This is a genomic window from Saccharothrix isguenensis, assembly GCF_052936305.1.
The window spans coordinates 5,785,548-5,843,218 of the sequence record NZ_CP193626.1; the positions used below are offsets into that span (position 1 = coordinate 5,785,548).

Sequence of the window (57,671 nt, forward strand, 5' to 3'; positions counted from 1 at the left end):
TCACCGCGCCAGAAGTCGCGGACGGTGTCCCGGTACTTGCCGTTCCACTCCGTCCACAACGGCGGGAAGTTGCCCACCTGGTAGCCGCCGGGCCCGACGTCCCACGGCTCGGCGATCAGCTTCACCTGGCTCACCACCGGGTCCTGCTGCACCAGGTCGAAGAACGTCGACAGCCGGTCCACGTCGTAGAACTCGCGCGCCAGGGTGGCGGCCAGGTCGAACCGGAACCCGTCCACCCGCATCTCGGTCACCCAGTACCGCAGCGAGTCCATGATCAGCTGGAGGGTGTGCGGGCTGCGGACGTTCAGCGAGTTCCCGGTGCCGGTGTAGTCGGTGTAGAACTCCGGCTGGTCTTCCTCCAGCCGGTAGTACGCCTGGTTGTCGATGCCGCGCATGGACAGCGTGGGGCCCAGGTGGTTGCCCTCGGCGGTGTGGTTGTAGACCACGTCGAGGATGACCTCGATGTTCGCCTCGTGCAGGGCGCGCACCATGCCCTTGAACTCCTGCACCTGGTTCGCCGTCTCGGGCATCGCGGTGTAACCGGCATGCGGCGCGAAGAACCCGATCGTGTTGTAACCCCAGTAGTTGCGCAGGCCCTTCTGCTGGAGACCGTGGTCGGTGACGAACTGGTGCACCGGCATCAGCTCGATCGCCGTGACGCCGAGGCTGTGGAGGTGGTCGATCACCGCCGGGTGCGCCAGACCCGCGTACGTGCCGCGCAGGCTCTGCGGCACCTCCGGGTGGTGCATGGTCAGGCCGCGCACGTGGGCCTCGTAGATGACAGTCTCGTTGTACGGCGTCTTCGGGGGCCGGTCGTTGGCCCAGTCGAAGAACGGGTTGACCACGACCGACAGCGGCACGTGACCGACCGAGTCCTGGTCGTTGCGGACGTCCGGGTGGCCGAACTCGTAGCCGAAGAGCGACTCGTGCCAGTCGATGTCACCCGCGATCGCCTTGGCGTACGGGTCTATCAGCAGCTTGTTCGGGTTGCACCGCAGCCCGCGCTTCGGGTCGTGCGGGCCGTGCACGCGATAACCGTACTTCTGCCCTGGGCCGACGCCCAGGATGTAACCGTGGTGGACGAAACCGTCCACTTCGGGTAGTCGCAACCGGGTCTCGGCGCCGTCGTCGTCGAACAGGCACAGCTCGACGTGGTCGGCGACCTCCGAGAACAGGGCGAAGTTGGTGCCGACGCCGTCGTAGGTCGCGCCGAGCGGGTAGGGCGTTCCGGGCCAGGGCCGCAAAGATTCCTCCGGGACGAGCAGGGACGATCCGACCCGCGTCGTTCTGCAGGGTCAACTACTACCGGTGTGTGACCTGGCGAGTTGGCCGCGTGCGGCCACCAGCAGCAGGCGGGCCTCCTGGAGTTCGGCGTAGCGCAGGTGTTCGCAGGCGGCTTCGGCGCAGGCCACGGCCTGGGCCAGGGCGTCGTCCGAGGTCTGGTCGACGCGCCGGAGGGCGGCGCGCAGGGATTCCTCGGCGTGGCGGGTGCCGGACAGCGGATCGGCCAGATTGGACGGCCGGACCGCCATCAGGACACGCTCGACGGTCGCTTCGAGCGCGTCCGCCGGGCTGCTCTGCGGGGTGGGGAGCGGAGCGGTGGGACCTTGTGGGGTGCTTTGTTCGGGCACCATCCCGGTGCGGTACACCAATTCGGTGTTCACGGGTGAATGCCACCTCCAACCATGGCGCGGGTGACGGCTTGACGATACCTCGCGGCTGGGCCGCGCGCTGTGACGTGGGTGTTCCGCTTCGCGTGCAAGTGCTTTACGTGCAACTGATTCACGTACGCGTCGTTCGCGGACGTGTGCTCCGCGTACGCGTGCTTCACGGGCGGCCACCGCCGACCCGGGGGGTGCGACCTTCGGCCAGCACGGCGGCGACGCGGCGCACCCTCGGGTCGGCGAACAGGTCGTCGAGCCCGACGGGCAGCGGGATGCGCCAGTTCGGGTACTGGTCGGTGGTGCCCGGCAGGTTGGGCTGGCGGGTCTCGCCCAGCGCATCCTGTGGCGATGTCAGCACGAGCACGGAACGGGCCTTCGCGAGCAGGGCGTGGAACGCGGTAACCAAGTCATCGGCATCCACGCCTTCCTGCTTGAGGAGTTCGAGCAATTCGCCGCGCTCGCGCTCGGCGGCCCGGTATTCCCCCTCGACCGGCCCGTCAAACCGATCCAGCTCCGCTCGCACCCGAACGTGTTCGGCGGCGAGGAACCCGGCCACGGTCGGCAGGTCGTGGGTGGAGATGCTGGCCATCGCCGACGCGGTCCACTTCTCCGGCGGGATCAGCGGGTGGTCCGGCAGGTCGTACTCCCGCTGGAACCACAGCACCGCCGAGCTGAGGACGCCGTGCTCGTGCAACGCCGCGGTGACCTTCGGCTCGATCGTGCCCAGGTCCTCCCCCACCACGACCGCCCGAGCGCGGTGCGCCTCCAGGGTCAGCACCGCGAGCATCGCTTCGGAGTCGTAGTGGACGTAGGTGCCCCGCTTGGGCGGCTCGCCCGGCGGGATCCACCACAGCCGCCACAGGCCCGCCACGTGGTCGATGCGGATGCCGTCCGCGTGCCGCAGCACGCTGCGCACCACGGCGCGGAACGGCTCGTAGCCCTGTTCGGCGAGCCGGTCGGGCCGCCACGGCGGCAGGCCCCAGTCCTGTCCCAGGCCGCTGAACGCGTCCGGTGGCGCGCCGACCGTGACGTCGGCGGCGAACGCGTCGCGCACGGCCCACGTGTCCGCGCCGCCGGGGTTCACGCCCACCGGCAGGTCGTGGACGACGCCCACGGGCATGCCCGCGTCGTGCGCGGCCCGGCGTGCGGCGGCGAGCTGCTGCTCGCACAGCTCCTGGAGCCACGCGTGGAACGCCACCCGTTCGGGATCGGCGGTGGCCGTGGCCGGGTCCTGCTGCTCGGGGGGCCACTCGCGCCAGTCCGGCCCGTGCACCTCGGCGAGCGCGCAGAACCGGGCGAAGTCGAGCAGGTCGCCTTCGGGCGCGTGGTGCTCCTGGCGCCGCCAGAGCAGTTCCAGCGCACGGGCCTTCGCCGACCACACGGCGTCGTAGTCGATCAAGTCGGTGTCGTTCGGCGGGCGCAGCGCGTCGATCTCCGCGCGGGTCTCCGGATCGGCGTCCGCGTAGGCCGGGATGTCGGAGATCCGCAGGTAGAGCGGGTTGGCGAAGCGGCGGCTCGACGGCGAGTAGGGGGACCGCTCGACCGGCGAGGTGGGGCTGATCGCCTGCACCGGGTTGACCAGCAGCACGCCCGCGTCCAGCTCGGCGGCACTGCGCCGGGCCAACGTCGCCAGGTCGCCGTAGTCGCCCATGCCCCACGAGTCGGCCGACCGCATCGCGTACAGCTGGAGCATCCAACCCCACGACCGGGGCACCGGCCGGAGCTTGCGCGGGGCGACGATGACCGTGCGGTCGCCGAGCCGGTGGTAGCCGAGCGGGAGCGCGGCGGGCAGCTCCTGCCGTCCACCGTCCTCCAGGTCGACCGCACCCGTCTCCTCCAGCACGTCACCCTCGCGCAGGACGACCGTCGCGGGTGGTCGTTCGGGCGCGGCGAGCGCGCGGCGCACCGCCTCCGGCGTCGAGGCGTCCACGTCCAACTGCGCGAGGACGGCCACCACCACGTCGGGGTCGACGTCCGCACGGCGTTGTCCCGCGTCCTCGTAGTAGGTGGCCACGCCGTGGGCCTCGGCCAGTGCCGCCAGCTCGTCGTCCACGTCGGACAGCTTCGCCTTCTCCGTCGAGTCGAATCCAGTGCGGTGACGAGTGGTCACCCGAAGGTTGCAGGATCTTGCCCCTGGTTAATAACCCAGGTGAGTGATCCCAAACCTGGACGTCACGAATTCGCCCGTTCCGGCTTCGGGCCGGTCGAGGCGCGCACCACGAGGTGCACCGACGGCGGCCCGGTCTCGTGGTCCTCGCCGCGCAGGCCGGCCAGCAGCACCTCCACGGCGTGCTCGCCGCGTTCCCGCCAGGCGCCCTCGACCGCCGTGATGCCCACCGCGCGGGCCAGGTCCGGCCCCTCCAGGCTGACGATGGACACGTCGCCGGGCACGTCGCGGCCGTCGCGGCGAAGCCGCAGGAACACGCCCAGGGCCACCTCGCCGCTGGTGGTGATGACGGCGGTCGGCAGGCTCTCGGCGTCCAGCAGCGCGTCCACCACCTGCTCGCCGCCCGCGACCGTGGAGGACGACCACAGCGTCCACTCGGGACGCACCGACAGGCCCTCGGCGACCAGCAGCTCGTCGTAGAACTCGTCGATGTCGCCGGCCAGCACCAGCGCGACGTCCCGGTGCCCCAGCCCCGTGAGGTGGCCGACGGCCAGCCGCAGCGCCTCCCGCAGGTCCTCGTCGCGGACCGGGACCACGGGCACGTCCAGGCTCTTGAGCGCGGTGTCCTCGGCCTCCGTGAGGTGCACCGACAGGGCCAGCACGCCGTCCACCCGCCGGCCCAGCGGCAGCTCCTCGAAGAACCGGCGGCGCGCGTCGGCGTCCTTGAGCACGTAGAGCAGCACGTCGTACCCGGCCCGGCGCAACGCGCCCTCCGCGCCCGCGAGCAGGTCGCCGCGCGCGACGTCGGCGGTGAGCACCGCGATGGCGTACCGCCGGCCGCCCGCGAGGCTGGACGCGTCCCGCGCGATCGCGTACCGCATCTTCTTGGCGACCTCGGTGACGTACCGGCGGGTCGCCTCGGAGACGCCGGGCTCGCCGCGCAGCGCGCGCGACACCGTCGCCGCGGACACCCCGGCGGCCCGCGCCACGTCGGACATGCTCGTCAACTCACACCTCCCGGCCTGGTACGAGATTAGCGAGAACCGTACGGTTGCCTTGTCGCGAGCACCGTGCGAGACGTGATCGACACCCTCCGGAAGGACGTACATGAAGCCCGGCGACCAGGCACCCGACTTCACCCTGCCCGACCAGGACGGCACCCCCCGCAGGCTGTCCGACCTGCTCGGCGGCGGCCCCGTGGTGCTGTTCTTCTACCCCGCCGCGATGACCTCCGGGTGCACGGCGGAGAGCTGCCACTTCCGCGACCTGGCGGCGGAGTTCGCCGAGGTCGGGGCGCAGCGGGTGGGGATCAGCCGCGACTCGGTGGAGCGGCAGAAGGAGTTCGCCGACAAGCACGACTTCGGCTACCCGCTGCTGTCGGACGGCGACGGCGGGGTGGCGGAGGCGTTCGGCGTCAAGCGCAAGCTCGGGCCGCTGCCGGTGAAGCGGCACACGTTCGTCATCGACACCGACCGGACCGTGATCGAAGTCATCAAATCCGAGTTCGCCATGAACGCCCACGCCGACAAGGCGCTGACCGTGCTGCGTCAGCGGGCCGAGAAGTCCGCCTGACCCCCCTCACCGGCCGGGGGCTTCGGGCCTGAGGCCGGCGAGGACGAAGTCGGCGATCTCGGCGCCGAGCCGGGTGGGCGACTTGGGCCCGTCCGGCCGGTACCAGGTGGGCAGCTGGTTGACCACGCCCAGGGCGATCAGCACGGTGGTGTCGGCCGGCACGGCGGAGCTGAACTCGCCGGTGGCCTGCGCCTGCTCCACCACCGAGCGGAACGTCTCGTGGTAGCGCCGCCGCTCCGCCCGGAAGCTCGCCATCCGGTCCGCGCCCAGCCGGTGCATCTCGCGCACGAACACCGCCGTCTCGTCCACGCTCTCGGCGGTCGTCTCGACCAGGCTGACCACGATCCGCCGCACGGTGGTCGCGGCGTCGAGCCGGGCCGACACGATCCGGTCGAGGTCGGCCATCTGGCGGCCGATCAGCGACCGGTAGATCTCGAACAGCAGGTCGTCCTTGGACCCGAAGTAGTGGTAGAGCGCCCCCTTGGTGACGGAGGCGGCGTCGACGACCTCCTGCACCGTCGTCGCGTCGAACCCCTTGGCGGCGAACAACCGCACGGCCGCGCCCACGATCCGCTCGGGCGTCGCCCCGGTCCGCCGCGCCACCGTCAGGCCCCTGGCGCCAGCGCGCGCACCAGGTCGAGCTGGTCCGCGCCGGTGGGCAGCAGGGCGATGACGGGCGTGTCCACGCCGTTGGACGCGTACCGCGCCACCCGTGCCCGGCACTGGTCCACGCTGCCGTGCACGATCAGCGCGTCCACGACCTCGTCCGGGATGAGCGCGCCCGCGCCGCGCCGGTCGCCGGCAGCCCACGCCTCGTGCATCGGGCGCAGCGCCTCGCCGCGCCCCAGCCAGTCGTGGAACGCCGCGTAGGCGGGCACGGTGAGGTAGGTGCTGATCAGCATCCGGCCCAACGCGCGGGCCGCACCGGCGTCCTCGGTCGGGCACACGAAGATCCGCGCGGCCAGCTCGCCGCCGCCCATCTCGGCGCGCACCTTCGGCACGTCGTCGGCGCCGAGCCAGTTGGTGATGGCGCCGTCCGCCTCACGCCCGGCGAGCCGCAGCATCCCGGGGCGCAGCGCGGCCAGCATGATCGGCACCCGGTGCTCGGGCGCGCGCTCCAGCTTGAAGCCGCGCACCGAGAACGTCTCGTACTCCTCGGTCACCTTCTCGCCCGCCAGCGCCGCCTTGAGGAACCTCAGCGTGTCCCGCGTGCGCTTGAACGGCTCGGTGAACGGCACGGAGTTCCACCGCTGCACGATCACCGGCGACGACGAGCCGATGCCCAGCACGAACCGGCCGCCGGACACCTCGGCCAGCGTGGCGGCCGTCATGGCCAGGGTCGCCGGTCCGCGCGTGTAGACGGGGGCGATGGCGGTGCCCAGTCGGATGCGGTCGGCCCACTGGGCGGCCAGGGCCAGCGGCGTGAAGGCGTCCGTGCCCGCGGTCTCCGCCGACCACACGTCCGTGTAACCGAGATCGGCCAGTTCGGCCACCAGCGCGCGGTGGTCGAGCACCGGCACACCGGTCAACGGCATGGTGATTCCCCAACGACCCACGATCGCCTCCCTGAACGCTCGGACCGCCACCGTACCGCAGGTACCGACCAGTCGGTATGTCCAGAGGTCCACCCGGCGAAGTTCGGAGGATTAGCGGGCGCACTACCGGGGTAACCCCGGACAGAGCTCTGCCCCGCCGGTCGGGGTACCGGCGGGGCAGAACGAGTGGCGGTCGCCTGTCGGGGTGCGTCCGTCAGAGCGAAATGCCCCGGGCACCCAGCCAGCCGACCGGGTCGATCTTCTGCGAGCCGTTGATCCACACCTCGAAGTGCAGGTGGGGACCGGTGGACTGACCGCGGTTGCCCATGGTGGCGATCTGCTGACCGGCCTGCACGCGCTGGCCCTGGGACACCAGGGTCTCGTTCACGTGGCCGTAGATCGTGATCGTGCCGTCGTTGTGCTGCACGCGCACCCACAGGCCGAAGCCGGACGCGGGGCCGGACTCGACCACGACGCCGTCCATCACGGACAGGATCGGCGTGCCGATGGCGTTCGCGATGTCGACGCCGTAGTGCGTCGTGCCCCAGCGGGCGCCGTAGCCCGAGGTGAACGAGCCCTGGGCGGGCTTGACGACCGACGGGCGCCGGGCGGCCTGCTCGGCGGCGACGCGGGCCGCCTCCTGCTGCGCGGCCTGCTCGGCGGCGACCCGGGCGGCTTCCCGCTGCGCGGCCTGCTCGGCCGCGACCCTGGCCTCTTCGGCGGCGATGCGGGCCTGCTCGGCCGCCTGCGCCTCCTGCTGCTGCTTGAGCTCGGCCTGCCGCACGGTGTAGCCGTTCGACGCGTGCTTGATCGCCTGGTCGATGTGCTGCCGGACGAGGAGCCCTTCGGACCGCATGAGCTTCGCGGCTTCGAACGCGGGCTGGACGGCGTGCACCGTCCTGACCGCGGGCGCCTTCGGCCCCGAGGTGTGCGCCAGCGCCGCGATCAGGTCCTCGCTGGCGGCCAGCGGGATGATCGGGGTGCTGCCGCCGGTCGCCGGGCCGGCCGCGCCGACACCGGTGGCGAGGGCGCCGGCCGCGACCACGACGGCCGCGACCCTGCCGCTGATGGGTTTCCGATCGCAGTCCGCGCGGTGGGAGCTGCGGTTGCCGGTGGTGTTGGGGGGCGCCGAGAACGCGCGTCGACCACTGGCTTTCGAGTGCCGTGCCAAGGTATTGCCTTCCTGCATCGGGGAGCACGGGCCGGCCAAGGGGACGCCTGGCGGGGGATCCAGGTGGCGCCGCTTTCGGGGAGCGACGCCGTGTCCCATTGGTGACCGAACCGTGACATGCGGCCGAGACCGTAACCCGATGTGACAGGAAGGGGCAACCCCCAGCGCGAATGCTGGTCCTTTTGGTGACAAGGACCACGGAAAGTGACTCTCCGTGTTCAGGTACCCCGTAGTTTCGTGTTGGTCCGTTATAAAAGCCCAGGTCAGAGGTGACGTAAGCCGTGACGGAAGGGCGTTCGAGGCCCGTTACCGGAAGCGCGGGTCGACCGGCGGGAGCGGCGCGGGCTCATGACCCTCGTGGATCACGTGCATGGCCCTGAACCAGGTCGGCGCAGCCACCAGACCACCGTAAACACCGTTGGCCTCGTTGTTGCCGCACAGCCTCGGCGGGTTGCCGATGCAGATCACCTGCGGCCGGGCGCCGTCGGTGAAGGTCATGACCGCGCCACCGAACTGGGGGGTGGCGCCCATGAAGGCCACCGAGTGGTGGTTCTCGGTGGTGCCGGTCTTGCCGATCATCGGCCGGCTCCAGCCCGCCGTGGTCGCCGCCGCGGCGGCCGTGCCGCCGGGCTTGGTGTCCGCGCTCATGCCGACGGCCAGCGCGTTCGCCACATCGGGCGCGACGGCCTGGTCGCAGGCCGCTTCCTTCAGCTGCACGGGGTTCCCGTTGCGGTCCACGATCTTCTCCACCGGCGTCGGCGGGCACCACTTGCCGCCGCTCATGATCGTGGCCGAGACGTTCGCCAGCTCCAGCACGCTGGTCGGACCGGCGCCTAGGGTGAACGAGCCGCTGTTGTCCTGCTTGTACTGGTCACCCTGGGACGGCCCGTTGGAGCCGTCCGCCTTGAGCGGGATGCCGGAGCGGTTGACGCCCTGCATCGACTCGCGCAGGCCCAGCCGGTAGGCCATGTCGACCACGTTGTCCAGGCCGGCCTTCTCCTCCAGGATGATGAACGCGGTGTTCGGCGACTGCGCCAACGCCTCGGTCAGCGTCATCTTCTCCTTGTAGTCGGCGGCGTTCTTCACCGTGTACGGCTGGCTGCCGTTCTTGTAGACCCGCGAGGTGTACGTCTTCGGCACGTCGATCTGCCGGTCGATGCCCGTGATGCCCCGCTCCAGCGCCGAGGCGGCGGTGAACACCTTGTAGATCGAGCCCGCGCCGAACTTGGTCACCTCGGCCGGGATCGAGTAGGCGCTCTGCCCGGCGTCGGCGTTGTTGCCGAAGTCGCGGTTCGCGGCCAGCGCCCGCACCCGGTGCTTGTCCGGACCCGGCTGCACGACGGCCATCGCGTTGGCGATGCCCGGCTGCGTCTTGGGCACGTGGAACTCGGCGGACTCCTTCGCGGAGCGCGTCGCGACCGGGTCCATGGTGGTGCTGATCGTGTAGCCGCCGCGCAGCAGCTCGTCGGTCGACAGGCCGGCCTGGTCGAGGTAGTCGATCAGGTAGCGGCAGAAGAAGCCGTAGATCGGGCCGTCGCCCGCGCCGACGCAGCCGTTGGGCAGCAGCCTGAGGTCGGGGACGACGCCGATGTCGGCGGCCTTGTACTCGGCGGCCTTCTCCTCGGCGACCTTCGCGTCCGGGCCGAACGCGCCGTTGTCGCGCATGCGGTCGATCACCGTGTTGCGGCGCTTGATCGCGGCGTCCACGTCGGAGCCCGGGTTGAGCCGGCTCGGCTCGTTCACCAGGCCCGCGAGCATCGCGGCCTGCGGCACGGTCAGCTTGTCCGGGGTGGTGTCGAAGTAGGTGCGGGCCGCCGCCCCGACGCCGTACGCGCCGTTGCCGAACGGGACGACGTTGAGGTACGCGGTGAGGATCTCGTCCTTCGTCATCTTCTGCTCGAGCTGGGTGGCGATGCGCGCTTCGCTGATCTTGCGGCCGATCGTCGCCTCGGTCGCCTTCTCGTACGCCTCCTCGGAGCCCTTGCCCACGACGAACGCGAGGTAGTTCTTCACGTACTGCTGGGTCAGCGTCGAGGCGCCCTGCGTGGTCTCACCGTCCACACCGGCCTTGGCCGCGGCACGGGCGATGCCCTGCCAGTCGACGCCGTTGTGCTCGAAGAACCGCTTGTCCTCGACCGCGATGATCGCGGCCTTCATGGTGTCGCCGATGCTCTCGGACGGGACCGGGATGCGGTACTGGTCGTACAGGTAGGCGAACGGCTGGCCGTGCATGTCCAGCACGGTGGTCACCAGCGGCAGCTCCGCCTTGGTCAACTCACCGGAGGTCTGGTCCACGGTGTCCGCGGCCCGGTTGGACGCCAACCCGAGACCACCCACGACCGGGAACAGCAACGCCGCGACGAGCACCCCCGCCATCAGGCACAACCCCATCAACTTGACCAGACCTGTCGCGCGCGCGGCGAACACTGAACCAGCAACCCCTTCCAAGCACCGCGGGAAGCCCCCACTGACTAAGTCGCACGACGACCACCGCGGGTTGCCCGACGACGGGCAGAAGTTCGCGGGGTGATCTCCGACGACCGTGTCGAAGTTACTCCTGCCCAAAGAAGCCCGTGGTCAAACCCCACTGGGCCGGACGGGTGGCGACCGCCAGGCGCGGAAGGGTGATCAGCCTCACGTCGGCCGGACGGTCGTCAGCGCGTGGCGCGGAGCCTGATCGTCGCGCTCGCCCGACGCACCTCGACCCCCGCGTGGTCGGGCAGCACGTCCTCCAGGAACCCGTACCCCTTCAGCTGCTCGTCCGCCCGCCGCGACACCGTCCGCCACCACGTGGCGATGTCCACCCACCCCGGCGCGGACAGCGACCCGCCGAAGTGCTGCACCGACAACGCCGCGCACAGGTTCGCGAACCGCACCTTGTCCACCAGCGGCCACCCGGCCAGCGTGCCGAGCACGAACCCGGCCCCGAACACGTCGCCCGCCCCGGTCGAGTCCAGCGGCGCCACGTTCAACCCGGGCACGTCCGCCACCTCGCCGGTCGCCGAGTCGACCGCCACCGCCCCGCCACCACCGCGCGTCACCACGACCACGGGCACGTGCTCGGCCAACGCGGCAGCAGCGCGCTCCGGGGTGTCGCACCGCGTGTACCGCTGGGCCTCGGCGTCATTGGGCAGGAACACGTCGTACCGCTCCAGCCGGCGCATCAGCTCCGGCGCCCACAGCCCGGTCCGGTCCCACCCGATGTCGGCGAACAGCAGCGCGCCCTGCTCCTTGGCCTGGAGCACCCACCGCTCGTCCTCGGCGCCCACGTGCACGAAGCACGCGCGCGTCCGGGGCGGCGGGTCCAGCATCTCGTCGGCCGACACGGGCGCCCGGTGGCCGTGCGTCACCATCGAGCGGTCGCGGTCCATCGCCATGGACACGGTGACCGGGGAGTGCCAGCCGTAGAACCGCCGGCAGTAGGACAGGTCGACGCCCTCCTGCTCGGCCAGCACCTCCCAGCAGAAGTCGCCGTAGGCGTCCTCGCCGAACGCGGCGGACAGCGCGGTCCGCAGCTCAAGCCTGCTCAGCGCCACGGCCAGGTTCGCGATGCCGCCGGGGCACGAGCCGAGTCCTTCCGCCCACACCTCGGTGCCGGGCGCGGGCGGGCACGGCAGGCCGGTGAAGATGATGTCCAGGAACACCGTGCCGGACAGCAGCACGTCGAACCCGGGCGCGGTCGACGACGGTGCGGGAGCCGAACCCGGCGGATGCGCGGGCGGCTCCGGTGACGGCACTGGCGACGACTGGGACGAAGGCTCCGGTGACGGCACCGGCGGATGAGGGGCGGCTGCCATCTCCCCACGATGCCAGTCCGGTCAGCCGTTCACAGCGGCGAACATCTCCCGCATCCGCGCCAGCGCCCGGTGTTGCGCGACGCGCACCGCGCCGGCCGTCGACCCCACGGCCGCAGCCGTCTCCTCCGCCGACAGGCCCACCGCGATCCGCAGCACCAGGATCTCGCGCTGCCGCTCGGGCAGCCTCTGCAACAGCTGGGTGACGTGCCCGATCATCTCGCCGGTCATCGCCCGCTGCTCCGGCCCGTCCTCCAGGGCGGGCGTGTCGGGCAGCTCGGGCACGACCTCGGCACGGCTGCGCACCGCACGTCTTCGCGCGTCGGCGACCTTGTGCGCGGCGATGCCGTACACGAACGCCAGGAACGAGCCCGGCTCGTACCGGTACGTGCCCAACGCCGACACCACGGCCAGGCAGACCTCCTGGGCGATGTCCTCGGCCGAGACGAGCGTGCGTTCCCGCGAGCCGACCCGCGCCCGGCAGTACCGCAGCACCAGGGGCTGGATGCGCGCCAGGACCTGGCCGATGGCGCGCGGGTCGCCCAGCAGCGCCGCGTCGACCACCTCGGTCAGCTCGGCCTCGGCCAGCCACCGGGCGGTCGCCCGCTCGGGATCGCCCACCGCGACCAGCCTGACCCCGGGACGACCGGGCGTGTCCGCGTCGCCGCGGTCCGCGCCGATCCCCACCTCGACGTCGGCTCGCACGGATGCGTGCTGCACCATCCGGCGACCTCCTCACGACTCGTCAATCTCCGGCCACCCCGGCTCATTGATGTAGAGCGCCTGGCAGCGCCCCTGATACGGAATCGGGGAAAGCGGACCACGGTTGAACTGTGCGTGGCGGAACGGCACCCGAGCGCGACCGGGGATGAGCCGATCGGCCGAGTGGCGGGTCCCGGTTACCTCGCCCTGGTGCACCGGCGACACCCGGCCGGCCCATCCCGGAGCCCGCTTCGGAGTAGGCGGCCGCACTCCGACATCCGCCGGAACGTCCCGTCGAACGCCCGGCGGCGCGCGAGAATGATCGCCGAGCGGGCCGACCGGTGGAGGGGACTGGAGATCACGGTGATCGAACAGCTGAGCGTGCGGACGGACGAGGGCGACTTCGACGCGATCGCGGCGGGGCCCGAGGACGGCCGGCCGGTGTTGCTGCTGCACGGCTTCCCCGAGGCGGCCGTGGAGTGGGAGCACCAGGTGGCGGTGCTGGGCCGCGAGGGGTTCCGGGCGGTGGCGTTCGACCAGCGCGGCTACTCCCCCGGCGTGCGGCCGGACCGTGCCGCCGAGTACGGCGTGGACGCGCTGGTCGGTGACGTGCTGGCGGTGGCGGACTCGTTCGGCTGGCCGGTGTTCGACCTGGTCGGCCACGACTGGGGCGGCGCGGTGGCGTGGTGGACGGCGGCCGAGCACCCGGAACGGCTGCGGAAGCTCGCCGTGGTGTCCACGCCGCACCCCGGCGCGCTCGCCGAGGCCCTGCGCACGGACGAGGACCAGCACATGCGGTCCGGGTACATGGTCGAGTGGCGCAACAGCACCACCGAGAAGCGGATGCTGGCCGAGGACGGCGCGGCGCTGCGGCAGATGTTCGAGTGGCGGGTGCCGCCGAGCCGGGTGGACGAGTACGTGCGGCGGCTGTCCGAGCCGGGCGCGCTGACCGCCGCCCTGAACTGGTACCGGGCCGGCCGTCCGGGCGGGAAGGCCGGGAAGGTGTCCGTGCCCACGATGTACGTGTGGAGCACGGAGGACGTGGTGTTCGGCTCGACGGCGGCGCTGAGCACCGGCGACTGGGTCACGGGGCCGTACCGGTTCGAGATGGTGGAGGACGTGTCGCACTGGGTGCCGGAGGAGGTCCCAGAGCTGCTCACGGCACTCCTCCTGGAGCATCTCTCACCGTGAGCGCACCTGAGCGCGCCCCGATCGCACGCTGATTGAACCGCGCCGGGGCACGGGACGTGTTCCGGCGTATGACGGAGTTGACCTACTCGGAGCGCAGGGTCGCGACCCTCGCCGCGTGTGGCCACAGCAACCGGGCGATCGCGATGCGGTTGCACATCACCGTGAGCACGGTGGAGCAGCACCTCACCAGGGTCTACCGCAAGCTGTCGGTGGCCGGCCGGGCGGAGTTGGAGGGGCACCGAGCGCTGGTGTGACAGGCCCTACTGTGGCCCCATGCGGGTTGCCGGGTTGCTGCTCGCCGCGGGCGCCGGACGGCGGTTCGGCGGGCCCAAGGCGCTGGTGTCGCACGGCGGCGCCCTGTGGGTCGACCAGGCCGCGGGCGTGCTCCGCGACGCCGGGTGCTCGCCGGTCGTCGTGGTGCTCGGCGCCTCGGCGTCGTCGGTGCGCGCGCGGGCGGCGTTGACCGGCTGCGTCGTGGTGGACAACCCCGACTGGGCCACCGGCATGGGGTCGTCGCTGCGTGCCGGCCTGGCGGCGCTGACCGGCTCCGGCGTCGCGGCGGTCGTCGTGCTGCCCGTGGACACGCCTGGCGTCACCGCGGCGGCGGTGGAGCGCTTCCGCGCGCTCGCCGCGCCCGAGGCGCTGGCGCGTGCGTCCTACGACGGCGCGCCCGGCCACCCCGTGCTGATCGGCACCGAGCACTGGGCGGGGGTGTCCGCGTCGGCGACCGGCGACGCGGGAGCCCGTGACTACCTGCGCACCCACAGCACGCTGGACGTGCCGTGCGAGGACGTCGCGGACGGCGCCGACGTGGACCACCCCCGCGACCTCACCAGCTGAACCGCTGTCAGGCCGACGTGGGCCGTTGCGGCTCGGCCTCCTGCTGCACGACCGGCAGCGGGCCGGACGTGATGCGGGGCAGCGGCAGGTCCGGCTCGGTCTCCGCGGTCCACCGGTCCGGCACGTCCAGGTGACCGGCCAGCAGCGCGTGCGCCTCGGCGGTCGCCTGCTGCACGATGGCGCGGGCCCGCTGGTCGGCCTCCGCGAGCCGCCGCTGGGTCTCCTGCTCGGCCTCGTCGAGCAGCACGGCCTGCTGCCGCGCCACGTCCTCGGCCCGCTTGAGCATCTGCTCGCTGCGCTCCCGCGCGTCGGTCTCGAACGCGTCGGCCTTCTGCCTGGCCACGTGCATCAGGTAGCGGATGCAGCCGGACACGGCGTTGTCCTTGGAGTAGCCCGCGTGCAGCACCCGGTACTCGCCGAGTTCGCTGCGCGCGTCCTCCAGCTCCCGGACCAGGTCGTCGGCGGTGGCCAGCGCGGCGTCCCGGTCGACCCGGAGGACGTCCAGCTCCCGCCGCAGGCGGGCCAGTTCCGCGTCCACCTCGTTCCGGTCGTAGCCGTGCCACCGCACGGTGAAGGGCGTGCCCTGGGGATTGTCGATGTGCATGGCTTGCCGCCGTTCCGGACGACTCAGCCCCGGGCCAGCGCCACGAGGTCGTCCATGGTGCCGTTGAACAGGTTCTGGTCGATCGGGGTGGAGGTGTGCTGCCAGATGGCGTGCACCGTCCAGCAGTGCGGGAGCGGGCCGATGCTCTCCGCGTAGCGGGCCACCCAGACCGGGCTCGTGGCGGTGAAGTCACCGACGCGGCCGGTGCACTTGTCCCACCACAGGGTCGACGTGTAGATCACCGGTGGACGACCGGTGCGGGCCTGGTAGGTGTCGCTGAACTGGCGGATCCAGTCGACCATCGCCTCGGGCGCGAGTCCGTAGCACGTGTCGTCGCCGTACGGGTTGTACTCGATGTCGAGGACGCCCGGCAGCGTCCGGCCGTCCGCGATCCAGCCGCCGCCGTGGTCCACGAAGTAGTGCGCCTGCGCGGCGCCGTCCGACCGGTCCGGCAGCGCGAAGTGGTACGCGCCGCGCACCATGCCCACGCCGTGCGAGCCGTTGTACTGCTGCCCGTAGTTCGGGTTCCGGTAGCCGGTGCCCTCGGTCGCCTTGACGTAGGCGAACCGCATGCCCTGGTTCCACCAGTGCGGCCAGTCCACGTCGCCCTGGTGGCTGCTCACGTCCATGCCGGGAACGGCGGCGCCGTCGAGCTGGAGTGCCGCCGGGTCGACCGGCGCCGCGCCTTCGTGCTTGGCGATCTCCGACCCCGCGTGGGCGGAGCCCTCCGGTGGCGGCACGGCGGTCGACGGCGGGCGGGGGGCCGCGAGGCTGCCCTGGACCGGACTGCCCTGGACCGGACTGCCCTGGACGGGACTGCCCGGGACGAGGCAGCACAGCACCAGCGCGGACGCGGCCGTCCGGGACACCCACCTGTGCGATCGCGCCGGCATTGGTCCGTCCTCCCCTTCACCGCTGGGTCTCCGGCGGAGCGCCGTGACTTCTGGGGAACGGCTACCACCAAGGGGCCCTCGACAACCTGAAGATGTTATTTCCACCCGACCGAATGACACGCCGCGCCATTCGAGGCGGCGAAGTGACCGTCCGACGCCGGGCCCGGCGTGATCAATTCCCCCTCAGCGGGGATATGCCGGCATTAAGGATCACTTCCGGGGGCACTCCCTGAGAGGCGCGACCGTCGGCGCGACGCATCGGAAGGTAGGAGCCATGACCTCGACCCGAGTGGACTGGGAGCCGTTCATCGAATCGCTGCACGAGGCGGCCGGGCTGTGGGACCGCGGCCTCGCGTGCCGGGCCAGTCGGTGCGACCTCGACGACGAGGTCGACGCCGACCCCCCGCGGGTCGTGCCGATCACCGAAGAGGAGGCCGAGCGACTGATGAGGGCCGTGGCCTTCCTCGCGCGCCGGCTGAGCGTGGCCGCGGAGTGCGTCGTCTACGTGACCGCGGAGTCCAGACTGGAGCCGGCCGTGGGCGACCCGGCGGCGGAGGCCGACGCGCTGTCGCTGACCGCGCTGCACGCCGCCGCCATGAGGCACGCGGCCGACCTGGCCAGTGCCGCGTTCACCCGCACCGATCATTCCGATCGTTTTCACGCTGCGTGAATACGTTCACGAACGGGTGAAGAAGGCCGGGTTAAACGTCCGGGGCCTATTATCCGTACGTTACAGTGAACCCGGATCCTCCGGCCTTTTCCCGCGCCCGTCCGAGCGTAACGTCAATGGTCATGCGAACCGCGTGCCTTGCCAAACTCGCCGGCCTCTGCCTGGTGGCCGGGCTGCTGCTCGCCGGGATGGCGATGCCGGTCGTCGGCACGGCCGGCCTGCTCTCCAACCGGATGAGCGACCAGGTCGCGGCGACGTCGGTCAACCTGCTCGACACGCCGCCGCCGCTGATGACGACCGTCACCGACAAGGACGGCGTCCCCATCGCCTACCTCTACGACCAGTACCGGGTGCTGACCCCGCCGGACCAGCTCGCGCAGACCATGAAGGACGCGCTGATCTCCGCCGAGGACCGCCGGTTCTACGAGCACCGGGGCGTCGACTGGCTGGCCACCGCGCGGGCCGCGATGCGCAACCAGTCCGAGGGCTCCGTCTCCCAGGGCGCGTCGACCATCACGCAGCAGTACGTCAAGAACCACCTGGTGCACGTGCAGGAACGGCACAACCCCGCCGGGCAGAAGGAGGCGCAGGAGCAGACGATCGCCCGCAAGCTGCGCGAGGCGCGGATCGCGATGCTGGTGGAGAACCAGCTCAGCAAGGACGAGATCCTGTCGCGGTACCTGGACGTGGTGCCGTTCGGCGGCACGGTCTTCGGCATCGCCGCCGCGTCGCAGGCCTACTTCGAGACCACGCCGGACAAGCTGACCGTGCCGCAGGCCGCGATGCTCGCCGGACTGGTCAACAGCCCGACGTTCCTGGACCCGGAGGCCCGGCCGGACAAGGCGGTCGAGCGGCGCAACATGGTCATCGACCTCATGGTGCAGAACGACAAGCTGTCCGTCGAGCAGGCCGAGGAGCACAAGCGCTCGCCGCTCGGCCTGGCCGACCCCGTGCGACCGCTGCCGACCGGGTGCGTCGGCGCCGGCCCGGCCTTCGGCTTCTACTGCTCCTACGTCGTGAACTACCTGACTCGCAGCGGTTTCACCCTGAACGAGCTGAAGAGCGGCGGCTACACGATCCGGACCAACCTGGACCGGGAGTTCACGCAGCAGGCGAAGCAGGCGGCCGAGGCACAGGTGCCGAAGACGACGCCGGGTATCGCGAACACGGCGGCCGTGGTGAAGCCGGGCAAGGACCGGCACGAGGTCGTGGCGCTGGTGGCGAACCGGGACTACGGGCTCGACCAGGCCCAGTTCCAGACGCAGTTCGACCTGCCGAGCGCGGTGGAGAACAAGTTCGGCGCGGGGTCGGTGTACAAGGTGTTCACGGCGGCGGCGGCGCTGGAGAAGGGGTTCGGGATCGAGACGGTGGTCGAGTCCCCGTTCTCGCACACGTCCAGCGTGTTCCGGGGTGGTGCGCCGGGGTGTCCGGGCACCGGCGAGCCGAACACCTACTGGTACTGCCTGCGCAACCACAACACCGAATACCCGCCTCGGATGACGTTGAAGGAGGCGTTGGCGACGTCGCCGAACACGGCGTTCGTGATCCTGGAGGAGAAGGTCGGGTTGGACGCGGTGGTCGACATGGCGTCCCGGCTGGGGATGCGGGAGACGATGGCGACGAACATCGCGGGCGTGCCGCCGGACACGAAGGCGAAGCAGAAGGAGCTGCGGGTGTCGCAGGCCGAGTTCTTCAAGTCGGCCGGGAACGCGTCGTTCACGCTGAGCCCCGCGCCGACGAGCACGTTGGAGCTGGCGAACGTGGCGGCGACGGTGATGTCGGGTGGGACGTGGTGCCAGCCGACGCCCATCGACAAGATCGTCGACCGGTACGGGAAGCCGGTGGACCTGGCCGAGCCGCCGTGCGAGCAGGTGGTGGAAGAGGCGTTGGCGAACGCGCTGGCGGTGGGGATGAGCGAGGACGACCAGGGCCGCGGCACGGCAGCGGCGGCGGCGAAGCAGTACGGGTGGACGCGGCCGGCGCTGGGGAAGACGGGCACGACGGAGGAGTACAAGTCGGCGGCGTTCCTGGGTGCGACCCCGGACTACGCCGGCGCCGTGCAGGTGTTCAACGACGGCACCTCGCCGGCCGGCATCTGCGTCAACGCCGGACCGCCCCGGCTGTGCGGGGAAGGTGACATCTACGGCGGCACGTTGCCGGCGCGGACGTGGTTCGACTTCATGTCGAAAGCACACGCCAACCTGCCCGAGAAGCCCCTGCCCCCGGTGGAACCGCGCTACATCCGCCCCTGATCACCACCTCGCGCCGGCTGCGTCGGCCCGGCTGCGGGCGGCCGCCGGTGGACCGTCGTGCCGTCGACGCGGAGGGACGCCGACCGGAGGGTGTCGAGGTGGCGCAGCCGCCGGAACTCCTCGCGGTAGCGGCGTTCCAGCTCCTCCCCGGACGTGAACCGCTCCAGGCCGCTGTCGCCATCCCGCACTGCCACCGCAGTTCGCCGGGCGGGCGGTGTTTCACCCGTGCCGACCGGTCGCCCCGGAGGTTGCCCCGCCACCGGGCGCCTCTGGGCCGGCCGCGTCGACGATCAGAGCGCCACACGCGCACCGGATCTTCACCGTCGCACCCTTCCACCCGCGGCACACCCGCCGGCTGCCCTGATGGGACGTCAGACGAGCCGCACGTCCACACCGGCCTCCCGCAGCCGGTCCACCTCGTCCTCCGGCGCGTCCGAATCGGTGACCAGCACGTCGATCGCCCCCACCGGACACACCCGCCCGAACGCGGTCCGCCCGAACTTCGAGCTGTCGACCGCGGCCACGACCCGGGCCGACGCCTCCACGGCCGCCTTCTTCACCGCACCCTCGGCGAGGTCGTGCGCCGACACGCCGTTGCGCGCGCTCAGCCCGCAACTGCCCAGCACCATCGTGTCGAACCGCATCGCCTGGAACGCGTGCTCGGTCAGCGGCCCCACGAACGCCAGCTCACCGGGCCGGAGGTCGCCGCCCGGCAACACCAGCCGCACCTGCTCCGCACCCCGCAGCACGTCGACCGCGTGCAGCGACAGCGGCAGCACGGTCAGCCGCCGGTCGGTCAGCCGCCGAGCCACCTCCACCGCGGTGCTGCCGCCGTCGAGCACGACGGTCTCCCCGTCGTCCACCAGCCCGGCCACCGCGGCGCCGATCCGCCGCTTGGCCTCCAGCCGCTGCCGCGCCCGCGCCGCGTACGGGGTCTCCTCCCCCGTCAGCATCCCGACCGCCGCGCCGCGCACCCGCCGCAGAAGCCCTTCGCGCTCCAACACGTCGAGGTCGCGCCGCACCGTCATCTCGGACGCGCCGACGAGCTGCGCCAGGACGCCGACCGCCACCCGTTCGCCACCGCGCAGGCGCCGGAGGATCTTCTCGTGCCGCTGGGCAACATCCACGCTGTTCATCTGAACACCATGGATGTTCACACGTCAACACCCTGGCAACTGGTGGGACTATCCGGTAGGACTGGCGAGCGACAGGTTGGTATAGACCACTGGAGGGTTCGCGATGACGATCGAGACGGTGACCGGCTCCGACTACGGCGACGTCGTGCGCACCCACCTGACCAGGGTCGAGCAGCACAACGCCGCCGCAGTGGACGACGTGGCGGAACTGGTGCTGGCGAGCGTGCGCGCGGACGGCATGGTGCTCACGGCCGGCGCGGGCCACTCGCTGGCCGCCGTCGCCGAGACGTTCTACCGCGCGGGCGGCCTGGCGTGCGTCCGCCCGGTCTACCACCCGGAACTGCTGCCGATGCACGGCGCCGTCAGCAGCACGTCCGCCGAACGCCGCTCCGGCCTGGCCGCCCAGGTCCTGGGCGAAGTCCCCTTGGCCGCGCACGACGTGCTGTTCGTGTTCTCTACGTCCGGCGTGAACCCGTACCCGGTGGAACTCGCGGTGCTCGCGGCCGACGCCGGGTGCCCGGTGGTCGCGGTGACGTCGGTCGCGGCGAGCGCGCTCGCACCGCGCCGGGCGGGCACGACGCTCGCCGAGAACGCCACCGTGGTGCTGGACAACATGGTCCCGCCCGGTGACTCCACCTACCCGCCCGGCAACCCCGTCACCGCCGCCGTCTCCACGCTCGCGACGACCTTCCTCTGGAACCTGGTGATGGTGCGGTTGCTCGACAAGGCCGCCGAGGCGGGCGTGACCCTGCCGCTGTGGCGCAGCGCGAACGTCGAAGGCGGCGACACCGCCAACGCGGACCTGCTCCGCAAGTACCAGACGAGGGTGCCGAACCTCGGCTGACCGTTCACGAAATCTCCACACGTTCGCGTTAGCCTCCGACGCAAGGGGGTTCTACTCGTGAACAAGAAATCGAAGCGCTTGGTGCTGGCCGTCGGGGGCGTCGCCACAGTCGGGATCATCGTCGCGGGAGCGCTGGTGCTGTGGTCGGGCGGTGCACCGGAGGCCGAGAACAAGCCCACCCGGGTACCACCGGGGACCGTCGCCCAGCAGTTCGCCACCGCGGTGGTGTCCGGCCAGCCGGGACAGGCGGCGGCGGTGACCGACGCGGCGGAGGCGGCAGGTGCCGCCCTCGCCCGCACGCAGCAGGGCATGCCGGGCTCGACCATCCACATCCAGCTCGGCCGGACCCCGCAGGTCCCCGAGGGCACCACGACGACCTCGATCGACGCGGACGTCACGTGGACCCTGCCCGCGGGCGTGCCGATGAAGTACCAGGTCAAGGTCGAGATGCGGCTCGTCGACGACCAGTGGCGGGTGCGCTGGTCGCCGACCGTGCTGCACCCGCAGCTCGCCGAGGGCCAGAGCCTCGCCTACACCACGACGTCCGGTGACGGCGCCCTGCTCGACCGGGCCGGCCAACCCGTGCCGGCGGGCTTCGCGCCCGAGGTGACCGGGGCGATCTCGGCGACCATCGGGCCGCTTGCCGGCACACCGGGCTGGCAGGTCGCCGTGGTGGACGCGGCGGGCGCGCCCGTGACGGTGTTGCAAGAGCAGAAGGCCCAGGTGAGGCAGTCGCTGACGCTCACCATCGACCCCAAGACGCAGGCCGCCGCGCACGCCGCGATCGACGGGTTGCAGCAGGAGGCCATGGTCGTCGCGATCCAGCCGTCCACCGGCGAGATCCTCGCCGTGGCGCAGAACCGTTCGGCCGGCGGGACGCACGTGACCGCGCTCGTGGACCACTACGAACCCGGTTCGACGTTCAAGGTCGTCACCGCCACGGCGGCGATGACCGGTGGCCTGGCAACCGTCGACACGCCCGTGGCGTGCCCCGGCAAGGAGACCATCGGCACCCGGACGATCACCAACGAGGACTCGTTCGAGCTGGGCACGGTGCCGCTGCGCCGGGCGTTCGCGGCGTCGTGCAACACGAGCTTCGGCCGGTTGGCGGCGGCCCTGCCCACGTCGGCGTTGCCGGGCGCGGCCGGGTACTTCGGCCTGACGTCCGACTTCACGGTCGCGGGCGTCACCACCAACACCGGTCGGGTCCGGGAGCCCGCGCCGGGCGCGGCGCAGGTGGAGGCCGCCATCGGCCAGGGCACGATCGGGGCGACGCCGTTCGGCATGGCCCTGGTGGCGGCGACGGTCGCGAACGGCCGCACGCCGGTCCCCCAGCTGATCCGGGAGATCAAGACCGAGGGTCTTCAGCCGCCGGCGCTGCCCGGTGGGGTCGCCGGGGCGCTGCGGTCGATGATGAGCGACGTCGTCACCGGTGGCACGGCGCGCGAGTTGGCCGGTTACGGCGGGTTGCGCGGCAAGACGGGGACCGCCCAGTTCGGTGACGGCACCCGCTCGCACGGGTGGTTCATCGGCTACCGCGGTGACCTGGCGTTCTCGGTGTTGGTGGTGGACGGCGGGTCGTCCAAGGCCGCGGTCGCCGCCACCGGCACGTTCCTCTCAAGTCTCTAGATCCGGGACCTCTCGGGCCGCTGGACCCCGGCGGGGGTCTCCACGTCCTCGTCCGTCCGGGTGGGCGCTTCGTCGAACTGCGTGTGGTACAGGTCGGCGTAGCGCCCCCCGGCCGCCAACAGGTCGGTGTGCGTGCCGCGTTCCACCACCCGTCCGTGCTCGATGACCAGGATCTGGTCCGCCGCACGAACGGTCGACAACCGGTGCGCGATCACCAGCGCGGTCCGTCCGCGCAACGCCTCGGTGAGCGCCACCTGCACCGCGGCCTCGGACTCCGAGTCGAGGTGGGCGGTCGCCTCGTCGAGGATCACCACGCGCGGCCGGGCGAGCAGCAGGCGGGCGATCGTGAGCCGCTGCCGCTCACCGCCGGAGAGCCGGTAGCCGCGCTCCCCCACCACCGTTTCCAGCCCGTCGGGCAGCGACTCGACCAGCTGGTCCAGGCGCGCGCGGCGCAGCGCGTCCCACAGCTCGTCCTCGGTGGCCTCCGGTCGCGGGTAGGTCAGGTTCGCCCGGATCGTGTCGTGGAAGAGGTGGCCGTCCTGCGTCACCACGCCGACCGCGCCGCGCAGCGACTCGAACGACAGCTCACGGACGTCCACACCGGACAGGCGCACCGCGCCGCCCTCCGCGTCGTACAGCCGCGGCACGAGCGAGGCGATGGTCGACTTGCCCGCGCCCGACGACCCGACGAGCGCCACCAACCGGCCGGGCTCGGCCCGGAAACTGATGCCGTGCAACACTTCCTCGCCACCGCGTGCGTCCAAAGTGGCCACTGATTCGAGTGAGGCGAGCGAGACCTTGTCCGCCGCCGGGTAGCCGAACCTCACGTCCTCGAACTCCACCGACACCGGGCCGTCCGGCACTCGGCGCGGCTTCTCCGGCTCGGCGATCATCGGCTTCAGGTCCAGCACCTCGAAGACCCGCTCGAACGAGACCAGGGCGGTCATCACGTCGACCCGGGCGTTGGCCAGCGCGGTGAGCGGCGAGTAGAGGCGGGTCAACAGCAGCGCGAGCGACACCACGGTGCCGGCGGCCAGCTGACCGATCAGCGCCAGGTAGCCGCCGAGGCCGTAGACGAGGGCCTGGGCGAGCGCCGACACCAGCGTCAGGCCGGTCATGAACCACCGGGTGGCCATCGCCGTGCGGATGCCGATGTCGCGGACGCGCGCGGCCCGGTCGGCGAACTCGTCCACCTCGGCGCCCGGTCGGCCGAACAGCTTCACCAACGTCGCGCCCGGGGCGGAGAACCTCTCGGTCATCTGCGTCGTCATGCCCGCGTTCAGCGTCGCCGCCTCGCGCTGGAGGTCCGCCATCCGGTTGCCCATCCGCCGCGCGGGCAGGATGAACGCCGGGAGCAGCAGCAGGGCGAGAGCCGTCACCTGCCATGAAAGGGTGAACATCACGACCAGGGACAGCCCGAGCTGGATCACGTTGGTGACCACGCCGGACAGGGTGGAGGTGAACGCCCGCTGCGCGCCGATCACGTCGTTGTTCAGGCGGCTCACCAACGCGCCCGTGCGCGTGCGGGTGAAGAACGCCACCGGCATCCGCTGCACGTGCTCGTACACCGCGCGGCGCAGGTCGAAGATGAGCCCTTCGCCGATCCGCGACGACTGCCACCGCTCGACCAGCCCGAGCGCCGCGTCGAGGATCGCGATCCCCGCGATCGCCACCGCCAGCCACACCACCACGGACACGCCGCGACCGCCCACGATCGCGTCCACGACCCGCCCGGCAAGCACCGGCGTGCTCACCGCGAGCACCGCCGACACCACCGTGAGCAGCAGGAACACGACCAACTTCGCCCGATGCGGGCCGGCGAACGCCAACACCCGCCGGAACGTGCCAGGCCGCACCCCGCCGGGTGCGTCCGACGCCTGCATCGCGCTGCGCATCAAACCCCAGGAACCGTCCACGACAGGCAGCAACGTCGGCGGAGCACGTGACGTTCCCATTTCACGCGCGCAGGTACACATCGTGACCCTGGGGCGTGCCCGAGCCAGACGTCGAGCCGAAGCGTCGCGGGCCAGCTGCGCCTGACTCCAGGTGCGGTCGGACTCCCGGCCTCACGGCTGGGGTGGCGGGGTGGTTCGCGGCTCGGTCATATCAACCGAGGGCCGGCAACAGTGTTTCCGTACATTTTCGGGCTGATCTCACCCGATCGTGTTCGGCGGACGCAGGTTCGGGGTCGGGTACGGGTCAGCCCTTGGGTGCTGCGAGGCGGGCCAGCTCGGTCATCCGACGCAGCTGGGCTTCGCGCTCCACCCGCAGCTGCTCCTGCTCGCTCGCGCCGTCCGCCGCCGACGCCAGCAGCGCCAGTGTTTCGCGCACCGCGCCAGGAAGGGGCCGGAGGAGTTGGGTGACGAGGTCGTCGACGGCCGCGTCCAGCCCGTCCTCGGACACCACGGCGTTCGCGAGGCCGATCCGCAGCGCCTCGTCCGCGTCCACCCACCGCCCGGTCAGGCAGATCTCGGCCGCACGCGAGTACCCGACCAGCCGCACCAAGGGCAGCGTGCCGCCGAGGTCCGGCACCAGGCCGAGGGACGTCTCGGCCATGCGGAACTTGACGTCGTCGGTGGCCACGCGGAAGTCGCACGCGAGGGCGAGCTGGAAGCCCGCACCGATCGCGTGCCCGCGCACCGCGGCGATCGTCACCCGATCAGGGTCGCGCAGCCAGCGGAAGCCCTCTTGGAAGTCCGCGATCTGCGCGGCCCCGTCCACCGGGCCCATGCGGGTGATCTCCGCCAGGCCAGGTTCGCCCTCCATCGGGGGGCCGGTGAACATCTGCCGGTGCAGCCCTGCGGAGAAGGCACGACCGGAGCCCCGGACGACCACCACGCGGACGTCCGGGCCCAGCTGCTCACCGATCGTCCGCAACGCCACCCAGGTCGACGGCGTCTGTGCGTTGAGCACGTCGGGACGATCGAGCGTGATCGTCGCGCGCGGTCCGTCCACGACGAGCCGCACGCCTCCGCGTTCCAACAGGCCGGCGTCGATGGTCGTCGGTGCCGACATGCGTGAGCCTCCGGGTTTCGTCAGGCGTCGTCTCTCCTCGACGCCATGTGGTTACCGGAGGGTAGCTTACTTCTTCTTCGTGCGGGTGGCGCCACCGCGACCGCGCAGCTGCACACCGGACTCGCTGAGCACCCGGTGCACGAAGCCGTAGGAGCGTCCGGTGGACTCGGCCAACGCCCGGATGCTCGCGCCCTTTTCGTACTTCTTCTTCAGGTCAGCGGCCAGCTTGTCCCGCGTGGCGCCGGTGATCCGGGCGCCCTTCTTCAGGTCAGCCACCTTGTCCCGCCTTCCGTAGACAGCAGGTCGGGCCTTCGAAAGCCCCTGTCGTCGCAATGATCGAACACGAAGAGCGAGAACGCCAGGTGATCAAGCGAAAAGATCGGCGAGCGGTCGTCCGATCACAGAGAGTCGATCAAAGCTCACATTGCTGTCCGAGCGGCGAAAACCCTTGGCTCAGGCCAACTGCACGAGTTCCAGGTACTCCTGGGACCAGTGATCCTCGGTCCCGTCGGGCAGCAGGATCACCCGCTCGGGCTCAAGCGCCTCCACCGCCCCGGGGTCGTGCGTGACCAGCACGACGGCCCCCTCGTAGCGGCGCAGCGCGTCGAGGACCTGCTCGCGGCTGGCCGGGTCGAGGTTGTTGGTCGGCTCGTCCAGCAGCAGCACGTTCGCCGCGCTCGACACCAGCCCGGCCAGCGCCAACCGGGTCTTCTCGCCACCCGACAGCGTGCCCGCGGGCTGGTCCAGCTGCTCACCGCTGAACAGGAACGTGCCCAGCAGCGACCGCAGCTGCTGCTCCGGCGTGTCGGGCGCGGCGTGTCGGATGTTCTGCCACACCGTGGCCTCGTGGTCGAGCGTCTCGTGCTCCTGCGCGAAGTACCCCAGCTTGAGGCCGTGACCCGCGATGACCTCACCGCTGTCCGGGCGCTCCATCGAGCCGATCAACCGCAGCAACGTCGTCTTGCCCGCGCCGTTCAGGCCCAGGATGACCACCCGCGAACCACGGTCGATGGCCAGGTCGACACCGCTGAAGACCTCCAGCGAACCGTACGACTTGCTCAGCCCCTCGGCCGTCAGCGGCGTCCTGCCGCACGTGGCAGGCTGGGGGAAGCGGATCCGGGCGACCTTGTCGGCCTGCCGGGTGTCCTCCAGGCCGGAGAGCAGCTTCTCGGCACGGCGGGCCATGTTCTGCGCCGCGACGGCCTTGGTGGCCTTCGCGCGCATCTTGTCCGCCTGCGCCATCAGGGCGCCGGCCTTCTTCTCCGCGTTCGCGCGCTCGCGGCGACGGCGCTTCTCGTCGGCGGACCGCGCTTCGAGGTACTTCTTCCAGCCCATGTTGTAGATGTCGACCTCGCCGCGCGTCGCGTCGAGGAACCACACCTTGTTGACCACGTCGTCCAGCAGCTCGACGTCGTGGCTGATCACGACCAGGCCGCCCTCGTGGGACTTGAGGAACCCGCGCAGCCACGCGATCGAGTCCGCGTCGAGGTGGTTGGTCGGCTCGTCGATCAGCAGGATCGTGCTCGACTTCGCGCCCACGCCGCCCTCGGAGGCGGCGAACAGGATGCGCGCCAGCTCCACGCGGCGGCGCTGACCGCCGGACAGCGTGCGCAGCGGCTGGGCCAGCACGCGGTCCGCCAGGCCCAGGTTCGCGCAGATCCGGGCGGCTTCGCTCTCGGCCGCGTACCCGCCCAGGGCGGCGAACCGCTCTTCGAGGCGGCCGTACTTGCGCACGGCGGCCTGCAGCTCGGCGTCGTCCACCAGCTCGGCCATCGCGGACTGCATCTTCTCCATGTCGCGGAGCAGCTGGTCCAGGCCTCGGGCGGACAGCACGCGGTCCTTCGCGACGACCGACAGGTCGCCTTCGCGCGGGTCCTGCGGCAGGTAGCCGAGTTCGCCGGAACGACGCACGTCGCCCGCGTACGGCTGGCCCTCGCCCGCGAGGACTCGGAGGGAAGTGGTCTTGCCGGCGCCGTTGCGGCCGACGAGGCCGATCCGGTCACCCGCCTGGACGCGCAGGGTCGCGCCGGACAGCAGAATGCGCGAGCCCGCGCGCAACTCGATATCGGTTGCGGTGATCAAGTTTTACTCCGTGGTGTGGTCATGCGAGGTCAACGGCGCGGGTGATGCGCTGGACTACTCGAGCAGGATGACCACGGGACCAGTCTACTGGGTGGACGCCGGCGGATTGACGGTGTGTGTCCACCGGCATACCAGCGGCATACATTGCCGGCTATGACTTCGGACTTCACGGGCAGGGCGGCGCTGGTCACGGGCGCCAGTCGGGGCATCGGGCACGGCATCGCGTTGGAGCTGCTGTCGCGCGGCGCCTCCGTCACCATCACCTCGCGCAAGGCGGAGGCGGTGACCGAGGCGGCGGCGGCGTTGGCATCCACCGCCCGGGTGTCACCCGATCGGGTGTTGGCGGTGCCGGGGAACGCGGGCAGCGCGGAGAACCGCGCGGAGGCGGTCGAACGGACCCTGGAGCGGTTCGGTCGGCTCGACGTGCTGGTGAACAACACCGGGATCAACCCGGTGCTGGGCGGGTTGATGGACGCCGACCTGGACGCGGTGCGGAAGATCTTCGACGTGAACGTCGTGGCGGCGCTGGGGTTCGTGCAGCTGGCGTGGAAGGCGTGGATGCAGGAGCACGGCGGGGCGGTGGTGAACATCGCTTCCGTCGGTGGCATCCGGTCGACCGGGGTGATCGCGGCCTACGGGGCCAGCAAGGCGGCGCTGATCCGGTTGACGGAGGAGCTGGCGTGGCAGCTCGGGCCGAAGGTGCGCGTGAACGCCGTCGCGCCCGCCGTGGTGAAGACCCGCTTCGCGGAGGCGCTGTACACCGGGCGCGAGGAGCAGGCCGCGGCTGCGTACCCGATGAAGCGGCTCGGGACGCCTGAGGACGTCGCGCGGCTGGTGGCGTTCCTGGCTTCGGACGCGGCCGAGTGGATCACCGGGGAGACCGTGCGCGTGGATGGCGGGCTGCTGGCCACCGGCACTTTGGGGTAGTCGACACCCGCTGGCTGGAGGCGCTGGCCCGAGACGCTGGCCAACCGGCGGCGAGGTGACCAACGGCAGGATCGACCAGTCGAAGGCGGACAACGGCGGGGCCCACGACATGCGGGTCCCGCCGTTGACGTGTCCGGGCACGCCGGGGCGGCCGGAGCGGGCGGCGCGGATGGGCTCGGTGGGGTGGCGGGTTACCCGGCGGCGGTGGTCTGGAGGGGTTCGTGGTCGGTGGTTGGGGCGTTGCCGTTGGTGCCGGCGATGGGTGTGGTGGTGGTTGTCGGGCCAGGTGCGGTGTAGGTGGTCGTGACGTGTGACGGGCTGGTCGTCATCGCCGGTGGCTCGGCGGACAGAGAGGTGTTCGGCGCTGTGATCGGCGGGCTCGTGGGGATGCCGGTGGTGCCGGTGGTCGTGTTGGTGGTGCTGGTTCCAGGAGCGGGTGGGCCGGCGGGCGTGTCCTGGTCCTGGTCCGGCGACTGGTTCAGGGCGATGGCGACCACCACGGCCACCATCGCTGCCGTGCCGGTGCCGGTCGCCCCCACCGCGTAGGCACGCCGGCGGCGTCTCAGGCTGACACCCCGGTGGACGATGTCCATCGCACCGAACGTGCGTGGCAGCGGCTGGATGTTCAGTTCCTCGAACGTCTTCTTCAGCTCGTCCTCAAGCACCGCGCGACACCTCCTGCCACAACGCGCCGAACTCCGGCCCCAGTCTCTGCCGCAACACCTTGAGGCCGCGGCTCGTGTTGCTCTTGACCGTGCCCACCGAGCAACCGAGGGCCGCGGCCGTCTCCTCCACCCCCAGGTCGTGCCAGTACCGCAGCACGAGCGTCGCCCGCTGCTTGGCGGGCACGGCGCTCAGCGCCTGCCACACCACCAGCTTGTCCTCGCTCAACGACCCGCCCACCGGCACCTCCGGCAGCACGTCGGTGAGCTTCTCCCGTTTCCACCGCACCCGGCGGCGCTCGGCCAGGAACGTGCGCACCACGATCTGCCGGAGGTAGGCGTCCAGCCGGTCGTGCTGCGCCGGCCCCGGACCGGCCAGGTAGAGCTTGAGGAACGCGGACTGCACCACGTCTTCGGCCTCGTGGTGATTACCGCACAACAAGAACGCGGTGAAGCGCATCGAGTCGGCACACCGGTCGAAGTGGTGGGTGAATTCCGCGTCCCAGCTCACGATGTCAGCGCCTCGTGCCGACCGTCGTCGTGGGCAGCGGCGGCGCTGTCGTGGTGGACGGCACCGGGGTCGGCTCGGGCGACGTCGTCACCATCACCGGCGGCTGCGGCCAGGCCACCGGGGTGGTGGTGACCGTGACCGGCGGCGGCTGGACGGGCGGCAGCAGCGGTGACGTCGTGGCGATGGACGTGGGCAGCGGCGGCGACGTCTCGATCGCCGCCGGCGACGTGACCGGGGGCGACGTGACCGGGGGCGACGCGACCGGGGGCGACGCGACCGGGGGCGACAGCGGAGGCGAGGTCAGGGGAGGCGACGTGGCGATGGACGTGGTGGTCGCCGGGGGCGCGACAGTGGTGGGCGGGGGCGCCTCGTCGCCACCGCCGGACGCCAGCGCGGGCACCGCCACGGCGACACCGCCGAGCAGGATGGCCCCGACCGCCAGCACGAGTCGTTTGCGCAGCAAGACTGCTCCTCGGGTTCGTGAGGCCACCCGTGGTCGGTGCCCCCTCACCCTTATGAATGCGGTCGGGCGGCACGGGGGTTGTCACGAGTTCCCGGGAGGCGGTTCCCGGACGACGACCTCCACCGCGCGGGCCCGGACGGCGGCCTCGTCCAGCACCGCCCGCCGGGGCTCCGGCACGTCCAACACCCGCGGTGACGCCAGCGCCAACACCTCGTCCAGCCGGCGGTCGCCCCGGAGGGCGTCCAACGCCTGACGGTCGCCACCGAGCACGACGGCGTCCAGCTCACCCGCCCGCGACCCCAGCACCCGCACCGCGTCGTCCGCCGCGGCCTGGAGGGCGACCCGGGCCTGCCCCTCCCGCCGCCGCGCGAACCGCTGCTGCGACCACCCGCCGGCCTTGTTGCGCCCGTGCACCTGACGACTGCCCGTAGTCGACACGAGCACCACGCCATCCCGCGCGACGCCGATGCTGTGCCCGCCGAGCCGCACCAACAGCAGCCCGATCCGACGCGGGGCGAACGCGTAGGCCAGCAGCCCGCCCAGTTCCAGCCCGGAAAAATATTCGCCCGAATGGGTGAACTCTTCGAAGGCCGGGGCCACCGAGGCCTCCGCCCCGTCCACCGCCGTGACCAGGTAACGACCAGGCGTCACCGACGTCGACACCACTCCGCCGTGCCGGGCGGCGAACCGCGAGAACCACCCTTCCAGGCGTTCCGGCGGCACCTCGACCGCCCGCCCACCGCCGGCGACCGGGCGGATCCGACTCATGCCGGCGCGACCGCGACCCACACCGGCAGCGGGTGGCCGCACTCGGCCGGAGGGAGCCGCTGCACCGCGCCGAAACCGGCGTCGGTCAACGAGGCGGCCACCTGCTCGGGCGACAGCACGCGGTGCCGGGTGGACACGGTGTTCGCCACCTCCCACGTCTCCGCGCCACGCACCAGCTGCACGACCTCCAGCGCGTAGGACTCCCCGTCCGCCGCCCAGTCCCAGAGCTGCACCGTGACCTGCCGGTCCTGACCTCGCCCGGAGACCTTCGGCGGCGGCGCGGTGGGCCGCAGCCGGCCGAGCTTGTCCAGCTCGGGCACCGCGGCGACGAACAGGCCGCCGGGCCGCAACGCCTTCCGGGCCAGCACCAGCGCCTGGGCCAACGCGTTCTCGTGGGCCAGCCGGGGCAGCAGGTCGTCACCCGCGCGGACCACGTCCACCGGCGGGCCCCCGTGGTGGCGCACCACGTCCAGCAGGTCGATCACCACGTGGTGGCCTGCACCGAGAACAGCGGTGGCGACCTCCGTCAGCGGGTCCTCCGGCAGCGGCACGACGTCCTGGGCGGCGGTCACGCCGGACACAGTAAGGCCAACGGATCACCGGCCGCCAACGGCCCGCACGCCCCGGTGGGGCGGGCGCGACCGAGCCCCGAAGGTTCCCACCGCCACACCACCGAAGCAGCCGTTGCACAATGTTACCGACGGGTTTACAAAGGGAAGAGACAGGATGTTCAGCACTTGACAGAACGATGCCCATCCCAGTGAACTCCTGACCCGTATGGCCCAACCATTGACTCCACTCGGATGGCACCAACGCCCTGCGTTGGCGGGTAGGGTCACTGGGGCGTGATCTCATGACAGCGGGGAGTCACAATGACCAACGCTGCCGGTCGACCCAACCTGTCCGTCGACGAACTCGACTCGACGGGCCACGGCAGTCTTGCGCAGCTTCTCACCACGGGACCGTTTCCCGAGGCGCTGAGGGCTGCGATCAAAGCAAGCAGGCTGAGTCTCGACCGCATCCAGCACCGGCTCGCGCTGCGCGGGGTCACCATCAGCGTCGCGACCCTGAGCTACTGGCAGTCCGGCCGCCGCCGACCTGAGCGACCCGAGTCGTTGGAGGCCCTGCGTCACCTGGAGACCGTGCTCGGCGTGCCGCAGGCAGGCCTGTCGGCGCTGCTCGGCCCCCCGCGTCCGCGCGGCAGGCGGTCGCGCCCGACGACGATGATGCCGATCGACGCGCTGTGGGAGCGCCGCGAGCGGGTGGCGAACCTGCTCACGCAGGTGGACACGTCCTCCGACGTGAAGCTCGGTCGGATCAGCCAGCACGACCGGATCGAGATCGCCGCGGACGGCGGTCAGCGCTCGGTGTGGGTGCGCCAGATCCTGCGCGCCGAGCAGGACGGCCCCGACCGGTGGGCGCTCGTGTTCGAGACCGAGCAGGCCGACGTGCTGCCGCAGGTCGTCAACCTGCGCAACTGCCACCTCGGGCGCGTGGTCGAGGACACCGAGGTCAACATCATGGCCGCCGAGATGATGTTCGACCGGCCCCTGACCAGGGGCGAGACCATCATCATGGAGTACCAGCTGCTGTTCGCCGAGGGCCACTACCCGGCGGGCAACAACTCGTTCACCCGCAAGTTCCGGCTGCCGGTGCGCGAGTACGTGATCGAGGTGCGGTTCGACCAGTCGAACCTGCCCGCCCGGTGCCAGCAGTTCAGCCTGCCCGCCGGCGACGACACGCCGTCGCGGCGGCGCAACCTGGCGCTCGACAACGCCGGCGGCGTGCACGCGGTGGCGCTCGGGTTCGGCCCCGGCGTGTTCGGCATCCGCTGGGAGTGGCCCAAGTAACACGTTACGAACAAGGCCCCGGGAGCGTGCTCCCGGGGCCTTGTCACGTCCGGACCGTCACTCAGACGTAACCGTTGATCTTCAACGACACCGTGCGGAGCGAACCGCGGTCGGACGAGGCCGCGTCCACGACCTTGAACTTCCACGTGCCGTCCACCGACTCGGTGAGCAGTGCGCTCAGCGGAGTGGTGGGCCGCCACGTCCCCGTGAACGGCGCCAACGCGCTGGTCACCGACGAGAACGGCCGCTCGGCCGAGTCGTCGAACACGACCTGGCACAGGTTGTTGCCGGTCGAGCCGTTGCGCTGGAACACCGTCGCCGTCGCGCCGGACGGCGAGGTCAGCGTGCCGACCAGGTCACCGACGAACGTGTGGTCGATGCCGACCGTGGTCGCACCCGTGTCCGCGCTGCAGGTGTCGCCGTCGACCGACAACGCGATCTTCGACCCGCGGCCGACGCCGCTGACCGGGATCTCCACCGTCACGCCGAGCGCGCTGTTGTCCGGGATGGCCACGACCGGACCGCCGTACGCGAACGTCTTCGCGTCACGGGACGGCTCGCCGACCGTGAGCGTGAACGCGCTCGTCGTCGGCGACGTCGAGCCGGCGAAGGTCACCCGCGCGTCCAGCTTGACCGCCGAGCCGACCTGCACCGCGGCGGGCACGGTCACCTTGAACGTGTTCGTCACCGTCTGGCCGACCTCGACGTTGCCGTAGTACTTCGACCTCGGTGCGATCGTCACGCCCAGCGTGGGCGTGGTGAGCACGAGGCTCGTCGACGCGGCCATGCCGTCACCGGAGTTGACCACCGGCACGGTCACCGTGGCCGTCGTGCCCGGCTTGAGGTACTGGCTGCCGTCGCTGTCGTTGACCACGGACGGCTTCGTCGCCTTCGCCAACGGCTGCGGCGACGCACCGGTGTAGGCGAGCACCAGGTCCGCGCGCACGACACCGGCGCCGGTGCGGTTGTCCACGCCCGCCTCGGCGATGTCGATCGCGGTGGTGGTCATCGCCTCCCGCACCTCGGCCGGCGACAGGCCCGGGTTGCCGGACAGCACCAGGCCCGCGATGGCCGCGGCGTTCGGCGCGGACGCCGACGTGCCGAAGAACGGGTTGAACCCGGCCACGCTGGTCTGCACGCCGTCCGCGGCCGTCAGGTCCGGCTTCTGCCGAACCTCCTCGCTCGGCGTGCCGTCGGGCGCGAAGAACACCCGGCGCGGACCGTCGGACGTGAACCGCTCGGGCAGCTGCGTGCCGTCGTACGCGTTCGGGAACGGCCCGCGCGGGTTGGCCGGGTCGCCCGGCTCCAGGGCGAACGGCAGCGGGTTGTTCGCCGGCGCCGCCGCGACGCTGATCGCGCCCTTCGCCGCCGAGTGCCCGCGCGTCACGCCCGGCGTCGCGAACTTCTTGAGCCCATCGGCGGAATCCTTGAACCGACCGCCCAACGCGGACAGCGACAGGTACTTGTCCTCACCGCGGAACTTCACCACGGCCAGCCGCAGGCCGAACGCGCTCGACGGCGTGTCCAGCCGCTCGTACGGGTCCTGGGTGCCGTCCTGCACGCTCTGGCTGAACGCCACCACGTTGCCCTGCGCGTTCGCCAGGTACAGGTCGTAGTCGTTGAACGACGCGGTCAGCGGGTCGGACCAGAACAGCGTCACCGGCACGTTGCCCGAGCTCTCCGACAGCGGGTTGAACACCTGCTTGGCGTCCGGCGACGGGTTGAAGTCGTGCGCGCTGCCGGCGAACTTGCCCACACCGACGCCCGAGTCGACGAACTGGCCCTCCCAGTGGCCGGACGTGCCGTCCGCGACGTTGCCCTCGTTGCCGGCGGAGGAGAAGAACAGCGCGCCGTCGGCGGTCACCGCGTCCACGGCCCGCGCGATCACGCCGTCCTGGAACGGCGACTCGTTGAAGTACAGGACGTCGTCCACGATGACGTCGCAGCCCAGCCGGAAGCGCAGGGCGCGGATGTTGTCGGCGAAGCTCGCGTCACCGTTGAACGCGGTGGCGAAGCCGAGGCTCGCGTTCGGCGCGATGTCGTGCAGGATCTCCAACATCGCGGTGCCCTCGTTGCCGGAGCCCTCCTGACCGGGGAGCACCTCCACGCCGGCGGGCAGTTCACCGGCGGTCTGCGACAGGGCCAGCGAGTCCACACCGTCGGACAGCGCGCACAGCTTCACGCCGGTGCCGGTGACGCGGAAGTCGTCACGCGCGGTGTCGGCGGCGTGCGCCCGGTCGCCCTCACCGGTCCGAATCGCCTGCGGGGCGATCAGGGCTTCACGGGTGCGGGCCTCGATCTCCTTGGCCTTGTCCTCCTTGGAGGGGGCCGGATCGGCCTTGCGGTCCTGCTTGTGGAACGTCTTCGCCTCGACCGCGGCCTCGACCCGACGGACGTCGTCACGTGCCGAGAGCTTGGCGAGCGAGTCGAGCGGCACCTGGGCCCGGACCGTCGCGCCTTCGGTGGAGACGGAACGGACACCGCCGCCCGTGGCGTGCACCGCGTCGACCAGCTCGTCGGTGACCTTGTGGGCGCGGATGTCCACCAGGACGGTGTTTCCGCTGTGGACCTTCACGCCCGTCTGGAGCGCGGGAAGCTTCTTGAACGTGCCGGCGTTCACCCGGCGGCGGCGCTCGACCACGAGCGCGCTGTCCATCTTGGACTCGGCCGCGGTGAGCGACTTCTTGATGTCCTGGAGGGCGGCGATCTGCGCCGCGGTGTTGGCCTCGACGCCCTTGGAAGCCTTGGGCGGATCGGCCGAAGCGGGCGACACCACGCCCAGGGCTAACAGTGCCGCGGCACCCGCCGCGAGCACGGCGTCTCTTCGGAACCGGCGTTTCGGTGAGCGCACAGGCGTCTCCCCCAGTTGGGCGTGCCCCCGATGCACGCAGCCACTCGGTCTGGAACCACGACCGAGGGGTCAACGTATTGCGCACGCCCAAGTACCGTCTGCCACCGTTCGGCCTACTCGTCAGACGGTCGACCCATCACATTTCACAGTACAAAAGCATCTGTCCACAGCTGACCGGTTCGCCCGGACAGCGCGTCGAGCAGCGCCGCGGCCTGGTTGTCGGTGAGCGAGGCGATGAAGTCGACCACCGCCCGGCCGCGGGCCAGCGCCCGAACGGCGTCCGGTCCAGAGGGCGTCTCACCCGTCGCGCCGACCAGCATCGACGGGTCGGTCCGGGCGATCACCGCGTACTCGGCGCCCGCCAACTCCACCAGGTCGTGCAGCCGGCGTGGCAGCCTGTTCGCCTCGTGCCGGTCGGTCACCCACTGCTCCAGCGCCTCGACCAACGCCGTGAGCAGCCGGGCCTGACCCCGTTGGTGCAGCGCGAGGTCCGGGCGGAGGAGCACGAACCGGCGGTGCACGAACTTCAGCACCTGCACCTCGTGCCACTGCGGCACGGCCAGCACCACGTGCCCGGAGCGCGTCGTGGGCTCCTCGACCACCGCGACCGCGTCGACCAGGCGGCGGGTCCACCGGGTGGAGAACCCGGCGACGGCCTGCTCGGCCTCCACCGAACCGTCGAAAGGCACCGCCAGCAGGCCGTCGACCAACTCGCCGCGGACCTTCGCCACGGCGTGCGCGAACGCGCCGTCGTCCACCGCCCACGAGTCCTTGGCGTGCAGCCGGCGGCGCAAGGACTCCAGCGAACGGCCGGGTTTGCGTTCCTGGGCGGCGAGGTCGGCGGCGGTCAGACCGGCCAGCTCCACGGCGTTGTCCAGCCACGTGTTCAGCTCGTTCGACACGGTGGCGTGCTGCAGCACACCCACTCGGTGGAAGTCCTCCAGGTCGTGGATGGCGTAGGCGATGTCGTCGGCGGTGTCCATGACCGACGCCTCGACCGTCTGCTGCCACGGCTCCAACCGGCCCGTGTAGAACGTGCGCGACTGCACGACGTCGTCGAGTTCGGTGACGTAGGCGGAGAACTTGCTCGAACCGGTGCCCGGCGAGTCGGTGGGTTCAGCGGCTCCCCTCGGCGGTGCCGCCATGTCCTTGGGGTGCGGGCGGGGATAGGAGAGACGCGTCCACGGGTACTTGAGCATCGCCGCGCGCACCGCCACGGTCAGGTCGAGCCCCACCGCCTCCGGGCCGCGCACGTCCGTCGTGGTGATGATCCGGAACGACTGGGCGTTGCCCTCGAACCCGTCCGCCAGGCCGAACCGGTGCCGGGCCAAGCGGTCGAGGACCTGCTCGCCGAGGTGCCCGAACGGCGGGTGGCCCAGGTCGTGGGCCAGGGAGGCGGCTTCGACGACATCCGGGTCGCAGCCGCCGAGCTTGTCGATCAAGTTCACGAGGTCCGGCCGGGCGTTGAGGCGTTCGGCGATGGCGCGGGCGGCCTGGGCGACCTTCAGGCTGTGCGTGAGGCGGTTGTGCACCAGGAGACCGGAGCCGGTCGAGCTGACGACCTGCGTGACGCCGCCGAGGCGGGCGAAGAACGGCGAACTCGCCACCCTGTCCCGATCGACCCTGAACGGGCTCGTGGCGAGGTCGGCTTGGACGGCGTTCCCGCCCGAACGTCGCTGCGTCCGGGGATCGGCGGCGTGCTCGTGCTGCATGGCAAGAAAGGTAGTCGCCGCAGCCCGGCCCTGCGTAGTGGCATCTCGAGTGCTGAACGCAAAAAAGCCTTCAGGGGCACTCGATCACGAGTGCCCCTGAAGGCGAAGAATGTTCGGCGGCGTCCTACTCTCCCACACCCTCACGAGTGCAGTACCATCGGCGCTGGAAGGCTTAACTACCGGGTTCGGAATGGGACCGGGTGTTCCCCCACCGCTATGACCACCGAAACACTATGAAATTACCAACCCGTAGGCACCCGACCCACCCCCGAAACACAGGGTGGACCAGATGGTCCGGTTCGGTTCTTTCAGAACCGCACAGTGGATGCGTAGCGTCTTCATGACAAGTCCTCGGCCTATTAGTACCGGTCAACTCCAGCCGTTACCGACCTTCCATCTCCGGCCTATCAACCCAATGGTCTCTTGGGGGCCTTAACCCACAAAGGGGTGGGATACCTCATCTAGGAACAGGCTTCCCGCTTAGATGCTTTCAGCGGTTATCCCTTCCGAACGTAGCCAACCAGCAATGCCCTTGGCAGGACAACTGGCACACCAGAGGTCCGTCCGTCCCGGTCCTCTCGTACTAGGGACAGCCTTCCGCAAGTATCCTACGCGCGCGGCGGATAGGGACCGAACTGTCTCACGACGTTCTAAACCCAGCTCGCGTACCGCTTTAATGGGCGAACAGCCCAACCCTTGGGACCTACTCCAGCCCCAGGATGCGACGAGCCGACATCGAGGTGCCAAACCATGCCGTCGATATGGACTCTTGGGCAAGATCAGCCTGTTATCCCCGGGGTACCTTTTATCCGTTGAGCGACCACGCTTCCACAAGCCATGGCCGGATCACTAGTTCCGACTTTCGTCCCTGCTCGACCTGTCGGTCTCACAGTCAAGCCCCCTTGTGCACTTGCACTCGACACCTGATTGCCAACCAGGCTGAGGGAACCTTTGAGCGCCTCCGTTACTCTTTGGGAGGCAACCGCCCCAGTTAAACTACCCACCAGGCACTGTCCCTGATCCGGATCACGGACCGAGGTTAGACATCCAGTACGACCAGAGTGGTATTTCAACGACGACTCCACACTGACTGGCGTCAGCGCTTCACAGTCTCCCACCTATCCTACACAAGCCGAACCGAACACCAATACCAAGCTATAGTAAAGGTCCCGGGGTCTTTCCGTCCTGCCGCGCGTAACGAGCATCTTTACTCGTAATGCAATTTCGCCGGGCCTGTGGTTGAGACAGTCGAGAAGTCGTTACGCCATTCGTGCAGGTCGGAACTTACCCGACAAGGAATTTCGCTACCTTAGGATGGTTATAGTTACCACCGCCGTTTACTGGCGCTTAAGTTCTCAGCTTCGCCCCGAAAGACTAACCGGTCCCCTTAACGTTCCAGCACCGGGCAGGCGTCAGTCCGTATACATCGTCTTGCGACTTCGCACGGACCTGTGTTTTTAGTAAACAGTCGCTTCTCGCTGGTCTCTGCGGCCGAAAAATCCTAGCCCGCAAGGGGCTTCAAATCCCTCGGCCCCCCTTCTCCCGAAGTTACGGGGGCATTTTGCCGAGTTCCTTAACCACAGTTCGCCCGATCGCCTCGGTATTCTCTACCTGACCACCTGTGTCGGTTTGGGGTACGGGCCGCATGAACACTCACTAGAGGCTTTTCTCGGCAGCATGGGATCACTCTACTTCGCCTCAATCGGCTATGCATCACGTCTCAGCCCTGATGCCTGGCGGATTTGCCTACCAGACGGCCTACACGCTTACACCAGTACTACCACTCACTGGCGGAGCTACCCTCCTGCGTCACCCCATCGCTTGACTACTACAAGTTCAGGTCCCGCGCTCCACGTCACCCCGCCCCCGAAGGGACAGAGCGGGCTTCGGGCGGTTAGTATCACAAGGTTCGCCATGGGCGCGTTCACACGGGTACGGGAATATCAACCCGTTGTCCATCGACTACGCCTGTCGGCCTCGCCTTAGGTCCCGACTTACCCTGGGCGGATTAGCCTGGCCCAGGAACCCTTGGTCATCCGGCGGACGAGTTTCTCACTCGTCTTTCGCTACTCATGCCTGCATTCTCACTCGTCCAGCCTCCACACCTGGATCACTCCGGCGCTTCAATGGCTGAACGACGCTCCCCTACCCATCCCAGCATTACACTGAAATGACACGGCTTCGGCGGTGTGCTTGAGCCCCGCTACATTGTCGGCGCAGGACCACTTGACCAGTGAGCTATTACGCACTCTTTAAAGGGTGGCTGCTTCTAAGCCAACCTCCTGGTTGTCTGGGCGACCCCACATCCTTTCCCACTTAGCACACACTTAGGGGCCTTAGCCGGCGTTCTGGGCTGTTTCCCTCTCGACTACGAAGCTTATCCCCCGCAGTCTCACTGCCGCGCTCTCACGTACCGGCATTCGGAGTTTGGTTGATTTCGGTAAGCTTGTGGGCCCCCTAGACCATCCAGTGCTCTACCTCCGGCACGAAACACACGACGCTGCACCTAAATGCATTTCGGGGAGAACCAGCTATCACGGAGTTTGATTGGCCTTTCACCCCTAACCACAGCTCATCCCCCAGGTTTTCAACCCTGGTGGGTTCGGGCCTCCACGCGGTCTTACCCGCGCTTCACCCTGGCCATGGCTAGATCACTCCGCTTCGGGTCTAGACCACGCGACTGGATCGCCCTATTCGGACTCGCTTTCGCTACGGCTACCCCACACGGGTTAACCTCGCCACGCAGCACTAACTCGCAGGCTCATTCTTCAAAAGGCACGCCGTCACCCCTAAAGGCTCCGACGGATTGTAGGCACACGGTTTCAGGTACTATTTCACTCCCCTCCCGGGGTACTTTTCACCTTTCCCTCACGGTACTAGTCCGCTATCGGTCACCAGGTAGTATTTAGGCTTAGCGGGTGGTCCCGCCAGATTCACAGCGAATTTCACGAGTACGCTGCTACTTGGGAACACTGTAAGAAGACGGTGAGTTTTCGCGTACGGGACTTTCACCCTCTACGGCCACGCTTTCCAGACGCGTTCCGCTAACAACACCGTTTTATAACTCCTTGCCAGCTCGGCAGAACTGACGAACAGGTCCCACGACCCCGCACACGCAACCCCTGCCGGGTATCACACGAATACGGTTTAGCCTCATCCGCTTTCGCTCGCCACTACTCACGGAATCACGGTTGTTTTCTCTTCCTGCGGGTACTGAGATGTTTCACTTCCCCGCGTTCCCTCCACACGCCCTATGTGTTCAGACGTGGGTGACCCCACATGACTGGGGCCGGGTTTCCCCATTCGGATACCCTTGGATCTCAGCTCGGTTGACAGCTCCCCAAGGCTTTTCGCAGTCTCCTACGTCCTTCATCGGCTCCTGGTGCCAAGGCATCCACCGTGTGCCCTTAATAACTTGCCACAAAGATGCTCGCATCCACTGTGCAGTTCTCAAAGAACAACCAGACACCATCCCACACTGCCCACGCCTACCGACCGGAGCCGGCGGTTCGCGGACGGAGACCGTCCTGTCGTTTCCCGCTGATCGAACACTCACGTGTTCTCTCAGGACCCAACAGCGTGCCGAACAGAAACCCTGAACCCTCGACGATCCCTTCCACGCCCTTACGGACAGTACTGACACCGTCGACAACCCGAGATCCTGCATGTAGCCAGCATCCACATCATTGAGCAACCACCGATCGATCATCCGCCGATCGCGAGGCTCTCCACAGGCCCTCCAGAAGAGAACCGGTGAGGAATGCTCCTTAGAAAGGAGGTGATCCAGCCGCACCTTCCGGTACGGCTACCTTGTTACGACTTCGTCCCAATCGCCAGTCCCACCTTCGACCGCTCCCCCCCTTACGGGTTGGGCCACGGGCTTCGGGTGTTACCGACTTTCGTGACGTGACGGGCGGTGTGTACAAGGCCCGGGAACGTATTCACCGCAGCGTTGCTGATCTGCGATTACTAGCGACTCCGACTTCACGGGGTCGAGTTGCAGACCCCGATCCGAACTGAGACCGGCTTTGTGGGATTCGCTCCACCTCACGGCTTAGCAGCCCTCTGTACCGGCCATTGTAGCATGTGTGAAGCCCTGGACATAAGGGGCATGATGACTTGACGTCATCCCCACCTTCCTCCGAGTTGACCCCGGCAGTCTCCCATGAGTCCCCGCCATTACGCGCTGGCAACATGGAACGAGGGTTGCGCTCGTTGCGGGACTTAACCCAACATCTCACGACACGAGCTGACGACAGCCATGCACCACCTGTACACCGGCCACAAGGGGGGCCGTATCTCTACGGCTTTCCAGTGCATGTCAAGCCCAGGTAAGGTTCTTCGCGTTGCATCGAATTAATCCACATGCTCCGCCGCTTGTGCGGGCCCCCGTCAATTCCTTTGAGTTTTAGCCTTGCGGCCGTACTCCCCAGGCGGGGTGCTTAATGCGTTAGCTGCGGCACGGAGGACGTGGAAGTCCCCCACACCTAGCACCCACCGTTTACGGCGTGGACTACCAGGGTATCTAATCCTGTTCGCTCCCCACGCTTTCGCTCCTCAGCGTCAGTATCGGCCCAGAGACCCGCCTTCGCCACCGGTGTTCCTCCTGATATCTGCGCATTTCACCGCTACACCAGGAATTCCAGTCTCCCCTGCCGAACTCAAGTCTGCCCGTATCGACTGCAGGCTCCACGTTAAGCGTGAAGTTTTCACAGCCGACGCAACAAACCGCCTACGAGCTCTTTACGCCCAATAATTCCGGACAACGCTCGCACCCTACGTATTACCGCGGCTGCTGGCACGTAGTTAGCCGGTGCTTCTTCTGCGGGTACCGTCAGTTGCCCTTCGTCCCCGCTGAAAGAGGTTTACAACCCGAAGGCCGTCATCCCTCACGCGGCGTCGCTGCATCAGGCTTTCGCCCATTGTGCAATATTCCCCACTGCTGCCTCCCGTAGGAGTCTGGGCCGTGTCTCAGTCCCAGTGTGGCCGGTCACCCTCTCAGGCCGGCTACCCGTCGTCGCCTTGGTAGGCCATTACCCCACCAACAAGCTGATAGGCCGCGGGTCCATCCTGTACCGCCGGAACTTTCCACCCACCACCATGCGGAGGCAGGTCATATCCGGTATTAGACCTAGTTTCCCAGGCTTATCCCAGAGTACAGGGCAGGTTACCCACGTGTTACTCACCCGTTCGCCGCTCGTGTACCCCGAAGGGCCTTACCGCTCGACTTGCATGTGTTAAGCACGCCGCCAGCGTTCGTCCTGAGCCAGGATCAAACTCTCCAATAAGGAATGTTTGATCGCTCCGAACAACACTGACAATAATGTCAGTTGTCCAGTAACAATCTCAAAGGAAACCTCTTGACGAGGTTCATAAATTTACTGGCTATTCGGCACGCTGTTGAGTTCTCAAAGAACACGCGCACACCGTCACTCATCACTACTGTGATTCGATCCGGGGCTTCTATGTTCGCCGCGCTCCGTTCCGGTCTCTCTCCGGCCCGTTCCGCGCTGACATGGAGAAAGCTACACGAGTGTCCCCGGATAGTGAAATCGGGGGGTCGGTTACGGCGTCTCCGCAGCTAGGCGTGGTGCGACCCCCTTGAACGGTGGATGCTGTGCCGGTGCAGCCATCTCCCGGACCCGGCCGGTACGCGCTCCACCTCCTCGTGGTGGCGGCCGGCTACTACGCGGGCGCGCGCCTCGGGCTCCTCCAGGCGTTGATCAACGACCAGGTGACCCCGCTGTGGCCGCCGACCGGTGTCGCCGTGCTCGCGCTGGTGCTCGGCGGTCTGAAGATGTGGCCGGGTGTCGCGGTGGGCGCGTTCGCGGTCAACGCCACGCTGACCGACGTCGCCTCCACTGTCCTCATCAGCGCGGGCAACACGCTCGGCCCGGTGGTGGCCTGCCTGTTGCTGAGGCGGATGGGCTTCCGGCAGGAGATGGACCGCACGCGTGACGCGCTCGCGCTGGTGTTCCTGGGCGCGTTCACGGGCATGGCGGTCAGCGCGACGGTCGGCAGCGGCGCGCTCCTGCTGACCGGGGTGATCGACGGCGCCGGTTTCTGGTCGACGTGGGCGGTGTGGTGGACCGGTGACGCGCTGGGCGTCCTGGTGCTGGTGCCGATCGTCCTGGCGTTCCGCACCGTGCGCCTGCGGAACCACCCCGCGCGCCGGTGGGTGGAGGCCGCGGCGCTGGTGGCGTGCACGACGACGGTCATGGCGGTGGCGACGACGCACGACCTCCGGCTGATGTACCTGGTGTTCCCGTTCCTGATCTGGGCGGCGTTGCGCTTCCAGCACCCGGGCACGACGCCGTGCGCGCTGATCGCGACGACCCTGGCGGCACGGGGTGCGGCGATGAGCTCCGGCCCGTTCGCCGGGTTGGACCTCTTCGTGCGCATGGTGACGTTGCAGGCGTTCAACGCGACGACGGTGTTGACGGCGCTGCTGCTGTCGGCGGTGATCGCGGAGCGCAACGCGGCGCAGCAGGCGATCGAGCGCACGGTGGCGCAGCTGGCGGACGTGGTGCAGCAGTACCGGCCCCTGCTGTTGGGCGACGCGCTGCCGCCTCGGCCCGGGGAGAAGCCCTAGATGGACGTGGTCGTGGTCGGTGGTGGCCCGGCGGGTCGGGCGTTGGCGCGGGCGTGCGCGGCGAGGGGCCTGGGGACGACGGTGGTCGACCCGAACCCGGGACGGCCGTGGCGGGCGACCTACGCGGGGTGGGTGGACCAGTTGCCGGCCGACGCGCCGGTAGCGCTGTCGGTGTCGAGGTCGCGTGCGGTGACCACCGCCGAGCACGTGATCGCCCGTGGGTACGCGGTGTTGGACAACGAGCGGCTGCGGTGGCTCCCGGACGACGTGCGGGTGGTCGCGGGCCGGGTCGTCGCGTGGTCGGCCACGGGCGTGACCCTGGCCGGCGGGCGGGTGGTGACCGGCAGGGTGGTCGACGCGACCGGCACGGCGGGTGGCCGGGCGGCGCAGACTGCGGTCGGCGTGGTGGTTCCGGCGGGACTGGCGGCGCCGTTCGTGGGTGCGGACGAAGCGCTGATCATGGACTGGCGCAGGCCGCCGGCGGCGACGACGGACGATCCGACGTTCCTCTACGCGATTCCGGTGTCGGCGGACGAGGTGCTGCTGGAGGAGACGTCGTTGGCCCGCCGGCCGGGTCTGCCGCTGGGTGAGCTGCGGCTGCGGTTGCACGCGCGCCTGGCCGCGCACGGCGTCCCCGTGCCGGAGGGTGAGGAGCGGGTGCGCATCGCACTGGACGGGCGGGCGCGGGACGGCGCGTTCGGCGCGGCCGCCGGGTCGGTGCACCCGGCGACGGGGTACAGCGTCGCGTCGGCGTTGCGGCGGGCGCCGGTGGTGGCGGAGGCCATCGCGGACGGGCGTCCGGTGACGCGGTCGACGGCCGAACGAGCGGTGCGCGGGTTGCGGTTGTGGGGCCTGGAGGCGGTGCTGGCGATGCGGCCGGACGAGGTTCCGGAATTCTTCAACCATTTTTTCCAATTGCCCGACAACCTCCAACGCGACTACCTCGACGGGGACGATGACCTGCGCAGGACGGTCCGCGTGATGCTCCGGCTGTTCGGTTCGGCGGACTGGCGTATGCGTGCCCGCATGGCATTTCCTGTGCAATCGGCCAAAGTTTTGGGAACACCTGGTTAACGCCCTCGGCAAAGGAGGGCCGACCGGGCACGATCGTGGCCGTGCCCGCCTTGCTGGATGACGTTCGCTTCGCCTTCCAGCCGTTGTTCAACCTCCACACCGGAGGGGTCGTGGCGGTCGAGGCGCTGGCCCGGCCGCACGACGGCAACGTGCAGGACCTGCTGCGGATGGCGTTCCGCGCGGGTTACCTGGCGAACACCGACGTGGCGCTCGCGTGCCGCGCGGTCCGCCAGGCGGCCGACCACGGCCTGGGTGTGCCCCTGCACGTGAACCTCCTCGCGATGACGATCGCGGACAAGCCCGAGTTCATGGCCCCGCTCTACGGCGCGCTGCGCGAGACCGGCCGCACCCCAGCCGACCTGGTCGTGGAGGTCGGCACGCCGTACTCGCGGGCGCCGCGCCGATTGCTGGTCAAGGGCATCGAGCGGCTGCGCGAGCACGGGTTCAGGATCGGTCTGGACGGGGTCGGCGAGGGTGACACGCCGCTGTCGCTGCTGACCGAGGTGCAGCCGGATTTGGTCAAGCTGGACCGCGAGGTTGTGGTGGCGCTGCCGTCCGATCCGGCCCGGTACGCGCTGGTCCAGGCGTTGCAGCACGTGTGCGAGCACGTCGGGTCGCTGGTCGTGGCGGAAGGCGTGGAGACGGAGGCCGAGCTGGGCGCGCTGCGTCGGCTCGGCGTGCGGCTGGCGCAGGGCAACCTGCTGGCGACCGCGCAGCGTCGGCCCAAGGTGGACGCGATGATCTCGGCGGTGTTGAGCGAGATCAGCGACCCGGAGGCGGTCACCAACACGATGACCGGGCCGTTGCGGCGCCGGTCGGGGCCGAAGGTCACCGACTTCCTTCACCCGGCGACCACGCTGCCCGAGTCGGCGACGTCCGAGGACGTTCGGGAGGTGCTGGCGAACCAGCCGACCGTGACCGGTGTGGTGCTGGTGGACGACTCCGGCCGGCCGCGGTGGACGGTGGACCGCAACCGGTTCCTGCTGGGGGTGACGGGGCCGTTCGGGCACGCCCTGCACGCGAAGCGGGTGGCGGCGCGGTTGGCGGACAAGCCGAAGGTGATCGGCGCGGATTCGAGCGCGTTGGACCTGCTGGACGTGGTGGCGCACGCGAACCGCGAGCGCACGAACGACGACCTGGTGGTCGTGGACGAGGACGACCGGTGCCTGGGCGTGGTGCGGGTCGCGGACGTGGTGCGCGGCGTGGCCGAGATGAAGGTGGAGCAGGCGGCGGCGCTGAGCCCGCTGACCAGGCTGCCGGGCAGCGACTCGATCGCGCGCGAGGTGGACCGGCGGATCCTGGGCGGCGAGCTGTTCGCGGTGGGCTGGCTGGACGTGGACGCGTTCAAGCGGGTGAACGACTCGGCGGGGTTCGCGGCCGGTGACGACCTGATCCGGGCCATCGGGCGTTCGTTGACGGAGGGTGCGGCGGCGTACCCGGGAGCGCAGGTCGGGCACGTCGGCGGGGACGACTTCCTGGTGGTCGCGGGACTGGACGAGATCGTGCCGTTCGCCGCCGGGGTGCTGGACTCGCCGTTCGAGGCGGAGGGTCGCGAGGTGACGTTGTCGCTGGCGACGTTGATCTGCGCGGCGGGGACCGTGGGGTCGTACCGGGAGGTGTCCCGGCTGCTCGCGCCGTTGAAGGGGCACGCGAAGTCGTTGCGGGGCACGAGTTGGGTGCTCGGTCGGCCGGGGAGCGACCACGTCGACGTCCTGCGCGGCGGGCCGCATCTCGCTGTAAGTTAGGGAAGTTCACCGCTTCGATGCATGCGCTGCCCGATCGATTACTCCTAGCATCAGGCTGACTACCCAGCGCAGGGAGGTCCCTGGTGAGCGAGGCCACCGCCCTACCGCTTCCGCGAATCGTCTCCGACCTGCCGCTGTCCGTGGGAGTCGAGGAGGAGTTCCTGCTCGTCGACGCGGAGACCGGGATGCTGGCGCCCCTGGCGTCCAGGGTGCTCGGTGGTGTGCGCACCGAGCTGGACCTCCAGCAGGAGATGACCCTCTACCAGGTCGAGAGCGCCACGCCGGTGTGCCGGAGCATGGCCGAGGTTCAGGAGCAGCTGCTGGCCGCGCGGGACGCGTTGGCGGCGTTGGCGGGTGGGCACGGCGCGCGGATCGTGGCGACGGGGACGCCGGTGCTCGGCGGGGTCAGGCCGCCGCCGCTGGCCGACAGCGACCGGTACCGGACCATCGCCGCCGAGTACGGGACGTTGATCGACGGGCTGACCATCTGCGGGTGCCACGTGCACATCGGCATCCCGGACGAGGAAGCCGGAGTGCTGATCAGCAACCACCTGCGGCAGTGGCTGCCGGTGCTGTTGGCGATCAGCGCGAACTCGCCGTTCTCGGAGGGCCGGGACACGGGGTACGCGAGTTCGCGGTACCTGGCGTGGAGCCCGTGGCCGTCGGCGGGCGCGCCGCCCTGGTTCGAGTCGCCGGAGGACTACCACCGGCACACCGGGATGCTGCGGACGGCCGGGGCGGCGTTGGACTCGGCGATGGTCTACTGGGACGTGCGGCTGTCGGCCCGCCACCCGACGGTGGAGCTGAGGGTGTGCGACGTGGCGGCGACCGTGGACGAGGCCGTGGTGCTGGCGGCTCTGGTACGGGCGATCGCGCGGACGGCGTTGGACGGTCGGCCCGCGCAGCGGGTGCCGGACCTGGCGGTGCGGACGGCGTTGTGGCGGGCGGCGCGGGACGGGCTGGACGGGGCGGGGATCGAGCCGCACACCGGCCGGTTGGTGCCCGCGGTGGACATGGTGCGGTCCCTGGTCGACTGGACGCGGCCGGCGTTGCGGTCGGTCGGGGACGAGGACCTGGTGCTGGACGGCCTCGACCGGGTGCTGCTGGACGGCACGGGGGCGGCGAGGCAGCGGCGGGCGTACCGGCGGCGCGGGTCGTTGCTGGACGTGGTGGAGATGCTGGTCGCGCAGACCTAGCCGGATCTTCCGGGAGTGGTCCGGGATGTGGTCCGAGGTGTAGACGGCGGCCGGTCGGCGCATCCTTGTTCCAGACGACCAAGGAGGTTCGGCATGACCACCGCACGGGAAATCATGAACGCCGGAGTCCAGTGCGTCAAAGAGGACCAGAGCCTGCTCGACGCGGCGCGCATGATGCGGGACCTGGGCGTCGGCTCGCTGCCCATCTGCGGCAAGGACGACAAGCTCCACGGGATCATCACCGACCGCGACATCGTGCTGAAGTGCGTGGCGGAGGGGCGGGATCCCGCTTCGATGATGGCCGGGGAGATGTCCAAGCACCTGCACTGGGTGAACGCCGACGACGACATGTCGCAGGTGCTGCGGACCATGGAGGAGAACCAGATCCGCCGGCTGCCGGTGCTGGAGAACCACCGGTTGGTGGGGATGGTGTCGGAGGCGGACATCGCCCGGCACTTGGACGAGAGCCAGATCGCCGAGTTCGTGGAGCGCGTGTACGCCGGCGCCTGAGCCCACTTCGCACGCTGTCTCGCACACAGCGCCGCACGCGGCCTCGCACGACTGGGGAACGCTTCGCACGTCGACGGACGGCCGTGGTCCGCTGTGGACAGTCATAGTCGGGTGTGGACAGTCGATGTCGGGCGCGGACGGTCCGAATCTGGTGTGGACGGTCCGCGTCGGATGTGGACGGTCCGCGTCCGAGGCCAGGAATTGTCGTACCCCGCCGGTAAAATCAAAGCAGGGGTTCCCTTGGCGGGGACCCCTGCTTCGATCTGCTGCGCAGCGTTCCTGGTGGAGCGTCCGGCGGGTGGACGTCAGACGGTGAAGCCCAGGGCGCGGAGTTGCTCGCGGCCGTCGTCGGTGATCTTCTCGGGGCCCCACGGGGGCATCCAGACCCAGTTGATGCGGAAGTCGTTGACGATCCCGGTGCTGCCGCCGCCACCGCCGACCAGCGCGGACCGCATCTGGTCCTCGATGACGTCGGTCAGCGGGCAGGCCGCGGACGTCAGGGTCATGTCGATGAGCGCGACGTTGTCCTCGTCGACCCGGATGTCGTAGACCAGGCCCAGGTCGACGACGTTGATGCCGAGTTCGGGGTCGACCACGTCGCGCATGGCCTCCTCGACGTCGTCCAACGCCGCCACGTCTGCCTTGGGCGCGGGCGGTTCGGGCATGCCCTCGACACCGCGCACCACGTCTTCTTCGGCGGTCATGCCTTTGCTCCCTCGCTGCGTGCCACCGCGTCCTTGAAAGCCATCCAGCCCAGCAGCGCGCACTTCACGCGCGCCGGGTACTTCGCCACGCCCGCGAACGCGATGCCGTCCTCCAGGACGTCCTCATCGGGCTCCACCTGGCCGCGGCCCTGCATGAGTTCCACGAACGCGTCCATCTTCTTGAACGCCTCGCCGAGCGGCTTGCCCACCACCAGGTCCGTCAGCACCGAGGTGGACGCCTGGCTGATGGAACAGCCCTGCCCGTCGTACGAGACGTCGCGCACCGTGTCGCCGTCCAGGCTGACGCGCAACGTCACCTCGTCGCCGCAGGTCGGGTTGATCTGGTGCGACTCGGCGTCGAACGGGTCGCGCAGGCCGCGCCCGTGCGGGTTCTTGTAGTGATCCAGGATGATCTCCTGGTACATCTGCTGCAACTGCATCTCACGCCCACCCAAAAGTCATCGGACGCCGAAGAACCTCTGCGCCTCGCGGACGGCGTCGACCAGCGCGTCCACCTCGTCCAGTGTGTTGTAAAGGTAGAAGCTGGCCCGCACGGTCGCGGCGACGCCCAGCCGCTGGTGCAGGGGCCACGCGCAGTGGTGGCCGACGCGCACCGCGACGCCCAGGCTGTCGAGCACCTGGCCGGCGTCGTGCGCGTGGACGCCCTCGACGTCGAACGACACCGCGCCGCCGCGGTCCACCGTGTCCAGCGGTCCGACGATCCGGACGCCGGGGATCTCGCCGAGACCCTTCAGCGCCGCTTCGACGAGCACGTGCTCGTGCGCGGCGATCCGGTCCATGCCCAGGGCCTTGAGGTAGTCGACCGCCGCGCCCAGCGCCACGGCCTGTGACGTCATGGGCACGCCCGCCTCGAACCGGGCGGGCGGCGGGGCGAAGGTGGACTTCGCCATCCGGACCATCTCGATCATCGACCCACCGGTGAGGAACGGCGGCAGCGCCTCCAGCAGCTCGCGGCGGCCGTAGAGGACGCCGATGCCGGACGGGCCGAGCATCTTGTGGCCGCTGAACACGGCGAAGTCCACGCCGAGCGCCGCGAAGTCGACCGGCCCGTGGGGCACGGACTGGCAGGCGTCCAGCACGGTCAGCGCGCCGACCCGCCGGGCCGCGTCCGCCAGCTCGCGGACCGGGTTGACGGTGCCGAGCACGTTGGACTGGTGGGTGAACGCGACGACCTTCGTCCTCGCGTTGACCAGGTCGTCCAGGTTCGACAGGTCGAGCCTGCCCTCGTCGGTGACGCCGAACCAGCGCAGCGTGGCGCCGGTGCGGGCGGCCAGCTGCTGCCACGGCACGAGGTTCGCGTGGTGCTCCATCTCGGTGACCACGATCTCGTCACCGGGACCGAGGCGGAACCGCTCGGCTTCGGGGCCGGCGGTGGCCGCGTTGCCCATCGCGTACGCGACGAGGTTCACGCCCTCGGTCGCGTTCTTGGTGAACACGATCTCGCCGTAGCCGACGCCCACGAAGTCGGCGATCTTCTGCCGTGCGCCCTCGTAGGCGTCCGTGGCCTCTTCGGCCAGCTGGTGCGCGCCGCGGTGCACGGCGGCGTTGGCCGTCTCCAGGAAGGCGCGCTCGGCGTCGAGGACCTGCCTCGGGCGTTGCGAGGTGGCGCCGGAGTCCAGGTAGACCAGCCGCTTGCCTTCCCGCACGGTGCGGCCCAGGATCGGGAAATCCGCCCGGACGGTAGCGACGTCCAGTGGAGTAGCGGTGGTGGTCACTGCCCCGACGCCTCCTCTCGAAACGAGTCAACGACAACTTGCCGACATGAGGTACAACGTCAGCCGATGCTGGCGGCTTCCTGCTTGCCGATGTACTTCACGTAACCCTCGGCCTCGAGCTTGTCGGCGAGCTCCGGGCCGCCGGACTCGGCGATGCGGCCGTTCGCGAACACGTGCACGAAGTCGGGCGAGATGTACTTGAGGATCCGGGTGTAGTGCGTGATCAGCATGACGCCGACCTCACCGGACTGCTTGTACCGGTTCACGCCCTCGGAGACGACGCGCAGGGCGTCGACGTCCAGGCCGGAGTCGGTCTCGTCCAGGATCGCGATCTTCGGCTGGAGCAGGCCCAGCTGGAGGATCTCGTGGCGCTTCTTCTCGCCGCCGGAGAAACCCTCGTTGACGGAGCGCTCGGCGAAGGCCGGGTCGATGTCCAGGTCGGTCATCGCGCCCTTGACCTCCTTGACCCAGTGCCGCAGCTTGGGCGCCTCGCCGCGCACGGCGGTGACGGCGGTGCGGAGGAAGTTCGACATCGAGACGCCGGGCACCTCGACGGGGTACTGCATGGCGAGGAAGAGACCCGCGCGGGCGCGTTCGTCCACGGTCATCTCCAGCACGCTCTCGCCGTCCAGCAGCACGCTGCCGGAGGTGATCTCGTACTTGGGGTGCCCGGCGACGGCGTAGGACAAGGTGGACTTGCCCGAGCCGTTGGGGCCCATGATCGCGTGGGTCTCGCCTGCGTTGATGGTCAGGTCGACACCCTTGAGGATCTCCTTGGAGCCCTCGTCGGTGTTGACCGAGACGTGCAGGTCCTTGATCTCCAGAGTGGCCATTGGCGGTTCGTTCTCCTGGTGTGACGAGCGGAAGTCAGTTCGTGGCCACGTCAGTTCGTGGCCAATGTCAGTTCACAGCCGTGGTGACGTCGACGTAGACGTCACCGGCGCGCAGCTCGACGGCGAACACGTCGACCGGCTCCGTGGCGGGCGGCGACGACGGGCGGCCGGTGCGCAGGTCGAAGCACGACCCGTGCAGCCAGCACTCGACGCCGTCGCGGCCCACCTCGCCGCCGTCGCTGAACGCGACCTCGGCGTGCGAGCAGACATCGCGCAGCGCGTGCACGGTGTCGCCGTCGCGGATGAGCACGATCGGGGTGTGCTCGTCACCGACCTGGAAACCCGAGGGCTTGCGGTCGTCGAGGTCGGTCAAGGAGCACACCTTGATCACACGCCCACCGCTTCCAGCTCCGCCTCGATGGCGGCTTCCAGGCGCTCGCGGACCTCGGGCACGGTGATCTTGAGCAGGATCTCGTGGAAGAACCCGCGCACGACCAGCCTGCGGGCCTGGTCCTCGGGGATGCCCCGGGCCTGGAGGTAGAACAGCTGCTCGTCGTCGAACCGGCCGGTGGCGCTGGCGTGGCCCGCGCCCTCGATCTCGCCGGTCTCGATCTCCAGGTTCGGCACCGAGTCGGCGCGCGCGCCGTCGGTGAGGATCAGGTTCCGGTTGAGCTCGAACGTCTCGGTGCCCTCGGCCGCGGCGCGGATCAGCACGTCGCCGATCCACACGGTGTGCGCGCCCTCGCCCTGCAACGCGCCCTTGTAGACCACGTTGCTGCGGCAGTTGGACGCCGAGTGGTCGATGAAGGTGCGGTGCTCCTGGTGCTGGCCCTCGTCCGCGAAGTACAGGCCGAGGAGTTCGGCGTCGCCGCCGCGCCCGGCGTAGGTGACCACCGGGGTGAGGCGGACGACGTTGCCGCCGAGCGTGATGACGGTGTGCTTGAGCGTCGCGTCGCGGCCGAGCTTGGCGTGGTGCGACGACACGTGCACCGCGTCGTCGGCCCAGTCCTGGATCGCCACGACGGTGAGGTGCGCGCCGTCCTCGACGACGAACTCGATGTTGTCGGCGTACACGCCGGAACCGCGGTGGTCGATGACCACGACGGCCTCGGCGAACTGCCGGGCGTGCACCTGGAGGTGGCCGTAGGCGACTTCGCCCACGCCCGCGCCGGTGATCGTGACGACGGTCGGCTCGACCTTCGCGTCACCGGGGAGGGTGATGACGGTGGCCTCGGTGAACGAGGACCACGCCTGGGCGGCCACGCGGTCACCGGGGGTGCCCGCGACGCCGAGGCGCTCGTCGTCCCGGCCTGCGGTCTCGACCGCGACGCCCTCGGGCGCCTTGACCTCGACGTTCGCCGTGCCGGTCGCCTCGGCGCCGTTGTGCAGGTTCGCCAGGCGCTTCAGGGGCGTGAAGCGCCAGATCTCCTCGCGACCGCCGGGCACCTCGAACGCGTTCACGTCGAAGGACGTGAAGTGGTCCGCGCGCGAGGACACGGGGGCGGCGCCGGTTTTCCCGGCGCCACCGTGCGAGTGGGCCGTCAGGCCGTGCTGCTGCTGTTCGGTGGTGACGGCCATGTCAGCCGACGGCCCCTTCCATCTGAAGCTCGATCAGGCGGTTCAACTCCAGCGCGTACTCCATGGGCAGCTCGCGCGCGATGGGCTCGACGAACCCGCGCACGATCATCGCCATGGCCTCGTCCTCGTTGAGACCGCGGGACATGAGGTAGAACAGCTGGTCCTCGGAGACCTTCGAGACCGTGGCCTCGTGGCCCATCGACACGTCGTCCTCGCGGACGTCGACGTACGGGTAGGTGTCCGAGCGGCTGATGTTGTCCACCAGCAGCGCGTCGCACTTGACCGTCGACTTCGAGTGGTGCGCCCGCTTGTTGACCTGGACGAGGCCGCGGTACGAGGTGCGGCCACCGCCGCGCGCCACCGACTTCGACACGATCGTGGACGACGTGTACGGCGCCATGTGGACCATCTTCGCGCCCGCGTCCTGGTGCTGGCCCTCGCCCGCGAACGCGATCGAGAGGACCTCGCCCTTGGCGTGCTCGCCCATCAGGAACACGGCCGGGTACTTCATGGTCACCTTGGAGCCGATGTTGCCGTCGACCCACTCCATGGTCGCGCCCGCTTCGGCCTTGGCGCGCTTGGTGACCAGGTTGTAGACGTTGTTCGACCAGTTCTGGATGGTCGTGTAGCGGCAGCGACCACCCTTCTTCACGATGATCTCCACGACGGCGGAGTGCAGCGAGTCCGACGAGTAGATCGGCGCGGTGCAGCCCTCGACGTAGTGCACGTAGGCGTCTTCGTCGACGATGATCAGCGTGCGCTCGAACTGGCCCATGTTCTCGGTGTTGATCCGGAAGTAGGCCTGGAGCGGGATGTCGACGTGGACACCCTTGGGCACGTAGATGAACGAGCCGCCCGACCACACCGAGGAGTTCAGCGCGGAGAACTTGTTGTCACCCGAGGGGATGACCGAGCCGAAGTACTCCTTGAACAGCTCCGGGTGCTCGCGCAGCGCCGTGTCCGTGTCGAGGAAGATGACGCCCTGCTCCTCAAGATCCTCACGGATCTTGTGGTAGACGACCTCGGACTCGTACTGGGCCGCGACGCCGGAGACCAGGCGCTGCTTCTCCGCCTCCGGGATGCCGAGGCGGTCGTACGTGTTCTTGATCTCGTCAGGCAGGTCGTCCCAGGTCGCCGCCTGCTTCTCGGTCGACCGGACGAAGTACTTGATGTTGTCGAAGTCGATGCCCGACAGGTCGGAACCCCAGGTCGGCATCGGCTTGCGGTCGAACAGGCGGAGCGCCTTCAGCCGGAAGTCCAGCATCCACTCGGGCTCGTTCTTCTTCGCCGAGATGTCCCGAACGACGTCCTCGTTCAGGCCCCGGCGGGCGCTCGCGCCTGCCACGTCCGAGTCGGACCAGCCGAACTCGTAGTTGCCGATGCTCGCCAGGGTCTCTTCCTGGGTGAGCGGGGCTGTGGTGGTGCGCTGCTCGGCAGCGGCAGTCATGCGGGCTCCCCTCCATCTGGGATCCGGGGTGTGTTCGGGATGTGCGTCGTGCACACGGCATCGCCGCGGGCGATGGTGGCCAGGCGTTGGACGTGCGTGCCGAGCAGGTCGGCGAACGCCGCCGTCTCGGTCTCGCACAGCTGCGGGAACTCCGCCGCTACGTGCGCCACCGGGCACAGGTGCTGGCAGAGCTGCTCGCCCGCCCCCACGTGGCGTGCCGAGGCAGCGTAGCCCTCCCTGGTCAACGCCAGGGCGAGGGCCTTGGCCCGCTCCGCGGCGTCCGGCTGGGCCACGATGGCCGCTCGGTGCTGATCGACGAATGCGGACACCCGTCGTTCGGCGAAGGTCCGTACCGCCTCCTCCCCGCCCTGTTCGGCGAGGAACCGCAGCGCGGCCACGGCGAGGTCGTCGTAGGCGTGCCCGAACCGGGCCCGCCCCTGCTCGGTCAGCAGGAAGAACTTGGCCGGGCGACCCCGGCCGCGCTGCCCCTGGCGGGGCGCCTCCCTGCTGGTCGCCTCACCATCGGCCACCAGCGCGTCGATGTGCCTGCGCACCGCCGTGGGGCTCAGGCCCAGCTGCTCCGCGACCGAGGCCGCGGTGACCGGGCCCTGCTCCAGCAGCAGGCGTGCGACGGCGTGCCGGGTCCGACCGTCGTGCCCGGACGGCACCACGGTCGAATCGCTCCCGACGTTTTTCACAACACCAGTGTTGCGTATTTCCCCGGCGGTCGCAAAGATCGGCCCGGGTCGGGTGACCCGACTCACGCGCCGGGGCCGCTCGCTACCCTTCGGACGTGACGGCGGGCGGAATGGCGATGGCGAACCGGGAAGAGATCGCTGAGGCGGCTCCTCTCGACGCCCCCGAACGACGGCAGCTCGACGTCATCCGCCGTTGGGGCACCGTGGGCGCGTTGCTGCTGGCAGTCGGCTCGCTCGGGTCGGGCGCCGCGCCGGTGTTCAGCCCGCTGCCCGGCACGCCGCTGCTGGGCCTGTTCCCCCGGATGCCGAGCGCGGCGATGGGCGTGGCGTGGACGGGCGTCTTCCTGATCGTGTCGGCGTGGCTGTGGCTGGGCCGGTTCGCCCGACCGGGGCGTCCCCGGCTGATGTCGCGCAGCCAGCTAGACCGCACGCTGCTGATGTGGATCACTCCGCTGGTGTTCGTGCTGCCCATGTTCAGCCGGGACGTGTACAGCTACCTGGCGCAGTCGCAGATCGCGGCGAACGGGCAGGACCCGTACGAGCTGGGTCCGGCCACGGCGCTGGGCGTCGACCACACGTTGACGAAGAACGTGCCGAACATATGGCGTGAGACGCCCGCGCCGTACGGGCCGCTGTTCCTGGCGGCCGGGCGGGTCATCTCGATGATGACCGGGGACAGCGTGCTGCCCGGCATCTTCCTGCACCGGCTGCTGGTGCTCCTCGGGCTGGCGATGATCGTGTGGGCGGTCCCCCGGCTGGCCCGGCGCTTCGGCGTGCCGCCGGTGAGCGCGCTGTGGCTGGGCCCGGCGAACCCGCTGGTGCTGTTCCACCTGGTCGTGGGCGTGCACAACGAGGGCCTGGCCATCGGCCTGATGCTGGTGGGGCTGGAGTTGGCGTTGCGGAAGATGCCCACGGTCCCGGGCACGCCGATGACGCGCGACGAGCTGCTGTGGATCGTCCTCGGCGCGACCATGATCACGTTCGGCGCGGCGGTGAAGATCCCGGCCGCGCTGGCGCTGGGGTTCCTCGGCGTGATGATCGCGCGGCGGTGGGGCGGGCGGTTCTCCGACCTGGTCCGGGCGGCCCTGTTGCTGCTGGTCGTGTCGAGTGTGGTGATGGTCGGGACGTGCCTGGGCACCGGGCTCGGGTTCGGCTGGGTGGAGACGCTGAACGTCGCCGGCACGGTGAAGAGCTGGATGTCGCCGCCGACCGCGATGGGGTTCATGGGCGGCGGGCTGGGGCTGCTGCTCGGGCTCGGCAACCACACCGAGTCGATGATCGCGCTGATGCGGATCGTCACGCAGGCCGTGTCGGTGGTGCTCGTGGCGACGCTGCTGTGGAAGGCGTTCCGGGGCCGGATCAAGGCGGTCAACGGGCTGGGCGCGGGATTGGGCGCGGTGCTGGTACTCGGGCCGGTGCTCCAGCCGTGGTACGTGCTGTGGGCGGCGTTGCCGCTGGCCACGGCCGTGCTGGCGCGCCGGTTCCGGATGTTCGCGATGGTGGCCAGCGCGGTGATCGCGGTGATCCTGCCGCCGACGGGCTCGGCGTTCGACGGGCGTGCCTACATCGTGCCGCAGGCGGTGGCGGGCGCTCTGATCGCGTTCGCTGTGTGCCTCTTCGTGGCCCGCAAGCAGGTCATGCCCCTGATCAGACTCGACCCCCTCCCCGGCTCCGTCTGACCCTCACTCCGCGTGAGTCCTACGTCACGCCGCGTGAGTCCTACGTTGACGACGCGTGAGTCCTACGTTCGGAGCACCCGAGTCGAACGCCCAGGACGTCAGCCTCGCGGGGGTGTAACCCGGTGGGGTGGGCGAGCGAGACATCGGTACGGGGAGGGAGTGCGGGATGGTCGACGTGCCGCAGGAGCAGATCCGGTTCGCGGTGGTGCTCAACGGGGGTGTGAGCCTCGCCGTGTGGATGGGCGGGGTGGTGCTCGAACTCGATCGGCTGACCAGGGCGGACGGGCCGTACGCCGAGCTGTTGGACATGGTCGGCGCCACGGCCCGCGCGGACGTCATCACGGGCACGTCCGCAGGCGGCATCAACGGCGCCGCGCTGGCGTTGTCGCAGGTCAACGCCAACGCCAGGCTGGAACGGCTGCGTGACCTGTGGG

At 69.9% G+C, this 57,671-nt stretch carries 50 protein-coding genes and 3 rRNA genes (2 of these 53 cut by a window edge); 17 read left to right on the forward strand and 36 right to left on the reverse strand.

Annotation, left to right across the window (positions count from 1 at the left end; all coding sequences use genetic code 11):
* From glgX to ACRAKI_RS25575, 4 genes are all read right to left on the reverse strand, one after another.
* Positions 1-1,244 carry the 5' portion of a glycogen debranching protein GlgX gene (glgX, locus tag ACRAKI_RS25560; protein WP_447003058.1) on the reverse strand. It extends 880 nt beyond the left edge of the window, so 1,244 of the gene's 2,124 nt are visible here — the first part of the coding sequence; its start codon is at positions 1,242-1,244; its stop codon lies beyond the left edge, outside the window.
* Between the two features lie 51 nt (positions 1,245-1,295).
* Positions 1,296-1,664, reverse strand: coding sequence for a hypothetical protein (locus ACRAKI_RS25565; RefSeq protein WP_447003059.1), 369 nt, complete (start codon positions 1,662-1,664; stop codon positions 1,296-1,298).
* Positions 1,665-1,827: 163 nt separating this feature from the next.
* A complete protein-coding gene (gene malQ / locus ACRAKI_RS25570; RefSeq protein WP_447008508.1) occupies positions 1,828-3,717 on the reverse strand; it encodes a 4-alpha-glucanotransferase in 1,890 nt (629 codons plus the stop codon).
* Between the two features lie 119 nt (positions 3,718-3,836).
* Positions 3,837-4,769 (reverse strand): LacI family DNA-binding transcriptional regulator, encoded by a 933-nt coding sequence (locus ACRAKI_RS25575; RefSeq protein WP_447008509.1) that lies wholly within the window; start codon positions 4,767-4,769, stop codon positions 3,837-3,839.
* 109 nt (positions 4,770-4,878) lie between these two features.
* Here ACRAKI_RS25575 and ACRAKI_RS25580 point away from each other — a divergent pair, with 109 nt between their 5' ends.
* Positions 4,879-5,343, forward strand: coding sequence for a peroxiredoxin (locus ACRAKI_RS25580; RefSeq protein WP_447003060.1), 465 nt, complete (start codon positions 4,879-4,881; stop codon positions 5,341-5,343).
* Between the two features lie 6 nt (positions 5,344-5,349).
* On the opposite strand, the gene ACRAKI_RS25585 is transcribed toward ACRAKI_RS25580, so the two are convergent.
* The 6 genes from ACRAKI_RS25585 to shbA all read right to left on the reverse strand — a co-directional run bounded on the left by ACRAKI_RS25585 (position 5,350) and on the right by shbA (position 12,566).
* Entirely contained in the window at positions 5,350-5,946 is a 597-nt protein-coding gene (locus ACRAKI_RS25585; protein WP_447003061.1) for a TetR family transcriptional regulator, read from the reverse strand.
* Between the two features lie 2 nt (positions 5,947-5,948).
* Positions 5,949-6,899: an LLM class F420-dependent oxidoreductase gene (locus ACRAKI_RS25590; RefSeq protein WP_447003062.1), complete on the reverse strand. Its 951-nt coding sequence runs from the start codon at positions 6,897-6,899 to the stop codon at positions 5,949-5,951.
* Positions 6,900-7,092: 193 nt separating this feature from the next.
* Complete coding sequence (locus ACRAKI_RS25595) at positions 7,093-8,049, reverse strand: M23 family metallopeptidase (RefSeq protein ID WP_447003063.1); 957 nt, start codon at positions 8,047-8,049, stop codon at positions 7,093-7,095.
* 306 nt (positions 8,050-8,355) lie between these two features.
* On the reverse strand, positions 8,356-10,440 hold the full coding sequence (locus tag ACRAKI_RS25600; RefSeq protein WP_447003064.1) for a transglycosylase domain-containing protein: 2,085 nt from the start codon (positions 10,438-10,440) through the stop codon (positions 8,356-8,358).
* Between the two features lie 263 nt (positions 10,441-10,703).
* Entirely contained in the window at positions 10,704-11,786 is a 1,083-nt protein-coding gene (locus ACRAKI_RS25605; RefSeq protein WP_447003065.1) for a PfkB family carbohydrate kinase, read from the reverse strand.
* 81 nt (positions 11,787-11,867) lie between these two features.
* Positions 11,868-12,566 (reverse strand): RNA polymerase sigma factor ShbA, encoded by a 699-nt coding sequence (gene shbA / locus ACRAKI_RS25610; protein ID WP_447003066.1) that lies wholly within the window; start codon positions 12,564-12,566, stop codon positions 11,868-11,870.
* Between the two features lie 342 nt (positions 12,567-12,908).
* Between shbA and ACRAKI_RS25615 the strand changes: the two genes are divergently transcribed.
* From ACRAKI_RS25615 to ACRAKI_RS25625, 3 genes are all read left to right on the forward strand, one after another.
* A complete protein-coding gene (locus tag ACRAKI_RS25615; protein ID WP_447003067.1) occupies positions 12,909-13,736 on the forward strand; it encodes an alpha/beta fold hydrolase in 828 nt (275 codons plus the stop codon).
* A 68-nt stretch (positions 13,737-13,804) separates the two neighbouring features.
* Positions 13,805-13,990, forward strand: coding sequence for a helix-turn-helix domain-containing protein (locus tag ACRAKI_RS25620; protein WP_447003068.1), 186 nt, complete (start codon positions 13,805-13,807; stop codon positions 13,988-13,990).
* Between the two features lie 19 nt (positions 13,991-14,009).
* Positions 14,010-14,576, forward strand: a complete 567-nt coding sequence (locus ACRAKI_RS25625) for a nucleotidyltransferase family protein (RefSeq protein WP_447003069.1) — start codon at positions 14,010-14,012, stop codon at positions 14,574-14,576.
* Between the two features lie 7 nt (positions 14,577-14,583).
* Here the strand turns inward: ACRAKI_RS25625 and ACRAKI_RS25630 are convergent, their stop codons facing one another.
* Together ACRAKI_RS25630 and ACRAKI_RS25635 are read right to left on the reverse strand one after the other, a co-directional pair.
* Positions 14,584-15,180, reverse strand: coding sequence for a DivIVA domain-containing protein (locus ACRAKI_RS25630; protein WP_447003070.1), 597 nt, complete (start codon positions 15,178-15,180; stop codon positions 14,584-14,586).
* 23 nt (positions 15,181-15,203) lie between these two features.
* The gene (locus ACRAKI_RS25635; protein WP_447003071.1) at positions 15,204-16,073 is read right to left on the reverse strand and encodes a GH25 family lysozyme; all 870 of its coding nucleotides are present in this window, start codon (positions 16,071-16,073) and stop codon (positions 15,204-15,206) included.
* A gap of 274 nt (positions 16,074-16,347) precedes the next feature.
* Between ACRAKI_RS25635 and ACRAKI_RS25640 the strand changes: the two genes are divergently transcribed.
* Positions 16,348-16,743, forward strand: a complete 396-nt coding sequence (locus tag ACRAKI_RS25640) for a hypothetical protein (protein WP_447003072.1) — start codon at positions 16,348-16,350, stop codon at positions 16,741-16,743.
* Positions 16,744-16,865: 122 nt separating this feature from the next.
* Positions 16,866-18,995, forward strand: coding sequence for a transglycosylase domain-containing protein (locus ACRAKI_RS25645; RefSeq protein ID WP_447003073.1), 2,130 nt, complete (start codon positions 16,866-16,868; stop codon positions 18,993-18,995).
* Here ACRAKI_RS25645 and ACRAKI_RS25650 read toward each other — a convergent pair.
* Positions 18,980-19,189: a hypothetical protein gene (locus tag ACRAKI_RS25650; RefSeq protein ID WP_447003074.1), complete on the reverse strand. Its 210-nt coding sequence runs from the start codon at positions 19,187-19,189 to the stop codon at positions 18,980-18,982. The two genes, ACRAKI_RS25645 and ACRAKI_RS25650, sit on opposite strands and share 16 nt — an antisense overlap.
* Before the next feature lie 177 nt (positions 19,190-19,366).
* A complete protein-coding gene (locus tag ACRAKI_RS25655; protein WP_447003075.1) occupies positions 19,367-20,131 on the reverse strand; it encodes a DeoR/GlpR family DNA-binding transcription regulator in 765 nt (254 codons plus the stop codon).
* Positions 20,132-20,234: 103 nt separating this feature from the next.
* On the opposite strand from ACRAKI_RS25655, the gene ACRAKI_RS25660 reads away from it, so the two are divergent.
* Positions 20,235-20,975, forward strand: a complete 741-nt coding sequence (locus ACRAKI_RS25660; protein ID WP_447003076.1) for an SIS domain-containing protein — start codon at positions 20,235-20,237, stop codon at positions 20,973-20,975.
* A gap of 57 nt (positions 20,976-21,032) precedes the next feature.
* Positions 21,033-22,604 carry a penicillin-binding transpeptidase domain-containing protein gene (locus ACRAKI_RS25665; protein ID WP_447003077.1) on the forward strand — a complete coding sequence of 524 codons (1,572 nt, stop codon included), beginning with the start codon at positions 21,033-21,035 and terminating at the stop codon, positions 22,602-22,604.
* Here the strand turns inward: ACRAKI_RS25665 and ACRAKI_RS25670 are convergent.
* The 4 genes from ACRAKI_RS25670 to ACRAKI_RS25685 form a co-directional block, all read right to left on the reverse strand.
* A complete protein-coding gene (locus tag ACRAKI_RS25670) occupies positions 22,601-24,520 on the reverse strand; it encodes an ABC transporter ATP-binding protein (RefSeq protein WP_447003078.1) in 1,920 nt (639 codons plus the stop codon). The two genes, ACRAKI_RS25665 and ACRAKI_RS25670, sit on opposite strands and share 4 nt — an antisense overlap.
* A 283-nt stretch (positions 24,521-24,803) precedes the next feature.
* Positions 24,804-25,619, reverse strand: coding sequence for an enoyl-CoA hydratase/isomerase family protein (locus ACRAKI_RS25675; RefSeq protein WP_447003079.1), 816 nt, complete (start codon positions 25,617-25,619; stop codon positions 24,804-24,806).
* A 66-nt stretch (positions 25,620-25,685) separates the two neighbouring features.
* Positions 25,686-25,895 carry a helix-turn-helix domain-containing protein gene (locus ACRAKI_RS25680; protein ID WP_015103570.1) on the reverse strand — a complete coding sequence of 70 codons (210 nt, stop codon included), beginning with the start codon at positions 25,893-25,895 and terminating at the stop codon, positions 25,686-25,688.
* A gap of 177 nt (positions 25,896-26,072) precedes the next feature.
* Positions 26,073-27,701, reverse strand: a complete 1,629-nt coding sequence (locus tag ACRAKI_RS25685) for an ABC-F family ATP-binding cassette domain-containing protein (RefSeq protein WP_447003080.1) — start codon at positions 27,699-27,701, stop codon at positions 26,073-26,075.
* A gap of 153 nt (positions 27,702-27,854) precedes the next feature.
* Between ACRAKI_RS25685 and ACRAKI_RS25690 the strand changes: the two genes are divergently transcribed.
* The gene (locus ACRAKI_RS25690; protein ID WP_447003081.1) at positions 27,855-28,628 is read left to right on the forward strand and encodes an SDR family oxidoreductase; all 774 of its coding nucleotides are present in this window, start codon (positions 27,855-27,857) and stop codon (positions 28,626-28,628) included.
* A gap of 191 nt (positions 28,629-28,819) precedes the next feature.
* Here the strand turns inward: ACRAKI_RS25690 and ACRAKI_RS25695 are convergent, their stop codons facing one another.
* The 5 genes from ACRAKI_RS25695 to ACRAKI_RS25715 form a co-directional block, all read right to left on the reverse strand.
* A complete protein-coding gene (locus ACRAKI_RS25695) occupies positions 28,820-29,293 on the reverse strand; it encodes a hypothetical protein (RefSeq protein WP_447003082.1) in 474 nt (157 codons plus the stop codon).
* Positions 29,286-29,801 (reverse strand): SigE family RNA polymerase sigma factor, encoded by a 516-nt coding sequence (locus tag ACRAKI_RS25700; protein ID WP_447003083.1) that lies wholly within the window; start codon positions 29,799-29,801, stop codon positions 29,286-29,288. Before ACRAKI_RS25700 ends, ACRAKI_RS25695 begins: the two co-directional genes overlap by 8 nt.
* A 4-nt stretch (positions 29,802-29,805) precedes the next feature.
* Positions 29,806-30,264 (reverse strand): hypothetical protein, encoded by a 459-nt coding sequence (locus ACRAKI_RS25705; protein ID WP_447003084.1) that lies wholly within the window; start codon positions 30,262-30,264, stop codon positions 29,806-29,808.
* 81 nt (positions 30,265-30,345) lie between these two features.
* Complete coding sequence (locus tag ACRAKI_RS25710; RefSeq protein WP_447003085.1) at positions 30,346-31,032, reverse strand: acVLRF1 family peptidyl-tRNA hydrolase; 687 nt, start codon at positions 31,030-31,032, stop codon at positions 30,346-30,348.
* Complete coding sequence (locus ACRAKI_RS25715; protein ID WP_447003086.1) at positions 31,029-31,604, reverse strand: hypothetical protein; 576 nt, start codon at positions 31,602-31,604, stop codon at positions 31,029-31,031. The genes ACRAKI_RS25710 and ACRAKI_RS25715 overlap by 4 nt, the downstream gene beginning before the upstream one ends.
* Positions 31,605-31,904: 300 nt before the next feature.
* On the opposite strand from ACRAKI_RS25715, the gene ACRAKI_RS25720 reads away from it, so the two are divergent.
* Positions 31,905-32,882, forward strand: coding sequence for a helix-turn-helix domain-containing protein (locus ACRAKI_RS25720; RefSeq protein WP_033443667.1), 978 nt, complete (start codon positions 31,905-31,907; stop codon positions 32,880-32,882).
* A 61-nt stretch (positions 32,883-32,943) separates the two neighbouring features.
* Here the strand turns inward: ACRAKI_RS25720 and ACRAKI_RS25725 are convergent, their stop codons facing one another.
* The 5 genes from ACRAKI_RS25725 to ACRAKI_RS25745 form a co-directional block, all read right to left on the reverse strand.
* A complete protein-coding gene (locus ACRAKI_RS25725) occupies positions 32,944-35,733 on the reverse strand; it encodes a S8 family serine peptidase (RefSeq protein ID WP_447003087.1) in 2,790 nt (929 codons plus the stop codon).
* A gap of 143 nt (positions 35,734-35,876) precedes the next feature.
* Positions 35,877-37,445, reverse strand: coding sequence for a deoxyguanosinetriphosphate triphosphohydrolase family protein (locus tag ACRAKI_RS25730; protein ID WP_447003088.1), 1,569 nt, complete (start codon positions 37,443-37,445; stop codon positions 35,877-35,879).
* Between the two features lie 111 nt (positions 37,446-37,556).
* Positions 37,557-37,673, reverse strand: a 5S ribosomal RNA gene (rrf, locus tag ACRAKI_RS25735).
* Positions 37,674-37,784: 111 nt separating this feature from the next.
* Positions 37,785-40,866, reverse strand: a 23S ribosomal RNA gene (locus ACRAKI_RS25740).
* A 350-nt stretch (positions 40,867-41,216) separates the two neighbouring features.
* Positions 41,217-42,733: ribosomal RNA gene (locus ACRAKI_RS25745) — 16S ribosomal RNA — on the reverse strand.
* Together the 16S, 23S and 5S rRNA genes form the textbook arrangement of a ribosomal RNA operon.
* Before the next feature lie 335 nt (positions 42,734-43,068).
* Between ACRAKI_RS25745 and ACRAKI_RS25750 the strand changes: the two genes are divergently transcribed.
* The 5 genes from ACRAKI_RS25750 to ACRAKI_RS25770 all read left to right on the forward strand — a co-directional run bounded on the left by ACRAKI_RS25750 (position 43,069) and on the right by ACRAKI_RS25770 (position 48,562).
* Positions 43,069-44,037: an MASE1 domain-containing protein gene (locus tag ACRAKI_RS25750; protein WP_447003089.1), complete on the forward strand. Its 969-nt coding sequence runs from the start codon at positions 43,069-43,071 to the stop codon at positions 44,035-44,037.
* Positions 44,038-45,111 (forward strand): lycopene cyclase family protein, encoded by a 1,074-nt coding sequence (locus ACRAKI_RS25755; protein WP_447003090.1) that lies wholly within the window; start codon positions 44,038-44,040, stop codon positions 45,109-45,111.
* A 41-nt stretch (positions 45,112-45,152) separates the two neighbouring features.
* The gene (locus ACRAKI_RS25760) at positions 45,153-46,856 is read left to right on the forward strand and encodes an EAL domain-containing protein (RefSeq protein ID WP_447003091.1); all 1,704 of its coding nucleotides are present in this window, start codon (positions 45,153-45,155) and stop codon (positions 46,854-46,856) included.
* An 83-nt stretch (positions 46,857-46,939) separates the two neighbouring features.
* Entirely contained in the window at positions 46,940-48,052 is a 1,113-nt protein-coding gene (locus tag ACRAKI_RS25765) for a carboxylate-amine ligase (protein WP_447003092.1), read from the forward strand.
* 93 nt (positions 48,053-48,145) lie between these two features.
* Positions 48,146-48,562, forward strand: a complete 417-nt coding sequence (locus ACRAKI_RS25770) for a CBS domain-containing protein (protein WP_447003093.1) — start codon at positions 48,146-48,148, stop codon at positions 48,560-48,562.
* 305 nt (positions 48,563-48,867) lie between these two features.
* Here ACRAKI_RS25770 and ACRAKI_RS25775 read toward each other — a convergent pair whose 3' ends face one another.
* From ACRAKI_RS25775 to ACRAKI_RS25810, 8 genes are all read right to left on the reverse strand, one after another.
* Entirely contained in the window at positions 48,868-49,266 is a 399-nt protein-coding gene (locus ACRAKI_RS25775; protein ID WP_447003094.1) for a metal-sulfur cluster assembly factor, read from the reverse strand.
* On the reverse strand, positions 49,263-49,706 hold the full coding sequence (gene sufU, locus ACRAKI_RS25780) for a Fe-S cluster assembly sulfur transfer protein SufU (RefSeq protein ID WP_447003095.1): 444 nt from the start codon (positions 49,704-49,706) through the stop codon (positions 49,263-49,265). The genes ACRAKI_RS25775 and sufU overlap by 4 nt, the downstream gene beginning before the upstream one ends.
* An 18-nt stretch (positions 49,707-49,724) precedes the next feature.
* Positions 49,725-51,002 carry a cysteine desulfurase gene (locus ACRAKI_RS25785; RefSeq protein ID WP_447003096.1) on the reverse strand — a complete coding sequence of 426 codons (1,278 nt, stop codon included), beginning with the start codon at positions 51,000-51,002 and terminating at the stop codon, positions 49,725-49,727.
* Positions 51,003-51,061: 59 nt separating this feature from the next.
* The gene (gene sufC, locus ACRAKI_RS25790; RefSeq protein WP_447003097.1) at positions 51,062-51,835 is read right to left on the reverse strand and encodes a Fe-S cluster assembly ATPase SufC; all 774 of its coding nucleotides are present in this window, start codon (positions 51,833-51,835) and stop codon (positions 51,062-51,064) included.
* Between the two features lie 67 nt (positions 51,836-51,902).
* Positions 51,903-52,226 (reverse strand): non-heme iron oxygenase ferredoxin subunit, encoded by a 324-nt coding sequence (locus tag ACRAKI_RS25795; RefSeq protein WP_447003098.1) that lies wholly within the window; start codon positions 52,224-52,226, stop codon positions 51,903-51,905.
* A complete protein-coding gene (gene sufD, locus ACRAKI_RS25800; protein ID WP_447003099.1) occupies positions 52,223-53,413 on the reverse strand; it encodes a Fe-S cluster assembly protein SufD in 1,191 nt (396 codons plus the stop codon). Before sufD ends, ACRAKI_RS25795 begins: the two co-directional genes overlap by 4 nt.
* Before the next feature lies 1 nt (position 53,414).
* Positions 53,415-54,860 carry a Fe-S cluster assembly protein SufB gene (sufB, locus tag ACRAKI_RS25805; RefSeq protein WP_447003100.1) on the reverse strand — a complete coding sequence of 482 codons (1,446 nt, stop codon included), beginning with the start codon at positions 54,858-54,860 and terminating at the stop codon, positions 53,415-53,417.
* Entirely contained in the window at positions 54,857-55,558 is a 702-nt protein-coding gene (locus ACRAKI_RS25810; RefSeq protein WP_447003101.1) for a helix-turn-helix transcriptional regulator, read from the reverse strand. Before ACRAKI_RS25810 ends, sufB begins: the two co-directional genes overlap by 4 nt.
* A gap of 110 nt (positions 55,559-55,668) precedes the next feature.
* Between ACRAKI_RS25810 and mptB the strand changes: the two genes are divergently transcribed.
* Together mptB and ACRAKI_RS25820 are read left to right on the forward strand one after the other, a co-directional pair.
* Positions 55,669-57,237: a polyprenol phosphomannose-dependent alpha 1,6 mannosyltransferase MptB gene (mptB, locus tag ACRAKI_RS25815; RefSeq protein WP_447008510.1), complete on the forward strand. Its 1,569-nt coding sequence runs from the start codon at positions 55,669-55,671 to the stop codon at positions 57,235-57,237.
* 166 nt (positions 57,238-57,403) lie between these two features.
* Positions 57,404-57,671, forward strand: the start of a protein-coding gene (locus ACRAKI_RS25820) for a patatin-like protein (RefSeq protein ID WP_447003102.1). 3,386 nt of this gene lie beyond the right edge of the window; the window shows 268 of its 3,654 coding nt (coding positions 1-268); it begins with the start codon at positions 57,404-57,406; its stop codon lies off the right edge, out of view.

Bases quoted from the DNA above. Each gene is read 5' to 3' on its own strand.
- ACRAKI_RS25575 (WP_447008509.1), bottom strand. From the start codon at position 4,769: ATGTCCGACGTGGCGCGGGCCGCCGGGGTGTCCGCGGCGACGGTGTCG.
- ACRAKI_RS25580 (WP_447003060.1), top strand. From the start codon at position 4,879: ATGAAGCCCGGCGACCAGGCACCCGACTTCACCCTGCCCGACCAGGAC.
- ACRAKI_RS25600 (WP_447003064.1), bottom strand. From the start codon at position 10,440: ATGGGGTTGTGCCTGATGGCGGGGGTGCTCGTCGCGGCGTTGCTGTTC.
- shbA (WP_447003066.1), bottom strand. From the start codon at position 12,566: ATGGTGCAGCACGCATCCGTGCGAGCCGACGTCGAGGTGGGGATCGGC.
- ACRAKI_RS25620 (WP_447003068.1), top strand. From the start codon at position 13,805: ATGACGGAGTTGACCTACTCGGAGCGCAGGGTCGCGACCCTCGCCGCG.
- ACRAKI_RS25625 (WP_447003069.1), top strand. From the start codon at position 14,010: ATGCGGGTTGCCGGGTTGCTGCTCGCCGCGGGCGCCGGACGGCGGTTC.
- ACRAKI_RS25630 (WP_447003070.1), bottom strand. From the start codon at position 15,180: ATGCACATCGACAATCCCCAGGGCACGCCCTTCACCGTGCGGTGGCAC.
- ACRAKI_RS25635 (WP_447003071.1), bottom strand. From the start codon at position 16,073: ATGCCGGCGCGATCGCACAGGTGGGTGTCCCGGACGGCCGCGTCCGCG.
- ACRAKI_RS25640 (WP_447003072.1), top strand. From the start codon at position 16,348: ATGACCTCGACCCGAGTGGACTGGGAGCCGTTCATCGAATCGCTGCAC.
- ACRAKI_RS25645 (WP_447003073.1), top strand. From the start codon at position 16,866: ATGCGAACCGCGTGCCTTGCCAAACTCGCCGGCCTCTGCCTGGTGGCC.
- ACRAKI_RS25655 (WP_447003075.1), bottom strand. From the start codon at position 20,131: ATGAACAGCGTGGATGTTGCCCAGCGGCACGAGAAGATCCTCCGGCGC.
- ACRAKI_RS25660 (WP_447003076.1), top strand. From the start codon at position 20,235: ATGACGATCGAGACGGTGACCGGCTCCGACTACGGCGACGTCGTGCGC.
- ACRAKI_RS25675 (WP_447003079.1), bottom strand. From the start codon at position 25,619: ATGTCGGCACCGACGACCATCGACGCCGGCCTGTTGGAACGCGGAGGC.
- ACRAKI_RS25690 (WP_447003081.1), top strand. From the start codon at position 27,855: ATGACTTCGGACTTCACGGGCAGGGCGGCGCTGGTCACGGGCGCCAGT.
- ACRAKI_RS25710 (WP_447003085.1), bottom strand. From the start codon at position 31,032: ATGAGTCGGATCCGCCCGGTCGCCGGCGGTGGGCGGGCGGTCGAGGTG.
- ACRAKI_RS25720 (WP_033443667.1), top strand. From the start codon at position 31,905: ATGACCAACGCTGCCGGTCGACCCAACCTGTCCGTCGACGAACTCGAC.
- ACRAKI_RS25730 (WP_447003088.1), bottom strand. From the start codon at position 37,445: ATGCAGCACGAGCACGCCGCCGATCCCCGGACGCAGCGACGTTCGGGC.
- ACRAKI_RS25755 (WP_447003090.1), top strand. From the start codon at position 44,038: ATGGACGTGGTCGTGGTCGGTGGTGGCCCGGCGGGTCGGGCGTTGGCG.
- ACRAKI_RS25770 (WP_447003093.1), top strand. From the start codon at position 48,146: ATGACCACCGCACGGGAAATCATGAACGCCGGAGTCCAGTGCGTCAAA.
- ACRAKI_RS25775 (WP_447003094.1), bottom strand. From the start codon at position 49,266: ATGACCGCCGAAGAAGACGTGGTGCGCGGTGTCGAGGGCATGCCCGAA.
- sufU (WP_447003095.1), bottom strand. From the start codon at position 49,706: ATGCAGTTGCAGCAGATGTACCAGGAGATCATCCTGGATCACTACAAG.
- sufC (WP_447003097.1), bottom strand. From the start codon at position 51,835: ATGGCCACTCTGGAGATCAAGGACCTGCACGTCTCGGTCAACACCGAC.
- sufD (WP_447003099.1), bottom strand. From the start codon at position 53,413: ATGGCCGTCACCACCGAACAGCAGCAGCACGGCCTGACGGCCCACTCG.
- sufB (WP_447003100.1), bottom strand. From the start codon at position 54,860: ATGACTGCCGCTGCCGAGCAGCGCACCACCACAGCCCCGCTCACCCAG.
- mptB (WP_447008510.1), top strand. From the start codon at position 55,669: ATGGCGATGGCGAACCGGGAAGAGATCGCTGAGGCGGCTCCTCTCGAC.